This window comes from Streptomyces sp. NPDC002623, assembly GCF_053592635.1.
In genome coordinates this window covers 57,672-107,038 of sequence record NZ_JBSFWB010000030.1, presented here as the reverse complement: position 1 = coordinate 107,038, position 49,367 = coordinate 57,672, and the positions used below count along the sequence as shown (strand labels likewise).

The window sequence follows — 49,367 nt, the reverse complement described above, 5'->3', positions numbered from 1 at the left end:
AGGTGCGGGTTGGGGGTGGTGAAGCCGCGCAGGGCGGGCTGTCGGCCGCCTTGGATCGCGAGTACGGCCTGGACCAGCCCGGCCATGCCCGCGGCCCGGCCGCCGGATCCGGCCGGTGTCGGCCGGGGCCCGGCCCGGGCCCCGGCGGCGGGCCACCAGGTACTGGCCGCAGTACCTGGCCATCTCCCCGTACTACCTGCTCTTCTCGGTCTTCATGCTCTTCCCGGTGCTCTACACCGTGTACCTGGCGTTCCAGAAGTGGGACGGCATCGGGGACATGCAGTTCGTCGGGTTCCAGCAGTTCCGCTTCCTCTGGGACGACCCCGTCTTCTGGCTGTCCATCCGCAACACCCTCGTCATCTGGGTGCTGTCCACGGTGCCGATGCTCCTCCTGGCGCTGGTGCTCGCGGTGCTGGTGAACTCCACCAAGCGGCTCACCGCGTTCTACCGGGTCGCCCTGTTCATCCCCAGCATCACCTCGCTGGTGGCCATCGCGATCTTCTTCGGCGCGATCTTCAGCAACAACTTCGGCCTGATCAACGCCATCCTGAAATCGGTGCACCTGTCGGCCGTGCCCTGGATGAGCAACGAGTGGACGATCAAGCTGGTGATCGCCGCCCTGATGACCTGGCAGTGGACCGGCTACAACGCGATCATCTACCTCGCCGGCCTCCAGGCGATCCCCTCGGAGCTCTACGAGGCCGCCCGGATGGACGGCGCCGGCCCCGTCCGGATGTTCTTCTCCATCACGATCCCGCTGCTGCGGCCCATCATCCTGTTCACCGTGGTGATCTCCACCGTCACCGGCCTGCAGAGCTTCACCGAACCGCAGGTGCTGTTCGGCAGCGACGCGTCCACCAACCCCAACTCCGGCGGTCCGGGCCAGGCCGGTCTGACCACGTTGCTGTACTTCTACCACCAGGCCTTCGACAACAACGACTTCGGCTACGGGGCCGCGATCGTCTGGGCCTTCTTCCTGCTGATCCTGCTGATCGTCGCCGTCAACTGGCGCCTGGTGCAGCGTAAGGAGCGACGGCCGTGAACAGCCTCAACCGGAAGCGCGCCCGGGGTCTCGGCGTCCACATCGTCCTGATGACCGGTGTCGTCATCTCGGTGTTCCCGTTCTACTGGATCGTCGTCATGGCGACGAACACCTCGCAGGACATCTACAGCTACCCGCCGAAGCTGTGGTTCGGCGACAACCTGGTGACCAACGTCCAGCACCTGTTCGACAAGATGGACTTCTTCGGGTCGCTGTTCAACACGGTGATCGTGGCGGTCTGCACGACCGTGCTCGTGCTGTTCTTCGACTCCCTGGCGGCCTTCGCCTTCGCCAAGTACGACTTCCCCGGCAAGAAGATCCTGTTCGGCGTCCTGCTGTCGATGTACATCCTGCCGACCCAGCTGGCGATCATCCCGCAGTACGAGATCATGGTGCAGCTGGGCTGGCTGGGCACGCTCAAGGCGCTGATCGTGCCCGCCGCGGCCAACGCCTTCGGCATCTTCTGGATGCGCCAGTACACCAGCACCAGCGTCCCCGACGAGCTGCTGGACGCGGCCCGTATCGAGGGTGCCGGCTTCTTCCGCCAGTACTGGCACGTGGTGCTGCCGTGCGTCCGCCCGGCGCTGGCGTTCCTCGGCATCTACACCTTCATCGGCGCCTGGAACGACTACATCCTGCCGTTGGTGATGCTGGTCAACCCCGACCGGCTCACCCTCCAGGTGGCGCTGGCCCAGCTGTACGCCGGTCACTCCACCGACTACAGCATGGTGATGGCCGGGGTGCTCCTGTCGGTCATCCCGCTGGTGCTGGTGTTCACCTTCTTCGCCCGCGGGTTCATAGCCGACGCCACGAAGGGAGCCCTGCGCTGACCGACCGACTTGACCAAACGGGCCCCGAAGGGGCGCGGGGCGCTGACATCTGCGGCTCCGCCGCGCGGGCGCGACCAGCCACGATGGCGCCGCAGCGGAGGAACGACGGCACATCGCGGCACTTTCAGCGGAGCGCTCAGTCGACGTCGACCGGGCCGTCGTCGGACTTCTTCTCGCGGCCCGGGCGCAGTTCGAGCACGCCGTCGCCGCCTCCCTCGGGGCGGCCGCGGCCGTCGGTGGAGTCGCCGTTCAGGTTCTGGCGGACCGAGTCGAGGATCGTCAGGCCCTGGGACACCAGGCCGGCGGCGATCTCACCCAGGCCGTCCGCGCCGTTGAGGACGTTGACGTTGGCCCCGGCGAGGCCGCCGGCGGCCTCCTTCACGATCTGCGGGAGCTGGTCGATCAGCATCCGGTCGAGCGCGACCCGGTCGTAGGAGGCGGCCGCCTCCGCCTGGATCTTCATGCGCTGGGCATCGGCGGCGGCGAGCACCCTGATCCGCTCGGCCTCGGCCTCGGCGGGCTTCACGATCTCGGCGACCAGCTGCTGCTGGCGCAGCTTGGCCTGGCGCAGCGCCAGTTCGGTCTGGGCGGCGAGCACCTCCTGCTGGGCGTGCGCCTGGGCCAGCGGTCCGGCCTGCGCGGCCTGTGCCTCGGCGCGGTTCACCTCGGCCGAGTACTCCGCCTTGACGATCGCGGTCTGCCGGGCGTACTCGGCCTGCTTACGGGCCGCCGCCTGCTCCGCCTCGGCCGCCGCCTGGGTGGCCTGCGCCTGGGCGATCTGGGCCTGCCGCTGGATGGCCGCCTTGTGCGGCGCCGACATCGCGTCGATGTAGCCGGTGTCGCCGTCGTCGATCGACTGGATCTGCAGCGAGTCCACGATCAGACCGATCTTCGCCATCTCGGTCTTGGACGTGTCCAGGACCTCCGCGGCGAGCTTCTGCCGCTCGGTGACGATCTCCTCGACCGTCATCGAGCCGATGATCGACCGCAGATGGCCGGCGAAGATCCGCCCGGTCAGCACCGCCATCTGGTCCTGGTCGGAGAGGAAGCGCTGGCCCGCGTTGATGATGCTCTCGTGGTCGTTGCCGACCTTGAACGCGATGACCGCGCGGACGTGCAGCGCTATGCCCTGCCGGGTCACACAGGTCTCGGTGACCTCGGACTCGCACATCGACAGGGTCAGGAAACGGGTCTTGCGGAAGATCGGGAGCACGAACTTGCCGTGCCCCGTCACCACTCGGAACGGCGCGCCCCCCAGTCCCCGCCGGCCCCCCGAGATCAGCATCGCCTCGTCGGGAGCGGGAACGCGGTATCCGAACATGTCTGTCTCTGCTCCTCAGTCTGCGTCGGCGAGATCGCCGAGCGCGTCCAACGGATCCGCCCACACGACGACGTCGACCGCACGGCAGCCGCGCGACGCGATCACGAGCACCGTCGTCCCCGTCGGCAGCGGATCCTCCGACCAGGCGAGAAAGGTCTCGGAACCGCCCCGGACCCGCACCAGGATCTCGCCGGGGCCCGCCGGACCGCGGGTGCCGATGAGTACCGTCCCCGTGCAGCCGATCACGGCCTCGTCCTGCGGCGTCACCGGCCGTTCTCCTGCGCTCTGGCACACGGTATCGACGATAGTCCGGCCCGGGGCGGGACCCAACAGGCTTGGCGATTCCTTGGAACGGTACAGGTCAGACCGTTGCTAACCCGCTGTCGCCCGCGGTTCGCGCGGGAGCCCCAGCACCTTCTCGGCGAGGATGTTCCGCTGGACCTGGGAGGTGCCCGCGTAGAGCGTGCCGGAGAGGGCGATCAGGTAGGTCGTCGACCAGGAAGCGGAGGAGTTGGCGGCGCCGGGGTCGTCGGTGCGGTAGGTCCGCAGTGGCGGCCGGCCGACCGGCACCTGGCCGTGCAGGCCCATGATGTCCATCGCCAGGTCGGTGACCTCGGTGTGGTACTCGCTCCAGTACAGCTTGGCGATCGACGATTCGGGGCCGGGGTCGGCGCCCTTGAGCCAGCCGGTGAGGATCCGGTAGCCGAGGTAGCGCATGATCTCGACCTTGGACCAGCACCAGGCGATCCGCTGCCGGACCACCGGATCCTGGTCCCTGCCGTACCGGCGGGCCAGTTCGACGAGGCGCTCGACCTCGGCCCGGAACAGGATCGGGTTGGTCGCCGCCTCCTCCCCGCGCTCCACGCCGAGCAGGCTCTGGGCGACCGTCCAGCCGTTGTCGACGCCGCCGACGACGAGATCGGCGCGGGTGCGGGCGCCGTCGAAGAACACCTCGTTGAAGTGCAGCTGCCCGCTCATCATGCGGAACGGCCGCACCTCGACGCCGGGCTGGTCGAGCGGGACGAGGAGGAACGAGATACCGCGGTGCCTGGGCGCGTCGCGGTCCGTGCGGGCCAGGACGAAGATCCAGTCGCTGTGATGGGCGCCGGAGGTCCACACCTTCTGCCCGTCGATCACCCACTCGTCGCCGTCGAGCACCGCGCGCGTCTTCAGCGACGCCAGGTCCGAGCCCGCGTCCGGCTCCGAATAGCCCTGGCACCAGGTGTCCTCGCCGCTGAGGATGCGGGGGAGGAAACGGCGCTTCTGCTCCTCCGTGCCCCAGCGCAGCAGCGTGTTCGCCAGCATCTTCACGCCGAAGGTGTCCTGCGGCAGCCCGAACGGCACCCCGGCCAGCGCGAGCTCCTCCATCAGCACGACCTGGTGCAGCTTGGACAGGCCGCGGCCGCCGTACTCCTCGGGCCAGGCCAGCGAGAGACAGCGGCGCTCGGCGAGCCGACGGCGCCAGTCCCGGGCGAACGCCCAGGCCGCCTCCTCGTCGAGCGCGCCGATGCCCTGCCAGTTCGGCGGCAGCGCCTCGGCGAGGAACTCCTTGACCTCGGTGCGGAACGCCTCGGTCTCCGGGGGATAGCTGATGTCCACCTGCGCCCACTCCTCGTCCGGCCCCGCTCGCACAGCAGGATCGCTGTATTGATTGTTTCAGCATAATAGGTTATCTATTTTAGAGGAATGGCGAAGAGGTGAGGTGAGCTGACGATGGGACTGCTGGACGGTCGGAACGCCGTGGTCACCGGTGGCGCCCAGGGCATCGGCTACGAGATCGCCGCCGTCCTGGGCGACGCGGGAGCCCGGGTCGTCCTCGGCGACATCGACGCGGACGCGGCGGCGCAGGCCGCCGAGCGCCTCACCGCCAACGGCATCGCGGCCTCCTCGCTGCGCTGCGACGTCACCGACGAGGACGAGGTCGCCGCCCTCGTCGCGCACTGCGGGGCGGTCTTCGGACCCGTCGGCGTGATGGTCAACAACGCCGGCATCACCCGGGACGCGACCCTGCGAAAGATGCGGATCGACGACTTCCGGGCGGTCCTCGACGTCCATCTCACCGGCGCCTGGAACGGCACCCGGTACGCCGCCGAGGCGATGCGGGCGCACGGCGAGGGCGGCAGCATCGTCAACATCTCCTCCATCGCCGGCAAGGTCGGCAACTTCGGGCAGACCAACTACAGCGCCGCCAAAGCCGGTCTCGTCGGGCTCACCAAGGCCTCCGCCAAGGAACTCGCCAAGGCCGGCATCCGCGTCAACGCCGTACAGCCCGGACTGATCCGCACCGCGATGACCGAGGCGATGCCCGCGGCGGCCTGGGACGCCAAACTCGCCGAGATCCCGATGGGCCGCGCGGGCGAACCCGCCGAGGTCGCCCAGGTCGTGCTGTTCCTCGCCTCAGGGATGGCGAGCTACCTCACCGGAGCCGTGATCGAGGCGACCGGCGGCCGGTACATGTGAGTCACCCCTCGCTGTCGCCCCTCGCTGACGAAAGGCATGACGGATGCGTGACGCGGTCATCTGCGAACCGATACGTACCCCGGTCGGGGGCTACGGGGGAGTCTTCCGCGACGTCACGGCCGCCCGGCTCGCGGCCACCGTCGTCCGTGCGGTCCTGGACCGCACCGGCATCCCGCCGACCGCCGTCGACGACGTGCTCCTCGGCCAGTGCTACCCCAACGGCGAGGCCCCCGCCATCGGCCGCGTCGCCGCCCTGGACGCCGGACTGCCCGTCGAGGTGCCGGGGCTGCAGATCGACCGCCGCTGCGGCTCCGGCCTCCAGGCCGTCATCACCGCCGCGATGCAGGTGCAGACCGGCGCGAGCGACCTCGTCCTGGCCGGCGGCGTCGAGTCGATGAGCCAGGCCGAGTTCTACACCACCGACGCCCGCTGGGGCGTACGCGGCGCGGGCGCCATGCTGCACGACCGGCTGGCCCGCGGCCGGGTCACCTCCGGCGGTGCGAACCACCCGGTCCCCGGCGGCATGCTGGAGACGGCCGAGAACCTGCGGCGCGAGTACAACATCCCGCGCGAGGAACAGGACCGACTCGCCCTGCGCTCCCACGAGAAGGCCGTCGCCGCCCGACGGGAGGGCCGGTTCGCCGCCGAGATCGTCCCCGTCACCGTGTCGACCCGGAAGGGCGAGACGGTCGTCGACACCGACGAACACCCGCGCCCCGACTCCTCGTTGGAGAAACTCGCGGCCCTGCGTCCCGTACTGGGCCGGCAGGACCCCGAGGCGACCGTCACGGCCGGCAACGCCAGCGGGCAGAACGACGGCGCCTCGATCTGTGTCGTGACCCACCCCGAACGCGCCGCCGAACTCGGCCTGCGCCCGCTCGGCCGCCTGGTCTCCTGGGCGGTCGTCGGAGTGCCGCCCGAGACGATGGGCATCGGGCCCGTGCCCGCCACCGCGCGGGCACTGGAGCGGGCAGGGTTGAAGCTCGCGGACATCGACCTGATCGAACTCAACGAGGCCTTCGCCGCCCAGGTGCTGGCCTGCACCCGCGAATGGGGCCTGACCGAGGCCGACTTCGCGCGGTTCAACGTCAACGGCTCCGGCATCTCGCTGGGCCACCCGGTCGGCGCCACCGGCGGCCGCATCCTCGCCACCCTGCTGCGCGAGCTGGACCGCCGACAGGCCCGCTACGGCCTGGAGACCATGTGCCTCGGCGGCGGCCAGGGCCTGGCCGCCGTCTTCGAACGGCCGACGCACACCACTCACGCCCCTGGAGGACGCTGATGCCCGGACTGATCGCGTACGGCGCCCATGTGCCGTACCACCGCCTCGCGCGGGCGGACGTCGCCGCCGCGCTGGGGACCTCGGCAGGCAGGGGAACACGCGCGGTCGCGGGCTACGACGAGGACACCACGTCCATGGCCGTCGAGGCGGCCCGCGGGGCGCTGGCCCGCGACGGACTGCGGCCCCGCATCGGCCAGCTCTTCCTCGCCACGGCCGCCCCCGCCTACCTCGACAAGACCAACGCGACCGCCGTGCACGCCGCACTCGGCCTCGACGAGCACGTCCTCGCCGTCGACATGGCCGGCTCGGTCCGCTCCGGCCTCGGCGCGCTCGTCACCGCCGCCCGCTCCCCGCAGCCCACCCTGGCCGTCCTGTCCGACCTGCGCACCGGCCTGCCCGGCGGCGCCGACGAACGGGCGGGCGGCGACGGCGCGGCCGCGTTCGTCTTCGGCGGACACCGCAACGGCGCCCCGGTCATCGCGGAACTGCTCGCCCACGACACCGTCAGCGACGAGCTCCTCGACCGCTGGCGGCTGCCCGGCGCACCCGCCTCCCGCGTCTGGGAGGAACGCTTCGCCGAGGAGATCTACGTGTCCCTCGCCGACAAGGCGCTCGCCGCCGCCCTCGACCAGGCCGGCCTGGAGCGCGGGGCGATCGACCACCTCGTCGTCGCCGGCCTGCACGCGCGCGCGTGCGCCGCGGTGCGTCGTACCGCGGGCGTACGCCCCGAGGCGGTGACCCCTGACCTCGCCGAGGCGATCGGCAACGCCGGCGCCGCCCAGCCCGGCCTCCTCCTCGCCGACGTCCTCGACCGGGCCCGGCCCGGCGAGCTCATCGCGCTGCTCGTGCTCGGCGACGGCGCGGGCGTCCTGCTGCTGCGCGCCACCGACGCGCTCCCCGCGCACCGCAGCGCCCGCCCGGTCGCCGCGCAGATCGCCGCGGGCGGCGCGCCGATGCCGTACGCCGCCTACCTCACCTGGCGCGGCCTCCTCGACCGCGAACCGCCCCGCCGACCGGATCCGGAGCCGCCCTACGCGCCGCCCGCGCACCGCCGGGTCGGCTGGAAATACGGCTTCGTCGCCTCCCGGTGCGAGAAGTGCGGCACCCGGCATCTCCCGCCGGACCGGGTGTGCGTCTCCTGCCGGGCCGTCGACGCCATGGCGGACGAGCCGATGGACGCGGTGCGCGGCACGGTGGCGACCTTCACGGTGGACCGGCTGGCCCACACGCCCAGCCCGCCGATGCTCGTCGTGGTCGTCGACTACGACGGCGGCGGCCGGTTCCGCTGCCAGCTCACCGACGCGACCGAGGCGGACGCGGTCATCGGCGCCCGGGTCGAGATGACGTTCCGGCGCACGGTCACCGCCGCCGGCGTCCACAACTACTTCTGGAAGGCCCGGCCCGTGCGGCCGGGCGACGACGGCTGAGGGGACGGGCACATGGGCTCGCACGGAATCCGGGACCGGGTCGCGATCGTCGGCATGGGCTGCACGCCGTTCGGGGAGCACTGGACCCGCTCGGCGGACGATCTGCTCGTCGACGCCGTCGGCGCGGCCGTGACCTCGGCCGGCATCGTCCTCGACGACATCGACGCCTTCTGGTTCGGCACCCAGGCGTCCGGCGTGTCCGGACTGACCCTGAGCCGGGCGCTGCGGCTGCCCCACAAGCCGGTCACCCGCGTGGAGAACATGTGCGCGACCGGTTCCGAGGCGCTGCGCAACGCCTGCTACGCCGTCGCCTCCGGGGCGTACGACGTGGCGATGGCCGTGGGCGTGGAGAAGCTCAAGGACTCCGGCATGTCCGGGCTGTCCGGCACGGCGATCCCGGGCGCGGGCGACGACAGCCGCGGCGAGATCACCGCCCCGGCGAACTTCTCCCTGCTGGCCCCCGCCTACGCCGCCAAGTACGGCCTGGCGGAGGCGGAGATGAAGGACGTCATCACACGCATCGCCTGGAAGAACCACGTCAACGGGGCCCGCAACCCGCGCGCCCAGTTCCGCAAGGAGGTGCCGCTGGAGCGCATCCGGTCGGCCCCGATCGTCGCGGGCATGCTCGGCGTGTTCGACTGCTCGGGGGTGTCGGACGGCTCGGCCGCCGCGATCGTGGTCCGGGCCGAGGACGCCTACCGGTACACCGACCGGCCGATCTTCGTGAAGGCGCTGTCCTTCGTGGCCGGCCCGGCGGACGGCCTCCTCGACCCGGCCTACGACTTCACCACCTTCCCCGAGGTCGTCGCCTCCGCCCGGGAGGCCTACCGGCAGGCGGGCGTCACCGACCCGCGCGCCGAACTCGCGCTGGCCGAGGTCCACGACTGCTTCACGCCCACCGAACTGGTGCTCATGGAGGACCTCGGCTTCTCCGAGCGCGGACAGGCGTGGAAGGACGTGAGCAACGGGGCGTTCGACCTGGACGGCGCACTGCCGGTCAACCCGGACGGCGGCCTGAAGGCCTTCGGTCACCCCATCGGCGCCTCGGGCCTGCGCATGATGTTCGAGGCGTGGCTGCAACTGCGCGGCGAGGCGCCGCCGGAGCGGACGGTCAAGGCCGTGGCCGAAGGGCGCTCGCTCGCCCTCACCCACAACCTCGGTGGCGGACCCGGCGAATGCGTGTCCTTCGTCTCCGTCGTCGGAAGCGAACTCACCGATTAGGAAAGGCGGTTCGCCCATGGGGCGACTGGAAGACAAGATCGCGATCGTGACCGGAGCGGCGTCGGGCATCGGCGCCGCTACGGCGCGTCGGCTGGCGGCGGAGGGCGCGCACACGGTCGTCGCCGATCTGAACCTCGACGGCGCGAAGACGGTGACGGAGGAGATCCTCGCCGCCGGCGGCTCCGGCACGGCGGTCCGGGTCGACCTGGGCGACGTCGACAGTGTGCGGGCCATGGTGGCCGCGGCGGTCGACGCGTACGGCGGCCTCGACGTCCTGCACAACAACGCGGCGGCCACCCATCTGGCCGCCCGGCAGGACCTCGCCGTGGTCGAGGCCGACCCGGCGGTCTGGGACGACACCATGCGGATCAACCTGCGCGGGACGATGGTCGCGATCCAGGCCGCCGTCCCGCACCTGGTCGCGCGCGGCGGCGGCTCGATCGTCAACACCTCGTCCGGCGCCGGGCTCGCGGGCGATCTGCGCAACCCCGCGTACGGCGCGTCCAAGGCCGCGCTGATCAACCTCACACAGTACGTCGCCACCCAGTACGGCAAACAGGGCGTGCGCTGCAACGCCATCGCCCCGGGGTTCATCGTCACACCCGCGAGCTCCGGCTCGGCGCACGGGGCGATCCGGGAGGCGATGCTGCGTCATCACCTCACCCCACGGCTGGGGCGCCCGGAGGACGTCGCCTCGGCGGTCGTGTTCCTCGCCTCCGACGAGTCCGCCTTCATCACCGGGCACACCCTGCGCGTGGACGGCGGGCTGCTGTCCCATCAGCCGTACGTCGCCGACCTCCGGGACGCGTGACCCGTCCTCAGGCCATCGCCTCGGGCTCCAGCTCGCCCAGGTAGGCCGCCCGCACCGCCGGATCGCGTCGCACCTCCTCGGGGGTGCCGGCGCAGATCCGGCGTCCGAAGTCCAGGACCACGACGCGGTCGCAGACGCTCATCACCATGTCGACGTCGTGCTCCACGAGCAGCACCCCCATGCCCCAGTCCTCGGCGAGCCGCCGCACCAGGTGGGCCAGTTCCCGGGTCTCGTCGTCGGACAGCCCCGCGGCCGGTTCGTCCAGGAGCAGCACCGACGGCGAGGCCGCCACCGCCCGGGCGATGGCCAGCAGCCGTCGCTCCCCGTACGACAGGTCGCCGACCGGCCGGTCCAGGCTGTCCTGGAGCCCGAACTCCCGTACGGCGACGAGCACCTGGGCGGGCAGCGGACGGCTGCCGGGACGGATCAGGTCCGTGAAGTAGGCCCACCGGCCGGGCCGGTCGCAGGCCGCGTACAGGTTGTCCAGCACGGTCATGTCCTCGAACAGCTCCAGCGACTGGAACGACCGGCTCAGCCCGGCCGCCGCCCGTCGGTGCACCGGCGCGCGGGTGACGTCGTGCTCGCCGAGGCGGACGCTTCCGGCGGCGGCCCGGGTGAAGCCGGTGACCGCGTCGATGGCGGAGGTCTTGCCGGCGCCGTTGGGGCCGATGAGACCCACCACCCGGCCCGGCTCGACGTCCAGCGAGAGCCCGTCGACGGCGACGACACCGCCGTAGTGCACGGTCAGGTCGCGCACCCGGAGGGGGAGGGGAGCGGCACGGCGGACCGTCGGCGCGGGCTCCGTCCGCGTCGCCGCGGGCCGGACTTCGGCACGGCGCCTCGGGCGCACCTTGCGTTCCACGGCCGCCGCCGGCCGGCCGAGGTCCTTTCCGATGCCGTCCTGGTTGCCCACCAGCGTCAGCACGAGGACGACCCCGCCGATCAGCGGCATCCACTCGCTCAGCCCGGGCAGCACCAGGTCCCCGAACCGGGCGCCGACGGTGCCCGCGGCGAACGTGGCGCCGAACAGCGGGCCGACCAGGAAGCCGACGCCGCCGATGACGGCGAGCCCGAGCGCGGTGACGGAGTCGAAGCTCGCGAAGTCGGAGAGGACCACCGAGGTCGAGCGGAAGCCGGTGAGCACTCCGGCGAGCGCGGCGATGGCCGAGGACAGGCCGAAGGCGTAGAGCTTGGCGGCCCGGACGTCGATGCCGAGCGCGGCGGCGGCCCGCTCGTTCGCCCGGACGGCGATGAGCCGGCGGCCGGTGCGGCTGCGCCGCACGTTGGCGACCACGAGCGCGGCGGCCACGAACATCACCAGCACCACGGAGGCGTACCGCTGCGGATGGTCGAGCCCGGACACGCTGATCCCGAAGAGGGTCTGCTTGCCCACGGCGATGCCGTCGCTGCCCGGGGTCGTCGACAGGTCCGTGTTCTGGAAGACCATCGCCTCCAGGGTGGTGCCGAGCCCCAGCGTGATGATCGCCAGGTTCACCCCGCGGGTGCGGACGGCCGGGAGCGCGAACAGCAGACCGATCGGGATCGTGCCCAATACCCCGGCGAGGAGGGCGAGTTCGAAGGGCCAGCCCCAGTCCGCGGCGGCATGCCCGGCGATGAAGGCGCCGGTCCCGGCCAGTGCGTACGCCGCGAGGGAGACCTGCCCGGCGTACCCGGTGACCACGACGATCGACAGGATGATCAGCGACAGCACCAGGGTGTTGGTGATCGCGTCCGCCCACAGGGGCGTGGCCAGGCTCACCAGCAGCAGCGCGAGCGCGACCGCGAGGGCCAGCGGCACGGGGCGTACCCGTCCGGTGCCCAGGGCGGGCAGCCGGTCCAGGAACGTGCCGCGCAGCGGCAGCGCCTGTCCGCGCGCGACCAGGACGAGGGCGATGCACAGGAACGGCACCGACGAGGCGAGCCCGGTGACGCCCGAGCCGAAGCGGGTCAGCTCGGACTGCACGATCCCGATGACCAGGCCGCCCGCGAGAGTGACGGGGAACGACGAGAACCTGCCGACCAGGGCGGCGGCCAGGGCGCTCAGCAGCAGGGTGGTCAGGCCGGTCACCGACAGGCCGATGACCGGCACGATCAGGATGCCGGTCAGTCCCGCGAGCGCCGAGCCCAGCGCCCAGTTGCCGGTGGCGATGACGTCCGGGGACCAGCCGAGCGCGGCGGCGGCGCCCTCGTTCTCCGCGACGGCGGTGGTGCCCAGGCCGAACAGGGTGCGCTTGTAGAGGAGATGGAGGACGGCGGTCACGGCGACCGCGATCGCGAGCAGCCAGACCCGGTCCTCGGACACCGTCACCCCGCCGATCGTCAGCAGCCGGGTGGGCAGCTTGCCCGGCACCAGCTCCAGGCTGTCGCCGTAGCGTTTGACGGCGAGGGCGGTGAGGACGATGAACACCGCGAGGGTGGCGACCAGCCGGGCCGGCGAGGACGCCCGGCGCAGCGGGCGCAGCACGAGCAGATGGGTGAGCACGCCCAGCGTCGCGGAGGCGAGCACCCCGCAGGCGACGGCGGGCCAGTACGGCATGCCCTGCCCGGCGGAGAGCTCCCACTGCACATAGGCGCCGGCCATCCCGATCGCGCCGTGCGCGAGGTTCAGGACGCCGGAGCCCCGGTAGACCAGCACGATGCCGTGCGCGGTGAGCGCGTAGAGGGCGCCGAGCCCGAGGCCCAGCAGCGCGAACCGCAGGATGTCGTCCATCGGGGAAACCTCCCAGGGGTGGGGCGAGACAGCACATTCATTTAAATAATTGTGCCGAGAGTACTTCACTAACCCAAAAACGCACCCCATGCTGTTCGCCATCTCCACGTCGAGCTCCTCGGAGGAACGATGAACGACTCACGCCGACGCAGAACCGCCACAGCCAGCGCTCTCGCGGTGACCGGCGCCCTGCTCGCCGCCGGCTGCGGGGGAGAAGCGTCCGACAGCTCGGCGCAGACCTCCGCCCTGAAGGGCACGCCGGTCAAGGTGATGGTCTGGACACCGGAGAACACCCAGGGCAGCGCCCAGCCCGGAGTCCGGCTCACCGCCCTGGCGTACGAGAAGTGGATCAACGCCAACGGCGGCATCAAGGGCGGCCCGCTGAAGGTGATCACCTGCAACGACAAGAACGACCCCGACGAGGCCGAGAAGTGCGCCCAGCAGGCCGTCGCCGAGAAGGTGGTCGCCGTCGTCGGCTCCTACAGCCTGGCCGGCGACCGCTACATGCCCATCCTGGAGAAGGCCGGCATCCCCTACATCGGCGGGACCGGCGTCTCGGCCGCGGAGTTCTCCAACCCGCTGTCGTTCCCGGTCAACGGCGGCACCCCGGTGGTGTTCGCGGCGCACGGCATGCAGCTCGTGGAGGAGGGCTGCAAGAAGATCTCCGGCGTCCGCTACGACGTGGCCGCCGCCGCCATCGTCTCCCAGTTCCTCACCCTCGGCGTGACCTCCGCCGGAGGGGCGGCGCCCAAGGACCTCAAGGTGCCGATCACGGCCACCGACCTCGCCCCGCAGGTCGCCACCGCGACCAAGGACAGCGACTGCGTGAGCGTCATCCTGGGCACTCACTCCGACCTGTTCGTCAAGTCGTATGTGCAGTCCGGCGCGAAGACCAAGCTCGGCAGCGTCGTCGGCAACCTCACCCCCGAACTGGCCGAGAGCACCGGCGGCAGCGGCAGCCCGCTGGAGGGCGCCGCGATCACCGGCTACTACCCGCCGTCCTCCGACGCGGTGTGGAAGGACTTCGTCGAGGCCGCCAAGGGCCATGACATCGACACCACCAACGGCGCCAACGGCACGACCTGGGTCGCCTTCAAGGTCTTCACCGAGGCGGTGGGACAACTGCCCACGATCACCTCCAAGGCGCTGGTGGAGGAGCTGAACACCACGTCGGGCATCGACACCGGCGGACTGACCCCGCCACTGACCTGGAAGGCCTCCACCGCCCTGCCGATCAAGGGCCTCAACCGCATCCACAACACGACCGCCACCGAACTCACCATCCGCGACGGGAAGATCGAGTGGGCCAAGGAGGGCTCGACGTTCGTCGACGTCCGCAAGGCGCTGACGGCGGCCTCGGCCGGCTGACGAAGGAGAACGTCCGTGCACGACACCGCGTCCCTGATCGAAGCCCGCGCCCTGTCCGCCGGGTACGGCGGCCGGCCCGTCGTACGCGACCTCGACCTACGGGTCCGCCCCGGCGAGGTCGTCGCCCTGCTCGGACCCAACGGCGCGGGCAAGACCACGACCTTGCGGGCGCTGTCGGGCGAACTGGCCCCGCTGGACGGCGAGGTCCGCTGGCTGGGCGACACCGGCCGCGCCCCGCTGCACCGCCGGGCCCGCCAGGGCCTGGCGTACGTCGGCGAGCGCGCGGTCTTCACCCGCCTCGACACCGCGGACAACCTACGGGTCGGCCGGGTACCGGCGGAGCGGGCCCTGGAACTCTTCCCGGAACTGGAGAAACGGCTGAGGACCGGCGCGGGCATGCTGTCCGGCGGCGAGCAGCAGATGCTGTCGCTGGCGCGCGCCCTGGGCCGGGCCCCCAAGCTGCTCCTCGCGGACGAACTGTCCCTCGGCCTCGCCCCGCTCGTGGTCGACCGCCTCCTGCGCGCCGTGCGCGAGGCGGCCGACCGCGGCCTCGGCGCCCTCCTCGTCGAACAGCATGTCCGCAAGGTGCTGGACATCGCCGACCGTGTCTACGTCCTGCACCGCGGCCGCGTCACCATGACCGGCACCCCGAAGGAACTGCGCGCAGACCTGGACGCGATCGAGTCGTCGTACCTCGCCGAAAAGAAGACGTACGCAACCGATTGAGGTGGATGCTGTGCCGAGCGCACGTGAACAGATCCGATCTCTGGTCCTGTCCGACGACCCCTTCGACCAACCAGCCCAGGACATAAAGGAGTTGCAGCTCGAAGCCGCACGCGAGGCCTTCACCGCCCACCGTGCGCGCATCCCGCTGCTGCACACCCGCGCACAGGACACCGGCGTCCGCGAGATCACCGCCCTCGACGACCTCGTCCCCCTCCTCTTCTCGCACACCAGCTACAAGTCGTACCCCGTCTCCCTCATCACCGCCGGCCGCTGGGACCGGCTCCTGCGCTGGTACACGACCGTCTCGGCGGTCGAACCGGACGACGTCGACCTGGACGGCGTCCACGACATCGACGCATGGACCGACCGCATCACGGCAGGCGGCCACCGCCCCTACATCACCAGCGGCACCTCCGGAAAGGTCTCCTTCCTCAACTGCGACGCGAGCGACCTGAGTTTCCTCCACGACATCCTGGAGAACCTGACCTGCTGGCCCGACCCGCTCCCGCCCACGCCCGTCCGCCGCGGCTATCTGCTGGCCCCGGCCGGCGGCCCGATGCGCTCCATCGACGGCTACCGATGGCACGCGGAGGTCTTCGCCCGGCCGGGCGAGACCCTGCTGCTCACCGAGGAACCCCTGCGCGTCTCCGAGCTGATGAGCAGCGCCCTGCTGCGCCGCCGCATGGCCGAAGGCACCGCGACCCCACAGGAGATCAGCGCCTTCGAGAGCCGGTCGGCGACCAGAGAACGGGAGCTGGACGCCGCCGTGGCCCGGATCGTCGACGACATCGCCGAGCACCGTGACGAGCCGCTCCTCGTCGCCGGCATGAACAACCAGCAGTTCACCCTGATCCAGGCGCTGCGCGCCCGGGGCGTCGCCGACGGCAGCCTGCACCCGGACACGCTGGTGCTCAGCGGCGGCGGCAACAAGAACGGTGCGCTGCCCGACGACTACCAGCAGCAGTTCGCCTCGTTCTACGAGGGCGTACGGCGGGTGCGCAGCTACGGCATGACAGAGCTCCAGGGTTCCTGCCTCGCCTGCGAGCAGGGCAACCACCATGTGCCGCCGTGGGTGATCCCGCTGGTGCTCGACGAGCCGGGCGAGAGGCTGCTCAACACCGAACAGACCGTGGTGGAAGGCCGGTTCGCGTTCCTCGACGTCTCCCTGGAAGGCCGCTGGGGCGGACTGATCAGCGGTGACCGCGTGCTCGTCGACTTCGCCCGGTGCGCCTGCGGCAGGCCCGGCCCCGCCGTCCTGCCGGACATCACCCGCTACGGCGACCTCGGCGGCGACGACAAGATCACCTGCGCCGCGACGCTCGACTCCTATGTGCGGGGGATGATCCACGGATGACCGGCACGGCACTCGACGGCGCGACGGCCGCCGTCCACCTGATCCGCGGCGAGGTCGACGACGGCCCGCGGATCGCCCACGGCCGCCGCGGCTTCACCGCACCGGCCCTCGACCTGGACCGGCTGGTGTGGCCGCGCACCGAACCCGGCCCCGCCTTCCAGGTGCCCGTCGCGGAGATCGTCGACCTGCTGGTGGCGACCGGCGAGGCGCTCGAGGCGGACCGCGAGGGCCTGCTCGCCGAGGCGCTCGACCGGCTGACCCCGCTGAGCACCCTCCCCGCCGAGGTGCTCGAACGCGCCTACGCCGTACTGTGGCGCAGCTTCCGCCGCCCCGGACTGCACGCCCAGATCGACTGCGAACTCGGCGGAGCGGATGTGCTCGACGGCTGGCGCGAGGTGCGGCTGCCGGACGACCGGATCGCGGCGACCCGCGCCTTCCCGCCCCGCCTGGTGCACATCATCGCCGGCAACGCGCCCGGCGTCGCGGCGATGTCCGTCGTGCGCGGGGCTCTCACCAAGGGCGTCAACCTGCTCAAGCTGCCCTCGAACGACCTGTTCACCGCGACCGCGATCCTGCGCACCATGGCCGCGGTCGCCCCCGGCCACCCTGTGGTCCGCTCGTTCTCCGCCGTGTACTGGCGCGGCGGCGACGAGAGCGTGGAGAGCGTGCTGTTCCGCCCGCAGTTCTTCGACAAACTGGTCGCCTGGGGCGGCGAGTCCACCATCCGCGGGGCCCTGAAGTACGTCGGCCCGGGGTTCGAGCTGGTCTCCTTCGACCCCAAGACGTCCATCTCGCTGATCGGCCGCGAGGCCTTCGAGTCCCCCGAGGCCCTGGCCCGGGCCGCCGACGCGGGCGCGGCGGACGCCACGTTCTTCAACCAGCAGGCGTGCGTGGCCAGCCGCTTCCAGTTCGTCGAGGGTTCCGAGGACGACGCCGACCGCTATGCCGCGCTGCTGTGCGAACGCCTCGGCGTGGCCCGGGAGTTCAGCTCGGCCGACGGCCCTCGGGTCCCGGGAGAACTCCGCGAGGAGATCGACGTCCTGCGGTCCCTGGCGCCCGAGTACCGGGTGTGGGGCGGCTACGACGGCCGGGGCCTGGTCATCCGCTCCCCGGAACCGGTCGACTTCCACCCCGACGGGAAGATCGTCGACGTCGTTCCGGTCGCCTCCCTGTCCGAGGCCGTCGCCCACGCCGGGGTCGCCACCCAGACGGTCGGCGTGTACCCGGACACCCGCAAGGCGGAACTGCGCGACGCCCTCGCCTGCGCCGGCGTCCAGCGCGTGGTGTCCCTCGGCAAGGCGGGCGGCATGCCGCCCGGCCTCTCCCACGACGGCTTCTACCCACTGCAGCGGCTCATGCGCTGGGTGAACGACGAGTGAGCCCGAGCGCTATCCGCCGGCCAGCCTCCGGAGCACCGCGGAGGAGAGCGGTGTGGGCAGGACGCGCAGCGTGCGGACCAACGCCGCCGTGGGCCAGGGGAAGTACGCCTGGGCCGGTTCCCTCTCCAGGGCCCGCACCACGTACGCGGCCGCCCGCTCCTGGCTGATCTGGAAGGGCTTGGGCAGGCCGTCCCCGCTGATCCGGTCCGTGGCGACGAAGCCCGGGTGGATCGAGGTGAACCGGATGCCCCTGGGCGCCAGTTCGATGCGCGCGGAGTCGACGAGCGTGCGCGCCGCCGACTTCGCGGCCGAGTACGGCCCCTGGCGGGGGAGGCCCATCAGCCCGGCCAGGGAGTTGGTGTGGGCGATCAGCCCGCCGCCGCGCTGGCTGCCCATCCGCGCGATCAGCGGGACGAGGTAGTTCACGACGACGTCGTAGTTCAGCGCCATGATCCGGGCCACGTCCGCCACGCTCACCTGGTCCATGGACATGTCCGGCCCCTGGCCGGCGTTGAGCAGCGCCACGTCGACGGAGCCGTACTCCGTGACGGCGGCTGCCACGACGTCGGCGGCCGCCTGCGGATCCAGGGCGTCGGCGGCGATGTCCAGGCAGTCGCTGCCCGCCGCGCGTACCTCCTTCGCCACGGCGGCCAGTTCGGGGGCGCGCCGTGCGGTGAGGACCAGCCGGTTGCCTCCGGGGGCCAGCCGGCGTGCCACTTCGGCGCCGATGCCCGAGGAGGCGCCGACGATCAGAACGGTCCGGTCGGTGATGCGCGCCATGGTGTCCCTTCGCTCGAGGGGAGAGCGACGACCACGGTACGCGGGGACGGCCCCCGGCCGCCGGGAGCCGCCGGGCCCGAGACCGCTGCCGAGGTCACGACGCTGCCGCCGTGCGGAGACGGGAAGGTCCGCACGGCGGCAGTGTCCGGCCGGCCCACAGGACCGTACTGGGGCCGGCACGTCAGGGGGGGGGTGGGGTGGTCAGGGGCGACCGGTGAGGTAGCCGCCCATCGACGTGAAGTACTCCGCCGCGGTCAGCTCCTTGCCTTCCTCGGTCCGTACGCGCGTGATGGCCAGGCCCCGGTTGCGCCCGGTGCGGGCGTCGGCGCCGGCGACGATCACCACGCCCTCGCCCTCGCGGTAGAAGATCCGGCCCGGCGTGCCTCCGTAGTTGTTCTCGGAGACCACCGCGGCGAGGACGTCGAGCCGCTTGCCCTTGTGGAAGGTGAAGGCGCTCGGGTACGGCGCGGACTGGGCGCGGACCAGGCGTTCGAGGTCCTCGGCCGGCCAGTTCCAGTCGATGCGGCTGTCCTCGATGGACCGCTTGTGGAAGAAGCTCGCCCGGGACCGGTCCTGCTTGGTGAACTCGGTCTGCCCGGAGGCGATGAGGTCGAGCGCGCCGATGGTGACCGGGGCGATGAGGTCGCACGTCTTGTGGAAGAGGTCGGTGACGGTGTCCGCCGGTCCGACCTGCACGGCCTCCTGCCGGACGATGTCGCCGGCGTCGAGCTCGTCGTTCATCATGTGCGCGGTGACGCCCACTTCGGGCTCGCCGTTGATCAGCGCCCAGATCAGCGGGGAGAAGCCGGCGTACTTCGGCAGCAGCGAGTCGTGCACGTTGAGCGTGCCGCGGCGCGGGAGGTCGAAGATGCGCGGGGGGATCCAGGTCCGCCAGTTGTTGGCCACGATGATGTCCGGGTCGGCCTCCTTGAGGCGCTCGAACAGCTCGTCGTCGTCAGGGCGGTTGCGGATCAGCACCGGCACGCCGTGCTCTTCGGCGAGGTCGGCGACGGAGTCGCTCCAGATCTTCTCGTACGCGTGATCGCTCTTGGGGTGCGTCACGACCAGTGCCACGTCGTGCTCGGAGTCCAGGAGGGCTTGCAGGGTGCGGTGCCCCCAGGTCTGGTAACCGAACATGACGACCCGCATGGGGTTCCTCCTCGAGGCAGGGACTGACCGGTGGCAAGTAAAGCAAGGCTTACCTTAGTTTTCAATGGGCATACATCGCCTTGCAGTTGGCGGGGCGGTCTCCGGTCCGCCCCTATCGACAGCTTCACAAGATTAGCTTAGGCTCACCTAAGTTAACGGTGTGCCGCTCCGTCGGCATGCCCACCTGCGTACTTTCCCCACGCCTGACAGGCGTCTGCCCCGCACGATGGGAGAGACATGTCACAGGTTCAGCCTGGTGACGCATCACTGGTCCACGACCTCATTGGCATCGGCTTCGGACCGTCCAATGTGGCCATGGCGATCGCGATCAGCGAGCACAACGCACGCGCCGACGAGCACGAGGCGGTCACCGCCCACTTCTTCGAGCAGCAGCCGCGCTTCGGCTGGCACCGAGGCATGCTGATCGACGACGCGACCATGCAAGTGTCCTTTCTCAAGGACCTGGTGACGCTCCGGAACCCGGCCAGTGAGTTCAGCTTCCTCTGCTATCTGCAGAGCATGGGACGCCTGATCGACTTCATCAACCACAAGAGCCTCTTCCCGCTGCGCGTGGAGTTCCACGACTACTTCGAGTGGGCCGCCGCCAAGGTCGAGGACATGGTCTCCTACGGTCACGAGGTCGTCGGCGTCGCGCCCGTCGTGCGCGACGGAACCGTGGACCACCTGGAAGTGACGGTCCGTTCGGGGGAGGGGCTCGCGGTCCACCGCGCCCGCAACCTCGTCATCGGCACCGGGCTGCGTCCGCTCATGCCGGAGGGTGTGGAGCGCGGCGAGCGCGTCTGGCACAACTCCGAACTGCTGGCGAAGGTCGACGGGTTGGAGGGCACCGCGCCCTCGCGGTTCATCGTCGTGGGAGCCGGGCAGAGCGCCGCCGAGAACGTCGCCTACCTGCACCGGCGGTTCCCCGAGGCCGAGATCTGCGCGGTCTTCTCCCGCTACGGCTACAGCCCCGCCGACGACAGCAGCTTCGCCAACCGGATCTTCGACCCGGAGGCCGTCGACGAGTACTTCGCCGCGCCCGCGGACGTCAAACGCCGGCTGATGGACTACCACGGCAACACCAACTACTCCGTGGTGGACATCGATCTGATCGACGATCTGTACCGGCAGATGTACCGGGAGAAAGTGCTCGGCACCGAGCGGTTGAGGTTCATCAACATCTCGCGGCTCACCGGCGTCGAGGAGACCCCGGACAAGGCCCTTGCCACGGTGAAATCGCTGGTCACCGGCGAGGAGGCCACGCTTGCCGCCGACGTGGTGGTGTTCGCCACCGGCTATCGCCAGGCCGACCCCGTCGGTCTCCTCGGCGAGGTCGCGGACCGCTGCCTGCGCGACGACGAGGGCAACGTCCGGGTCGAGCGCGACTACCGCATCACGACCGACCCCGATCTGCACTGCGGCATCTATCTGCAGGGCGGCACGGAGCACACGCACGGCATCACCTCGTCCCTGCTGTCCAACACGGCGATCAGGGTCGGCGAGATTCTGGACTCGCTCCTCGACCGTGGTCTCAAGTCCGCTTTCGACGAGGCCCGTTCGGTCGCCGAAGGAAGCGCCCGCTAGGACAGGTCCAGGGACCTGTCCTGGCCCCCGGGGCGCCGAGCGGCTCCGGTTCCTCGCTGTGCCCCGGGCCGTGTCTCCCCGGTTGATCAATAGGGATAACGTACGTGGACATGGGCATGACTGCAGTGGAGCGCCTCGCTCCGAGGGGCTCGACACAGGCCCGTAGCCGACGGGTTGTCGGTCTGGGCGTGCTGGTGGCGGTCCTTGCGCTCGTGACAGTGGCGTCGTTGGCCGTCGGCGCGCGTGCGTTGACCCCCGCCGAGGTGTGGCACGGGCTGTTCGCGGCGCCCGAGTCCGACCAGCGGCTCACCGAGATCAGACTCATCGTGCAGACCGTGCGCGTGCCCCGCACGGTGCTCGCCGTCGTGGCCGGCATCGCCCTCGGCGTCGGCGGGGCGCTGATCCAGGGGTACACCCGCAACCCGATCGCCGACACGGGCCTGCTCGGGGTGAACGCCGGCGCGTCCTTCGCGGTGGTGTCGGCGATCGCCCTGTTCGGGTTCACCAACCCGTTCCAGTACGCCTGGTTCGGCTTTCTGGGGGCGGCGGTCGCCGGTGTCGTCGTGTTCGGTCTCGCGAGCATCGGACGCGGGGCCGGCAACCCCTTGACGCTCGCCCTGGCCGGTCAGGGCATCACCGTGTTCCTCGCGGCGATGACCACGGCGATCGCGCTCTCGGACCAGGCGGCGCTGAACGCGCTGCGGTTCTGGAACGCGGGCTCGGTGGCCGGCGTCGGGTTCGACGTCATCTGGCCGGTGACCGCGTTCATCGTGGTCGGGCTGGTGCTGGCCCTGAGCATGCTGCCCTCCCTCAACCTGCTCAACCTCGGTGACGACGTCGCACGCGGACTGGGCGTCAACATCGCCATGAGCCGGACCGTCGGCATCGTGGCCATCACCCTGCTGGCGGGCGCGGCGACGGCCGCCTGCGGACCCATCTCCTTCCTCGGGCTGATGGTGGCCCACGTGGCCCGCTATCTCACCGGGCCGGACTATCGCTGGCTGGTCCCCTACGCGGGTCTGCTCGGCGCCATCGTGCTGCTGCTCTGCGACATCGTGGGCCGCCTGGTGGTACGGCCGGGCGAACTGGACGCGGGTGTCGTCGTCGCCCTCCTCGGGGCCCCGTTCTTCGCGGCTCTGGTGTGGCTCGGAAAGTTCAAGAACGCATGACCGGGATGAACGGGACAGACGTGAAGCCGTCGGTGGCGCCGGGCGTACGGCTCGGCCAGGTGTCGTTCGTCTGGCGGCCCTGGATGGTGCTCGTCACGCTGCTGCTGGCGGCGGCGACCTTCCTGGTGTTCTGCGTGTCCATCGGCGTGGGGGACTTCCCCATCGGCCTGCCCCAGGTGATCGCCACGATCTTCGGGCGCGGCGAGGCGGTCGACGAGTTCGTCATCATGGACCTGCGGATGCCGCGCGCCCTGGCCGGGCTCGTCGTGGGCATCGCGCTCGGGGTGTCCGGGGCGCTCACGCAGTCCATCGCGCGCAATCCGCTGGCCAGTCCGGACATCCTGGGGATCACCGGGGGCGCCGGCGCGGTCGCGGTGTTCCTGGTGACGGTGTCGGGCGGGACCGCCACGGCGATCGTCAACTCGGTGGGTCTGTCCGTGGCGGCGCTCCTGGGCGGTCTCGGTACGGGTCTGCTGGTGTACTTCCTGGCGTGGCGGCGCGGGATCGACGGCTTCCGGCTCATCCTCATCGGCATCTCGGTGAGCGCCGTGATGGAGGCGATCACGACCTGGCTGCTGGTCACGGCGGACATCCGCGATGTGGCCCGGGCCCAGGCGTGGCTGGTCGGCTCGCTGGACGACCGGTCGTGGGACGAGGTCTGGGTGGCGCTGTGGTGCTCGCTCGCCCTGCTGATCGTCGTGTCGTGCGTCGCGTTCCAGTTCAAGCCGATGCACTTCGGGGACGAGGTCGCCGCGGGCCTGGGCGTCCGGTACTCGGCGGTGCGTGCGGTCCTGCTGCTGTGCGCGGTACTGCTGGCCAGCGTCGCGGTGAGCGCGGCAGGCCCGGTCCCGTTCGTGGCGCTGGTGGCGCCGCAGGTGGCGATGCGTCTGACGCGGTTCCCGACACCGCCGTTGGCGGCCTCCGGGCTGGTCGGGGCATTGCTGCTGAACGGCTCGGACCTCGTCGCGCGCACGGCCCTGCCGATCTCCCTGCCGGTCGGCGTGGTCACCGCCGCGATCGGCGGCCCCTTCCTCGTCTACCTGTTGGTGCGGGCGAATCTCAAGTAGCTGGTACAAAGGTTAGGCACACCTAAATCAGGGGGGCTTGTGGGCGCTCAGCACATCACCGAGTCCGAGTCCGAGGCCGACACCCGGGCCGGGACCGGGTCCGGGACCGGATCCGGGTCCGCGGTCCAGGACGGATCGCGTCTGGCGGCCCGGGGCGTCACGGTCGGATACGGCGGCCGGACCGTGATCGACGCACTCGACGTGGCGATCCCGCCCGGGGTGATCACCACGATCATCGGCCCCAACGGCTGTGGCAAGTCGACCCTGTTGCGGACCCTGACGCGGCTGCTCAAGCCGACCAGGGGCACGGTCGTGCTGGACGGCGAGGACATCGTCCGGCTCAAGACCCGGGACGTGGCGAAGAAACTCGGTCTGCTGCCGCAGGCGCCGGTCGCGCCGGAGGGGCTGACGGTGGCCGACCTGGTCGCCAGGGGCCGTCATCCGCACCAGAGCTGGCTGCGGCAGTGGTCGTCGGACGACGCCGCCGTCGTGGAGCGCGCGCTGGCCATGACCGGGGTCTCCGATCTGGCGGACCGTCCGGTCGACGCGCTCTCCGGCGGACAGCGGCAGCGCGTCTGGATCTCGATGACCCTGGCCCAGGGCACCGATCTGCTGCTGCTCGACGAGCCGACCACCTATCTGGACCTGGCGCACGCGATCGATGTGCTCGACCTGGTGGACGATCTGCACGAGTCGGGATGCACCGTGGTCATGGTGCTGCACGATCTGAATCTGGCCACCCGTTACAGCGACAACCTCATTGTGATGAGGGCGGGTTCGATCCTCGCGCAGGGGCACCCGCGTGACGTGATCACCGCCGAGCTGCTGCACGAGGCGTTCGGGCTGCGCGCCGAGGTGATCGAGGACCCGGTGGGCGGCCGGCCGCTCATCGTGCCGATCGGCCGCACCCATGTCCGGGAGAACTCCCCAGGTAAAAAGCAGTAGTTAGGCTAGGCTAACCTCATCTTTGTAGGTAAGGTTTGCCTGCCCTTAGAACAAGGTGCAGCGGACAGTGCGAGAGCAAAGGGATTGCGGATGCTCCTCCATCGAACGACGCTCATGAAGCCCTGGCGGCGATTCGCGGCGGTGTTGTCGGCCGCGACGCTCGGCGTGGGGCTCCTGGCCGGATGTGGCTCGGACTCGGCGGACAAGGACTCGTCGAGTGACACCACCTCGGCTGCCGCTGCGGCCGGCGTGTTCCCGGTCACCGTGGAGCACGCATTCGGAACCACGACGGTGAAGAAGGCGCCCGAGCGGGTCGTCACCGTCGGCTACACCGACGACCAGTCCGTCCTGGCGTTCGGCATCAAGCCGGTCGGCATGGTCGACCAGTACCCGAACCCGACGGGTCAGAGCCCCGACATCAACACGCAGTGGCCGTATGTGAAGGACGCGTGGGGTGACGCCAAGCCCGAGGTCATCATGCAGAACGGCGACTCCGGCCCCAACTACGAGAAGATCGCCGCGCTTCGGCCGGACCTGATCATCGCGGTCTACTCCGAGGTCGACCAGGCCGCCTACGACAAGCTCTCGAAGATAGCTCCGACGGTCGGCCGCACCAAGGCCGAGAAGGAGCCCTTCAGCGCGCCGTGGCAGGACAACGCGCTCCAGATCGCGACGGCGGTCGGCAAGGCCGCCGAGGGCAAGAAGATGATCGCGGACATCCAGGCCAAGCTCGACGCCGCCAAGGCCGCGCACCCCGAGTTCGCGAACCAGACCGCCGTCGCGCTGTCCTGGTACAAGGACGCGGTGAACCCCTTCACCTCCACCGACGTGCGCGGACAGCTGCTGACGGGCATCGGCTTCAAGTACCAGACCGAGATCGACAAGATCGCGGACGGCGGCTTCTCCGTGGCGCTCTCCCCCGAGCGCATGGACCTGGTCGACGTCGACCGCATCTTCGTCATCAACGACAAGGCGGACACCGAGGCCATGAAGAAGGACAAGCTGTACGCCAACCTCGGCGCGGTGAAGAACGGCAAGGTCTCGTACCTGCTGGACAGCGAGGGCCCGGCGATCGGCGCGGCCATCTCCCAGGGCACCCTGCTGTCCATGCCGTACGCGATCGACGAGCTCGTCAAGTCGGCAGAGTAGGTGTGAGCACCACCGACACACGCGTCGCCCCGGCAACCCTGCGCACGGCGACCGGACGCGAGGCCACCCGATGGGTCGTGGCGCACTGCCGCGAAGTGCCGGGGCTGACGGCGGCCACCGTGATCACCACGGTGGTCGGCGCGGCGCTCCAGGTGCTCCCGGTGCTGCTGCTCGGCCGGGTGGTCGACGGAGTGGTCGGCGGCGAACCGCGCTCGACCCTGGTCACGATCGGGGCGTTGATGGTGGCCGCCGCGCTGCTCGGCGCGGCGGCCACCGCGGTGTCCACCTATCTGATCGGGCGGCTGGGCGCGGATCTGCTGGCCCGGCTGCGCGAAGGCGCCGTCCGGGCCGTGCTGGGGATGCCGAGCTCACGCATCGAACAGGTCGGCCGGGGAGATGTGCTCTCCCGGGTCGGCGACGATGTGGCCGTCATCTCCAAGGGCATCCGCACGGCCATCCCCACGGTGTTCTCCGCCGGGGTCCTGGTCGCCATCGCCACGGCCGGCATGTTCGGCCTGGACTGGCGGCTGGGCCTGGCGGGCGCCGGCGCACTGCCCGCCTACGCGCTCGCCCTGCGCTGGTATCTCCCCAGGTCCGCCCCGCTCTACCGTAACCAGCGGGTGGCCCAGGCCGACCGTGCGCAGGCGCTGATCAGCGGTCTCAACGGGATCGACACGGTCCGGGCGTACCGTCTGGAGGACGCCTTCCGCGAGAAGGTCACCGTCGAGTCGAAGCGGGTGCGCGATCTCGGCATCGACGTGTTCCGGTTCTTCGGCCGGTTCGTCGGCCGGGAGAACCGCGCCGAGTTCATCGGGCTGGTCCTGATCCTCGTGGTCGGGTACGCCCTGCTGGAGGCCGATGCCGCGACCCTGGGCGAGGTGTCGGCGGCCCCGCTGCTGTTCCACCGGCTGTTCACCCCGCTGGGCGCCATCATGTTCACCTTCGACGAGGCGCAGAAGTCGGGTGCGAGCCTGACCCGCCTGGTCGGAGTGCTGGGGGAGGACTCGGAGGACCGGCTGGTGGGCGACGCGACCGTCGCCTCGGCGGACTCCGGCCCCCACCCGGTGACCGTGCGGGGGCTGACGTTCCGATACCCGGACGCCGACGAACCGGTGCTGCGGGACGTCGACCTGACGATCCCGGCCGGCGGCTCGCTCGCGCTGGTGGGGGCGACGGGCGCGGGCAAGACGACCCTGGCCGCGCTGATCGCGGGCATAGGGACCCCGGACGCCGGTTCGGTGCGGGTCGGGTCGACCGACCTCGCCGGTCTGGACGAGGCCGGGGCGCGGGCCCTGGTGAGCATCCTGACCCAGGAGACGCATGTCTTCTCCGGTCCGCTCGCCGACGATCTGCGGCTGGCCGCGCCGAAGGCGACCGACGCCGAGCTGACCGACGCCCTGCGCACGGTCGGCGCCGACGGGTGGGTCGAGGCGCTGCCCGACGGACTGAACACCATGGTCGGCGAGGGCGGCGAGCGCCTGGACGTCACCAAGGTCGCCCAGATCGCCCTGGCCCGGCTGGTGCTGGCCGGATCTCCCGTGGTGGTGCTCGACGAGTCGACCGCGGAGGCGGGCAGCGAGGGCGCCGCCGAGCTGGAGCGGGCGGTGCTGGCCGCGTGCGCGGGCCGGACCACGTTGTTCGTGGCGCACCGGCTGACCCAGGCGATGGCGGCGGACCGGATCGCCGTGCTGGACGCGGGGCGCGTCGTGGAGCAGGGAACGCACGAGGAGTTGGTCGCTCTGGGCGGCCGGTACGCGCGACTGTGGCGAGCGTGGCGAGAGGGCAGCTAGAGACCTGGTTAGGTAACCCTAATTTAGGTTAGGCTAACTTTCATACCATGGAAGGGATGCTGAGTCTTCGATGATGGAACCCCGCGCGCGCGTTGTGCTGCTCTCTCCCACGCGCCTGGCCGACGTACGCCGGCGTACCGGCGACTTCTCCGACAGGACCATCGCCGAAGCGTGTGCCATCGGGCTGTCCTACTGGGCCACCGGCCGCAGCCCCGACGGCATCGACCTCACCCCCGGCACGCTGTTCGCCGACGTCCTCGGCTGGGTCGACAACGGCGGTGCCGGACCCGGCGGTTGGCAGGTCGGCCCGGACGGCGTGGACGGCGTGGACGGCGTGGAAGGCGTGGACGGTGCGGACGACTCGGACGGCCGCAGCATCGCCGTCCCGGAAGGCGTCGAGCTCGCCGAGGCGCAACTCGCCCTCGACGACCTGGCCGACTTCCCCGACCGGCCCCTCGGCACCATCGGCCCGTCCGACGTGACCGCGCGGCTCGAAGCCCTGACCGGGTGGAACGACACCCACGCCGACCGGGTCCGCCCGACCATCGTGGAGATGTTCCGCGAGCAGGCGCGGACCCGGCCGGACGCCGTCGCCGTCGTCGACGAGCACCGCTCGCTGACCTACCGTCAGGCGGCCGTGCTGTCCGGCCAGTTGGCCCACCGCCTGATCGAACACGGGCTCACCGCCGAGCAGGTCGTCGGCATCTCGCTCGGCCGCTCCGCCGACATGGTGATCGGCCTGCTCGGCGTGCTCCAGGCGGGCTGCGCGTTCGTGCCCCTCGATCCACAGTGGCCGGCCGCCCGCCGCGCCGTCGTCATCGAGGACGCCCGCGTCGTCGTCCAGCTCAACGACTCGGGCGAGCACGCCCCGGAGGAACCGGAAGCCGTCGCCGTGGACCTCGGCGACTGGAAGTTCGGCTCCTACCCGGCCGAGGCGCCCGAAGTCGCCGTCCCCGGCGACGCGCTGGCATACGTGATCTTCACCTCCGGTTCGACCGGGCGGCCCAAGGGCGCGATGATCCGGCACGAGGCGATCAGCGAGCGCCTGCTGTGGCAGGTCGACGAGATCCTGCACTTCGGCCACGACGACGCCTCGCTCTTCAAGGCGCCGCTCTCCTTCGACATCTCCATCAACGAGATCTTCCTGCCGCTGGTCAGCGGTGGCCGACTGGTGGTCCTGCGGCCCGGCGGCGAACGCGACCCGCACCATCTGCTGGGCGTGATCGCCGAACAGCGCGTCACCTTCACCTACCTGGTGTCGTCCATGCTGGACGTGCTGCTGGAGATCGCCGGCGACTCCGGACGGCTGGACAGCCTGCGGCACGTGTGGTGCGGCGGCGAGGTGCTGACCCCGGAGCTGTACGAACGGTTCCGCACCCGGCTCGACATCCCCATGTACCACGGCTACGGCCCGGCCGAGACGACCATCGGCGTCTCGCACGTCATCTACCGGGGTGCGGCGGAACGCCTGTCGACGTCCATCGGCCGGGCCAACCCCAACACCCAGCTGTACGTGCTCGACGACGAGCTGCGCCCGGTCCCCGTCGGGGTCGGCGGCGAGCTGTACGTGGGCGGCTTCCTGCTGGGGCGCGGCTACGTCAACGCGCCCGGCCTGACCGCGTCCCGGTTCGTCGCGAACCCCTTCGCCGACGACGGCTCCCGGCTCTACCGGACCGGCGACCTGGCGAGGTACGCCCCCGACGGGTCGCTGGACTTCCTCGGCCGCGCCGACAACCAGATCAAGATCCGCGGCATGCGGCTGGAGATCGAGGACGTCGAGGTCGGCCTCGCCGAACACCCCGGAGTACGGCACACCTGCGTCGTCGCGAAGAAGAACTCGGCGGGCGGCACCTACCTGGTGGGCTATGTGATCCCCGCCGCCGGCAGCGCCGACCTGCGCGCCGACGACGTCAAGGCATGGGCCGCCGAGCACATGGTCGAGTACATGGTGCCCACCCACATCGTCGTGCTGACGGAGTTCCCGCTCACCGCGAACGGCAAGCTCGACCGCATCGCGCTGCCCGAGCCCGTGGTGGTCACCGGCACGATCGTCCCGCCCAGCACCGAGAACGAGCGCATCGTGTGCGCGGCGGTCGCGGCGGTGCTGCGGCTGGAAGAGGTCGGCGTCGACCAGGACATCTTCCGGCTCGGCGGCGACAGCATCCTGGCGATCTCGCTGCTCTCCGCCCTGCGCGAGGCGGGTCTCCATGTCACGGCACGGCAGATCTTCACCCACAGCGTCGTCGGGGCGCTGGCGGCGGTGGCCGGCCGTGAGGACGTCTCCACGGTCGACCACGGCGATGTGCCGACCGGCTCCGTCGTGGGATCGCCCATCGTGCAGTGGCTCGGCGAGACCACCGACGCGACAGACGGCTTCGTGCAGTCCGTGGTGCTGAACACCCCGGCCGGCCTGACCGCCGACGCCCTCGACGAGATCCTCGCCGCCGTCCTCGGCCGGCACGACATGCTGCGCGCCCGGCTCGTGCGCGGCGACCGCTGGAGCTTCGACATCCCCGAGCCGGGCCCCACCGCCGAGCTCTGGCAGGAGAGCGACCGACCGCTCGACGAGTGCGTGGCGCTCGCCACCGACGGGCTGGACCCGGCCGACGGCGCGATGCTGCGGGCCGTCTGGCGGCGCGCGGCACGACAACTCGTCGTGGTCGTCCACCACGTGGTGATCGACGGCGTGTCCTGGCGGGTCCTGATGGACGACCTGGCCACGGCCTGGCGGCAGTCCGCCGCCGGTGCGCCGATCGAACTGCCCCCGGTCGGCACGTCGTTCAGGCGCTGGACACAGGCGCTGGAACGCGCGGCGTTCGACGCGGACAGCGCCTACTTCTGGCGTCCCCTGCCGGGAACGGACGAGCCGGTCGGCAGACGGGCGCTGTCCGAAGCCGACACCGTCGCCCGCGAACGGGTGCGGACCGTCTCCGTCGGCCCCGACGTCACGGCCGCGCTGCTGGGCGAGATCCCCGCGAAGTTCCACGCGGGCGTCAACGACGTCCTGCTGACCGCGCTCGCCGTCACCCTCGCCCGCCGGCGCCGCGACCTCGGCCAGGACCAGACGTTCGCGTACATCGAGCTCGAAGGCCACGGCCGCGAAGGACAGTTCGTCGCGGACGCCGTCGGCTTCGAACCCGAACTCTCGCGCACCGTGGGCTGGTTCACCACCCTCTTCCCGGTCACCGTGGACCCCGGCGCGACCACCGACTTCACCGCCCCCGGGTACCTGGCCGCCGCGCTCAAGGCCGTCAAGGAAGACCTCGCCCGGGTGCCCGACAACGGCGTCTCCTACGGCGCCCTGCGCTACCTGACCCGGACCGAGTTCGACGCCCCGGCGCCGCAGGTGCTCTTCAACTACCTCGGCCGCTTCGACGCCGGCTCGTCCGGGGACTGGCAACTCGCCGGAACCACAGGCCAGTTGGGCGAGAAGCGCGACCCGCGGATGCGGCTGCCGCGCGCCCTGGAGTTCAACGCGATCGCCGAACCCGCCGCCACCGGCGGATACGAGCTGGTCACCACCGTCTCCTGGCCCGACGCCATGTTCACCGACGAGGACATCGAGACGGTCGGCGCGTACTTCCGGGAGGCACTGACCGGCCTGGCCGCGCTGGAGGAAGGCGGCCACTCGCCCAGCGACTTCGCCGCGGTGCCCCTCACCCAGGCCGACGTCGACGACCTGGACGGCCCGGCGCTGCGGGACATCCTGCCGCTGACCCCGCTCCAGGAGGGCCTGTACTTCCACTCGGTCTTCGACGACGACTCGGCCGGCGCCTACGTCGAGCAGCAACTGCTCACACTGAGCGGGGAGGTGGACGCCCATCGGCTCGCCGCGGCCGCCACCCGGCTGCTCACGCTGTACCCGAACCTGGCCGCCCGGTTCACGGCCCTCGCCGACGGCCGTGTGGTCTCCGTCCTGGAGAGCGCGGTGGAGGCCCCCTTCACCACGCTCGACCGCCCCGGCATCACCGACGCCGAGATACGCGAGTACGCCGAGCGCGACCGCCGTGCCGGATTCGACCTGGCCACCGGCCCGTTGATGCGCTACACCCTCATCCGCGCCGGCATCGGCCGCAACATCCTGGTGCAGACCGTGCACCACATCATCGCCGACGGCTGGTCGGTGCCGCCGATGCTCCGCGCACTGCTGGCCGAGTACCACGCGCCGGGAACGGTGTACCCGCTCGGCGGCTTCCCCGACTACGTGCGCCGGCTCGCCGGACTCGACGACGACGAGAGCGACCGGGTCTGGGGCGAACAGCTCGCCGAGCTGCCCGGCCCCTCGCTGGTCGCCGAAGGGCACACCCCCTCCGACCGCTTCACCGACATCGCGGTGGAGCCGGGCGACGACATCGACGCGGCGGTCCGCGCGGCCGGCGTGCCGCTGAGCGTGGCCGTGCACAGTGCATGGGCGGTGACGCTGGGCGGCCTTCTGCACGGCCGTGACGTGGTGTTCGGCTCCACGGTCTCCGGACGCGACGCCGACGTGCCCGGCATCGAGGACATGGTGGGTCTGTTCATCAACACGATCCCCGTGCGCGCCCGTTGGACCCCCGCCACCACCTCGTCCGGCCTCCTGGCCGCGGTGCGCGAGCACCAGAGCGCGGTCCTGCCGCACCAGCACGTCTCGCTGGCGCGGATCGGCCGCCAGGCCGGCGCCGGCTCCCTGTTCGACACCCTGGTGGTGTTCGACGTCGCGACCGACGTGGCCGGTCTGCGTCGACCCGGCGACACGCTGGCCATCGCCGACATCGTCAACGAGGGCGCTCCGCACTACCCGTTGACCCTCGTCGTGGAGCGCGCGCTCGACGGCCGTCCGCGCTTCAACCTGATCTACGACGGCGAACTGCTGCGGGAGTCGAGCGCCCGGACGATCCTGGACAGCTTCACCGAGACCCTCACCGGCCTGCTCGCCCGGCCCGAGGCCCTGGTCGACGAACTCGCGCCCGAGCGGGCACCGACCCCCGAGCAGGCCACCGCGACGACCCTGGGCGCTCTGTTCGCCGCCGCCGCGCAGCGCGACCCCGCCGCCACCGCCGTCACCCAGTGCGCCCTCGACGGCAGCACCCGGTCCCTCACCTACGGCGAACTGGCGGACGCCAAGGACGAGTTGGCCTCGACCCTGAGAGCGGCCGGGGTCCGGCCGGGCAAGCGGGTCGCCGTCGCCGTCCCGCGCTCCCTCGAACAGGTCGTCGCCCTGGTCGCGATCGTCACCGCGGGCGGCGCGTACGTGCCGCTGGACCTGGCGTACCCGGACGAACGGCTGGAGTACATCCTCGCCGACGCGGCCCCGCAGGTCGTTCTCGTGGAGCGCGAGCAGCGCGACCGGTTCACCGGGCTGCTCGCCCGGGCGGGCGTCCCGGCGCGTGTGCTCGTCCAGGGAGAAGAGCTGCCGCAGGACCTCGGGCCCGAGCCCGAGGTCAGCCCGCACGACCCCGCGTACGTCATCTACACGTCCGGGTCCACCGGCCGGCCCAAGGGCGTCGTCGTCCCGCACTCCAGCGTGGTGTCGCTGCTCGCGGGCACCCGGCCCGACATGGACTTCGGCCCGCAGGACGTCTGGGTCCAGTTCCACTCCTTCTCCTTCGACTTCGCGGTCTGGGAGCTGTGGGGCGCACTGGCACACGGCGGTGAGCTGCTGGTGCCCGAGTACGGGCTGACCCGCTCCCCGGTCGACTTCCACCGGCTGGTCCGCGAGCGCGCAGTGACCGTGCTCAACCAGACCCCGTCGGCGTTCTACCAGTTCATCGAGGCCGACCGGCACGCCGGAGAGCCGGTCCCCGCACTGCGCCGGATCATCTTCGGCGGCGAGGCGCTCGACCTCGGGCGACTGCGCGGCTGGGTCGAACGGCACGGCACGGGCCGACCCGAGCTGGTCAACATGTACGGCATCACCGAGACCACGGTCCATGTCACCCACCGGGTGCTGACCGACGAGGACTTCGCCCTCGGCGACGACGTCAGCCCGATCGGCGGTCCGATCCCCGGCCTGGTCACCTATCTGCTCGACGACCGGCTCCGGCCGGTGCCGCCGGGCCGGGTGGGCGCGATCTACGTGGCCGGCGACCAGGTGTCGCTCGGCTACCTGGGCAGGCCCGGGCTCACCGCGGGCCGGTTCGTGGCCAACCCGTTCGCGGGCGACGGCTCCCGCATGTACCACACGGGCGACCTCGCCCGCCGTACCCTCGACGGCGAGCTGGAGTTCGCCGGCCGCGCCGACGACCAGGTCCAACTCAAGGGCTTCCGGATCGAGTTGGGCGAGGTGGAGGCCGCGATCCGGGAACTCGACTCCGTGGTCGACGTCGCCGTCACGGTGGCGGACAGCGGCGACCACCTGATCGCCCACCTCGTGGGCCGGGCGCCGGCCGACCTCACCGACCTGCTGTCGGCGAAGCTGCCCGTGCACATGGTGCCGGGGCGGGTCCTTCCCGTCGACGCCCTGCCGCTGACGGTCAACGGCAAGCTGGACCGCAAGGCGCTGGCCGCGCACGCCACACAGACACAGACACAGACACAGACACAGACACCGGACGACGCCCCGGCGGCCGCGAACGACTCCGCGCTCGCCGCGTTGGTCGGCATCTTCGCCGACACACTGCCCGGCTCCGCCGCCGACGGCGACACCGACTTCTTCCGGGCCGGAGGCGACAGCATCGTCGCCATCACCGTCGTCAACCGGGCCAGGGCGCTCGGACTGCCGATCGCGCCCCGGGACGTGTTCCTGCTGCGGACGCCTCGCGCGCTCGCCGAGCAGCTGCGCACGACGAGCACCCCGCAGCCCGTGGCCGCCGTGCCCGCCCGCCGCGCGGACGGCCCGCTGACGCCGACCCCGATCATCCTGCGCCAGCGCGAACTGGGCGGCTCACTCGCCCGGTTCGCCCAGGCCAGGACCCTCACGGTCGCCGAGGGCGCCGGGTTCGCCGAAGTCGAGCGCGCCGCGAACGCCGTCGTGGCCGCGCACCCGGCCCTGCGGCTGCGGCTGCGCGTCGAGCACGGCGTGTGGGCCCTGCGCACCGAACCGGCGACCGGCGAGGTCCCCGTCGCCCGGCCGGACACCACCGACGCGACGGCCGTGGCGAACGAGGCCGCCGGCCGGCTCGATCCCGAGGCCGGGGACGTCGTCGCGTTCGCCTGGCTGGAGGCGAGCCGGACCCTGGTGATCACCGTGCACCACCTCGCCGTCGACTCGGTGTCCTGGCTGGTCCTCCTCGACGACCTGACCAACGCCCTGGCCGGCGCGGCCCTGCCGCCGCCGACCACCTCCTACGCCGAGTACGGCGAAGCGCTGACGCTCCGGTCCGCGCAGGCCGCCGACGACCTCGGGCACTGGGTCGACACGCTCCGGGCGCCCGCCCTGCTCCCCGCGGTCGAGGGGCTGCGCGAGACCACCGTCGTGCTCGCCCCCGACGTCAGCGACCGGGTGACGCGCACCGCGCCCGCCGCACTCGGCGTCGGGCTCACCGAGTTGCTGTGCGGCGCGCTGCGCAGCGCGCTGACCCGCGTCCAGCCGGCGCCCACCGATCTCGCGATCGAGCTGGAGCGGCACGGCCGGGTCCCGGTCCTCGAGAACCACGACTACACCCGCACGGTCGGCTGGTTCACCTCCATCGCCCCCGTGCGGCTCACCGCGCACACCGACCCCGTCGCGGCGGCCCGCGAGCTCGCCGAACGCCAGCCGGACGAGCGCGGGCACGTCGCCTACGGCCGGCTCAGGTACCTCAACCCGCAGACGGCCCCGCTGCTGACCGCCCGCCCGCAGGTGCTGTTCAACTACCTCGGCCGGGGCAGCGAGTCCCAGGCGCTGCACCTCACCGGCGGCGACCAGGGCAGCCCGTACGCCGTCGAGGTCAACGCGTGGATCGACGCGGCCACCGGCAGCCTGCACACCGCGTTCACGCTCGCCGAGGGCATCCCCGACGAGATCACCGAGCACTGGCGCGGCGCGCTGGAAGGCATCGCGGACGTCTCCGCCACGGCCGAACGCACCGCGCCGGTCACCCCGCTCCAGCGAGGCCTGTACTTCCAGGCCCAGATGGCGGGCTCGGCCGGACACTACGTCGCACAGAGCTGGTTCACCTTCGACCGGCGCCTGGACACCGACGCGCTGGCCGAGGCGATGACGCGCGTGATCGCCCGGCACCCGGTCGTGGGAGCCGGCTTCACCACGGACGACGACGGAAACCCGGTCCAGGTTCTCGCCGCGGGCCGGCGGGTCGACGTCCGCACGGTCGAGCTGTCGACGGACGCGGAGGTCGAGGAGCTGCGCGCCCGCGACCGCGACACGGGATTCGACCCCGGTGAACCGCCGCTGATCCGGCCGACCGTGGTCCGTCTCCCCGACGACCGCGACGGCCTGCTGCTCAGCTACCACCTGCTGCTGTGGGACGGCTGGTCCCGCGAGATCGTGCTGCGGGACCTGTTCGACGCCTACGAGGCCGTCCTCGCGGGCGAGCCCTGGGACGCGGCCCCCGCCACGCCGAGCTTCGAGGACTACGCCCGCGAGCTCGACGCCAAGGACGCCGCCGTATCGGAACGCTTCTGGGCCGGGCAGCTGGCCGCTCTCCCCGGTCCGACGCTGCTCGCCGGACCGGCGCCGGCCCTCTCGGACGAGCTGCCGAGCGCGCTCGTGCAGGCGCTGACCGCCGAGCAGTCCGAACTGCTGCGGGAAGTGGCCCGGGTGCACGGCGTCACGCTGAACTCGGTGCTGACCGGTGCGTTCGGCCTGCTGCTCGGCGCCCGCACGGGCCGCAGCGACGCCGTGTTCGGGGTGACCGTCTCCGGCCGGGACGGCGACGGCCTGGACGGCATCGTCGGCGTGCTGCTCAACACCGTCCCGCAGTGGACGCGGGCCCGGCCCGACGACACCGTCCGGGAGTATCTGCTCGCCGTGCAGGCGGCCCGGGTCGAGGCGATGGAGCACGAGCACCTCGGGCTCGGCGAGATCCAGCGGGCCAGCGGTCACGACACGCTGTTCGACAACCTGTTCGTGCTCCAGAACTTCCTGGACATGGACGCGTTCGCCGAGATGAACGCCCGGCACGGCATCACCGCGGTGAAGGCCGACGACTCGACCCACTACCCCTTCACCTGGGTCGTCACGCCCGGGGACCGGCTCACGGTCAAGCTGGAGTACCGCGACGAGGACACCGCGGGCGCCCGCCGTCTCCTCGACGACTACCTGCGGGTGCTCGAGGACCTGGCCCGCTCGACCGGCCCGGTCGGCGCGCTGCGGGGCCTGGCTGCGGAGCCCGAACGCGCCGAACGCACGGACGTCGGCACGGACACCGTCGTCGACCGCTTCGACCTGGCCGCGGACCGCGACCCGGAGCGGGTCGCGCTCGTCGCCCACGGCTCGACCATGACCTTCGGCCAACTCCGCGACCGCAGCCGGGCGGTGGCGGGCGTCCTCGCCCGGCGCGGCATCGGCCCCGAGACCAACGTGGGTCTCGCGATCCCGCGCTCCCTCGACTGGATCGTGGCGCTGTTCGCCGTGCTGCGCGTCGGCGCCGCGTATGTGCCGCTGGAGCTGGACCACCCGGACGAGCGGATCGCCGCGATCGTCGAGGACGCCCGCCCGGACGTCACCCTCACCGTGAGCGCCGTGTCCCCCCGGCTGACCGGCGACCTCATCGAGCTGGACCGCCCGCTGCCCGACGCCGAGCCGTATCGGACGTTCACGCCGGACGACCCGCACCGGCTGCGGCACCCCGCCTACACGATCTACACCTCCGGCTCGACCGGGAAGCCCAAGGGCGTGGTGACCGAGTACGCCGGGCTCACCAACATGCTGATCAACCATCAGCGCCGCATCTTCGAACCGGTGCTGGCCGACCACGGCCACCGGATCTTCCGGATCGCGCACACCGTGTCGTTCGCCTTCGACATGTCGTGGGAGGAACTGCTCTGGCTCGCCGACGGGCATGAAGTGCACATCTGCGACGAGGAGTTGCGCCGCGACGCCCCCCGGCTGGTCGAGTACTGCCTCGAACACGGCATCGACGTCATCAACGTGACCCCGACCTACGCCCAACAGCTGGTGGCGGAAGGCCTGTTGGACAACCCGGAGCGACGGCCGGCGCTGGTCCTGCTGGGCGGCGAGGCCGTCACCCCGACCCTGTGGCAGCGGCTCGCCGAGACCGAGGGGACGGTCGGCTACAACCTGTACGGGCCCACCGAGTACACCATCAACACCCTCGGCGTCGGCACCTTCGAGTGCCAGGACCCGGTGGTGGGCGTCGCGATCGACAACACCGACGTGTACGTCCTGGACCCGTGGCTGCGGCCGCTGCCGGACGGTGTGCCCGGCGAGCTGTACGTGTCCGGCATCGGCATCGCGCGCGGCTACCTCGGCCAGCCGGCCCAGACCGCGCACCGCTTCGTCGCCTGCCCGTTCGGCGAGCCCGGCGCGCGCATGTACCGCACCGGCGACCTGGTGGCGCGGCGGCCCGACGGAAACCTGCTCTACCTGGGCCGCACCGACCAGCAGGTCAAGATCCGCGGCCACCGGGTCGAACCGGGCGAGGTGGAGGCCGCGTTCGCGGCGCACCCGGCGGTGCGCTTCGTCGCCGCCGTGGCCCAGCCCGACCCACAGGTCGACGGCTCCTACCGACTGGCCGCCTATCTCGTCCTGGACGGCGCCGAGTTGGCTGCCGTCGCCGCCGAAGTGGGCGCCGCGCTGCCGGACTTCCTGCGCCCGACGCACTTCGCCCAGGTCGACAGCATCCCGCTGACGGTGAACGGGAAGGCTGACACCAAGGCGTTGCCGGAGGCCAAGCCGCTCGGCGCGCTGACGACGGCGGGGGAGCGCGGCCCTCGGACCGAGACCGAGACGACGGTCTGCGAGTTCTTCGCCGAGGCACTCGACCTGGACGACGACGAGGTGAGCGCGGTGAGCGACTTCGTGTCCCTCGGTGGGCACTCCATGCTGGCGGTGCGGCTGAACGGGCTGCTCCGCCGGGAGTACGGTCCTGTCATCACCATCCGTGACCTGTTCACCCTGCGAACCCCGGAAGCGATTGCCCGCCATCTCGATGACAACTCCTGACACGCAGCGGCCCCGCCCGGGGTCCGACATCCTCAAGTCCGCGCTGCGCCGCAACGTCGGCGCCATGGTCTGGGGCACCGTCCTCATGGGCCTCTACCAGGCCGGTGAGACCGCCTTTCCCATCGCGCTCGGTCTGATCGTCGAGCACACCATGCAGGGCGACCGGAACCTCGGCGCGCTCGCGGTGTCGATCGGCGCGCTCGCCGCGATCATCACGACGGTGTCGCTGTCGTGGCGGTTCGGCATGCGCATCCTGCAGAAGGCCAACACCACCGAGGCGCACCGCTGGCGGGTCGAGGTCGCCGCCTGCGGCCTCCAGCCGGTGGCCCGGGACATGGACCTCAAGTCCGGCGAGGTGCTGACCATCGCCACCGAGGACGCCGACCAGACCGCCGACATCATCGAGGTGGTGCCGCTGCTGATCAGCTCGCTGGTCGCGGTGGTGGTCGCGGCGGTCGCACTGGGCCTGGCCGACCTCCGGCTCGGCGCGCTGGTGATCGTGGGAACCGTCGCGATCCTGTCGATCCTCAGCGTGATGTCCAAGCGGATCGGCGCGAGCACCCAGGAACAGCAGGCCCGGGTGGCGCGGGCGGGCGCGAAGGTCGCCGACCTGATCATCGGCCTGCGCCCGCTGCACGGCTTCGGCGGCAACCACGCGGCGTTCCGCTCCTACCGGAAGGTCAGCACGGAGGCCAAGCACCAGGCGATCACCGTCGCCAAGGTGAACGGCGTGTACGCGGGCACCGCGCTGGCCCTCAACGCCGTCCTGGCCGCCGCCGTGACCCTCACGGCGGGCTGGCTGGCGTTCGGCGGAGAGATCACCATCGGCGAGCTGGTCATGGCCGTCGGCCTGGCGCAGTTCATCATGGAGCCGCTCAAACTGTTCTCGGAGATGCCGAAGTACGTGATGATCGCGCGCGCGTCGGCCGAGCGGATGGCGCTGGTGCTGACCGCCCCGCCGGTGACGACCCCGGGACCGGAGCGCCCGGCCGCGGGCGGGGACCTGGAGATCGACTGCGTCCGGCACGGGTCCCTGCGCAAGCTGAAGCTCAAGGTGTCCGCCGGCGAGTTCGTGGCGATCGCCGCCTACCAGCCGCGCGCGGCGGCCGACCTCGCGTCGGTCCTGGCCGTGAACGTCCCGCCCGACGCGTACGAGGGCGTGGTGCGGGTCGGCGGGCAGGAGCTGGCGGACCTGTCGGTCGAGGCGGTCCGCGCGCATCTGCTGGTGAACCCGTACGACGGGGAGATCTTCGCGGGCACCCTGCGCAGCAACATCGACCCCTCGGGCACCAGCCGGAGCGTGCCCGAGGCCGTCGAGGCGTCCATGCTGACGGACGTCGTCGCCCTGCACCGCGACGGGCTCGACTACGCCGTCCGCGACCGCGGCGCGAACCTCTCCGGGGGACAGCGGCAACGGCTGTCGCTGGCCCGCGCGTTGGCCGCCGACACCGACGTCCTCGTCCTGCACGATCCGACGACCGCCGTGGACGCGGTCACGGAGCAGCTCATCGCCCGCAACGTCGCGAAGCTGCGCCGGGGCCGCACCACCGTCGTCCTCACCAGCAGCCCGGCCCTGCTGGACGCCGCCGACCGGGTCCTGGTCCTGGACGACGGCGCCATCACGGCAGAGGACACCCACCGCAACCTGTTGGCGAGGGACGAGGACTACTGCGCGGCGGTGGCGCGCTGATCTACTGAACGCCCCGAGCAGGGACGCGCCCATAGGGGCGCGGGGCTGTCACATATGCGGCTCCGCCGCGTGGGCGCGACCAGCCCCCACCGGACCCGCAGGCAACTACGGCGTTGCGAGAACCCACGCAACGTCCCTCAACAGGGCATGCCGCCATCCGACCCGGTCATGGCCGGAGGCCGACCGGGAAACCTGCACGGTCGCACCGGCCTCCTCAATCAGCGACTCGACCAACGCACAGTGGGGCAGCATGCCCGGCTCATGCTCCCCGACGTCGAACGCGACCCGCAGGCCCGACAGGTCGGGCTTGTTGGCCCGCAGCCGCGCAGCGAGTTCGCCCCCGACGGGCCCGTCACGCAACGGATCCGGCAGATCCATCGCGTCGGGCGTCCACCAGAACGACCCCGACTGACAGGCGACGCGCGACACCAACTCCGGGTAGGCCAGCGCAGCGTAGAGCGCGCTGAGCCCGCCCAGGCTCTGCCCGACCACCACCAGCCGGTCCAGGTCGGCGGGCACGCCGGACTCCGCCACCAGCGGCAGCAGTTCGTCCCGGACCGCCTCCCACAGCTCGGGCCGGCACGCGAACTCGACGTGCCGGTCCTTGCTCGGGAGGAAGACGAGGGTGACGGGAGGCAGGTCGCCGGCGGCGACGGCCGAGTCGAACGCGGTCGTCGCCGGGTGCAGATACAGCCAGTCGTCCCCGTCGAGCAGCAGGACCACCGGTCCGCCGCCGCCCGCCGGATGGACGCGCACGGTACGCCGTCCGCCGAGCCGTTCGCTGTTCCAGCGGATCCGGGTGCGCGGGACGGGCAGCACGTCGTCCGCGCCGACGACGGGCCAGTGCGGCTGGGCCGGCGCGTCCGGGGTCGCGGCGATGGACCGGTCGCCGCCCGCGCCGACCGGGTTCAGCGGGTCGGCGCAGGCCGTGTCGTCGACGAGGAACTGGTAGGTCGTCCACCGGCGTTCGGGCATGGGCACCTGCGCGTACCAGCAGTCCGTGTCGTGCCACCGGCGCAGCGGGACCGACTGCGACCCGTCCTCGAAGCCGATGCTCGCCTGAGATCCGCGCCACAGGAACAGGGTCAGCCAACCGCCGTCCGGGGCAGGCGCCGAGGCGGGTGCCCCCGCCGCGGCCCAGAACTCGTCGCTGCCGGGCTCGCCGGGCAGCCCGAACGCGGCGAAGGAGGTGTCGGTCTCGGCATCCATGTCGGCCGGGGGGCGCATGAACGTCTCCTTGTGAGAGGGAAGCGGGAAACGCTAGGCTCATCTTAATTAGGCGAGCCTAACCTAAGAATGGCGTTCCAAGGAGGCACCGCACATGAGCACCAACCCCTTCGACGACAGCGAAGGCCGTTTCCTGGTCCTGGTCAACCACGAGGGCCAGCACTCGCTCTGGCCGTCCTTCGCCGAGGTGCCCGGGGGGTGGACCGTCGTCTTCGACGAGAACACCCGGGACGCGTGCCTGGAGCACATCGAGGCCAACTGGACCGACCTGCGCCCCCGTTCCCTCGCGGCGTCCAAGGACGCCTGACCCGCCGCATCGAGGCCCGTGCCCGGAGAAGAACCATGCTCACCCCCCACCCCGTCCCGCTCCCGGCCGCGTCGTCCGTCCTGCGCGTGCGCTCCGCACGCCAGGACGACGCCGCGGCGCTCGCGGCCCTGTCCCGGCCGTTCGTCCGCTCGGGAGCGCTGCGCGAGCGCCCCGCCTCGCTGTACGTCCGCCAGGCGGCCGAGTTCCTCGTGGCGGAGGCCGCCGACGGCACGCTCGACGGCTGCGTCGCCCTGCGGGTGCACGCGGCCTCCCCGGCGACCGGTCAAGGTCCTGTCGGCGTGCTGTACAACTTCTGCGTGGCGGGCCACCGGCAGGGGAACGGGGTGGGCGCACGACTCATGACCGCCGTCCTCGCCCGGGCCGGCGCGCAGTCGCTGACGGCCCTGTACACGGCCACCGTGGGCAGCGGCGGGCTCTTCCTGCGCCACGGATTCACCCCGGCGTCCCCGCGCACGGCGCCGGCCGCCTGGACCAGGTCCCTGGACCCGCGCCGCGGCGCCCGGGTGCTGGCCCGGTTCCTGTGAGCGAACAGGAACCGGGGACGGGCACGTCCTGCCGGTCAGGTCCGGCGCGTCACTTCCGGTGCGTCATTTCCGGTGCGTCACGCCCGGTCCGTCTCGTCGTCCGGGACCACCGTCGTGCCGGGGCCGGTCCGGTCGAGGAGTCCCCGCAGCAGGGCGTGCGGCTCCCGGCCGTCGAGGACGTGCGCCCTGCGCACCCCGGACCGGACGGCCCGCAGACAGCCCTCCATCTTCGGCAGCATCCCGCTCGCCAGTCCCGGCAGCATCTCGTCCAACTCGGTGACGGTCAGCCGCTCGACCACCTCGGTGCTGTGCGGCCAGTCCGCGTACAGCCCCGCCACATCGGTGAGCACCACGAGCCGCTCGGCGTCGAGCGCCGTGGCCAGCGCGGACGCCGCGAGATCGGCGTTGACGTTGTAGACCTCGCCGGCCGTGCCACGGGCCACCGGTGAGAGCACCGGGATGCGCCCCTGGTCCAGCAGGGCGCGCACGGTGTCCGGGTTCACGTCCACGATGTCGCCGACGAGGCCGATGTCCACCGGGCGGCCGTCCACCCAGGCCGGCCGCCGCCGCGCGGTCATCGTGTGCGCGTCCTCGCCCGTCATGCCCACGGCGAAGGGGCCATGGGCGTTGATGCAGCCGACCAGCTCCCGCTGCACCCGCCCGGTCAGCACCATGCGCACCACTTCCATGGTCTCCGGGGTGGTCACGCGCAGCCCCGCCTCGAAGCGGACCTCCAGACCGAGGCGGTCCAGCATGGCGCTGATCTGGGGCCCGCCGCCGTGTACGACGACCGGACGCAGCCCGGCGCGCCACAGCTCCACGACGTCCTCGGCGAACGCGCGCTGCAGGCTCGCGTCCACCATGGCGTTGCCGCCGTACTTGACGACCACCACGCTGCCGCGCAGCTCCGGCGGCCAGGGAGACGACCCGAGGGATTCCCGGGCGGCGGTCACAGTCACGGAGCCACTCCATTCATGGACGGGCACAGCCCTTCGGGCAGGCCCGGGTCGACGGTCATGCGGTCACGCCTGGCGCCGTCCGCGGTGCAGGAGCAGATCGCGCAGCAGGGCGTCCGTCGTGCGGACCACGCTGCCGCGTGCGCTCCAGCGAAGCGCCATGGTGTGCTCCTCGGCGGAGAAGTCGGCCACGGCGTCGGCGACGACGAAGGGCTGGAAGCCGTTCATGAAGGCGTCCGCCGCCGTCAGCAGGACGCCGAGGTGGGCGTACACCCCGCAGACGATCAGCTGGTCGCGGCCCTCCGAGCGCAGCAGCCGGTCGAGGCGGCTGCGCAGGAAGGCGTTGTGGCGCACATTGCCCAGCAGATGCTCGCCGGGGCGCGGCGCGAGGGAGTCGATGATCCCGACGGCGTCGGGCTCGGCGTCGGACTCCGGGATCTCGTCGTCCGGCGCCTGGACGCAACTGCTCGGCTGTTCCCCGGCGGGCTCGGCGCTGAACACGACCGGCATGCCGAGTGCTCCGGCGAGCTCCCGGAGCGCGGTGATGTTCTCCACGAGTTCCACCACGGGGGAGCGCCCCGCGGGGAAGGTTCCGACCAGTTGGTTCTGCATGCCGTGGATCAGCAGCGCGCCGCGGGCAGGATCGATCCTCCAGGAGGCGTACGACCGAGGGAGGGCGGAGCTGTCCGGCATGGGATAGGCGGAGATGGCCGGCAAGCCCATGGGTGTCTTCCTCCCTGCACGACGCGCCTGCGGATCAGTGCCCTCCGAGTTTCTTAGGTTAGCCTAAACTAAGAAGTGCTTGAGGGGATCCTCTCAACAGCCTTTCGGCAAAGGCGTGTTGAGGGCGCGTCGTTGCGCTACACCCTCCCTTGCAACTGCGCCGTCGCGGGCTGCCGGCCGAGCTCGGGCGCGATCAGGTGCCGGACGTCGTACAGGATCTGCTCGTAGTCCTCCCGGCGGAACTCGTACGGCAGCTCCAGGCGCAGTTCGGACACGGCCGCGATCACCGGGTCCGCGGTCAGCTGCTCCAGGATCTGCTCGGCGGTGCCGACCACGTCCGGGGCGAACAGCGTCCGCTTCGGCCCCCTCGGCGCCAGGGTGCGCTCGTGCCGGTCGGCCGCGTAACTGCGGTACCGGGCCCGGGTGTTCGCGTCGGCGCTGTCGAACGGCACGATCACCCGACCGAGCGCCACCCGCGAGGGCCGGTCCTGGGGGAGCGAACGCCGGTACTCGGCCAGCAGGTTGAGCTGGGCCGTGGTGAAGTCGTCGGTGCCCTCGCCGGTGACGATGTTGCCGCTGAGCAGGTTCAGTCCCTGCCCGGCGGCCCACCGGGCCGAGCGCAGGCTGCCTGCGCCGTACCAGATCCGGTCCACCAGACCGGGGTCGTGCGGTTGCAGCCGCGGTCGCTGGGTGTTGCCCGGCGACTGGATCACCGTGTCGGGTCCGCCGAGATGGTCGCCGCGCAGGTTGTCGACGACACGGGCGATCCTGCCGTACGACAGGTCGAAGGCACGCCAGTCCCCGTCGTACACCAGGTCGCCGAGGAGCTCGGCGTGCGGCATGCCGGTGCTGAAGCCGACCTGGAGCCGGCCGCGGGACAGCACGTCGGCGAGGGCCAGGTCCTCGGCCAGCCGGAACGGGCTCTCGTATCCGATGGGGATGACCGCGGTCCCCAGTTCGACCCGTTCGGTGCGCTGACCGGCCGCGGCGAGGAACACCGCGGCCGAGCCGACGCCGTGCTCCAGATGCCGCTGGCGGATCCAGGCGCCGTCGTAGCCGATCCGTTCGCCGTACTCGAACAGCTGAAGCGTCTCCTCCAGCCCGGTGTACGGGTCGTCGTCGGCGAAGTTGCCGGGCGTGAGGAAGGCCAGCGAGTCGATCCGGGGAGCGGTGGGGCGGGAGGCGCCGACGCGGGGCGCGGCGCTCATGAACCGCCCCGCTCACGGGGCAGCTTCTCGCCGGCCTCGATCGCCGCCGGCAGCCGGTTCTCGGCCGGCGGCAGCGGGCAGGTGGCCAGGTCGGTGTAGGCGCAGGGCAGGTTCGTGGCCCGGTTGAAGTCCAGGACGACCGTGCCGTCGGCGGCGGGCGGGTCGAGCGCGAGGGCCCGGTTCGCCGCGTAGGTGGTGACACCGGAGGTGGCGTCGGTGAACAGCACCAGCAGACTGCCCGGAGCGTGCCCGGGGAACGCGGTCAGCGCCAGCTCCCGTCCGTCCAGCTCGAACTCGATCCGGCCCGGTGCGTCGTAGACGTGTTCGAGGCCCTCGACCGCGGCGCCCACGGTCGTCGGCCGGGGCTCGTCGAAGGCCGTGTAACGGCCGGTCACGGACCAGCGGGGGTGCGGCGCGTAGGCCGGCGTGCCGGTGAAGGCGGTGCGCAGCGGGGCGTCGGGGCGCCGCGGGCGGAGGATGTCGTGCCCGCCGCGCTTGGCGACCTCGATCACCGAGTCGCCCCAGACCGCGTTCACCCCGCCGCGCTCGGGCAGCACGCCGAAGCGGTGCTCGCCCCGGACCGGGTTTCCGTCGACGACCAGCTCCGGGCCGTCGTCGAGGAGGTCGTCGAGGACCACGACGACCCCGTCGGCCCCGGTCGACCAGGCGCCCGGGGCGTCCGGGAAGCGCTCGGGCCGCTCGCCGAGCCAGTGCAGACCGGTGACGGCGAGGAAGCCGTGCGGGGCGGCGAGCCGTGCTTCCTGCCCGCGGTGCCACTCCTCCCAGTCGCGGGTGAAGGCGTGCAGGTCTGCGGGGGTGTCCTGGAGGGTCATGCGTGCTCCTTCGATGGCCGGTGCTCGCGGTCGGCCGCGGCGTGCTGCCGGCCGGGGATCGCCGCGAGCAGTTCGCGGGTGTATGGGTGGGCGGGGCGGGCGAACAGCTCGTCGGCGGTGCCCGTCTCGACGATGCGCCCGGCCTTCATGACGGCGACCTCGTGCGCGATCTGCCGTACGACGGCCAGGTCGTGCGAGATGAACAGATACGCCACCCCGGTGTCGGCCTGGAGCTCGGCGAGCAGATCGAGCACCTGGGCCTGGACGGAGACGTCGAGCGCGGACACCGGCTCGTCGCAGACGACCAGGTCCGGCGAGAGTGCCAGGGCCCGGGCGACGGCTACGCGCTGGCGCTGTCCGCCGGAGAGCTCCGCCGGGCGGCGGTCCAGCACCGAGGCCGGCAGCGCCACGCGGTCGAGCAGTTCCCGGGCCCGGCCGAGCCGGGAGGCGCGGTCGCCGACCTTGAACGCGCGCAGCGGCTCGGTGATCACCTCGCCGATGGAGAACCTCGGGTCGAGCGAGGCGTACGGGTTCTGGTAGACGAGCTGGGCCCGTCGGCGCAGCTGTCGGGCCTCCGCGCCACGGGCGGCGGTGACATCGACGCCGTCGAACAGGATCCGACCCGAGGTCGGGTCGGTCAGCCGCAGCACCATGCGGGCGGTGGTGGACTTCCCCGAGCCCGACTCTCCGACCAGGGCCAGCGTCCGGCCGCGGTGGAGAGTGAAGCCGACGTCGTCGACGGCGCGCAGCGAGCGGGCCGAGCCGCGGGCGGCGGGCAGCCGGAACTCCTTGACCAGGCCGCGGACCTCGACCAGCGGCGCCGGCCCGGAGGCGGGGGCGGGCCCGGGGGCCGTGGCCGCCCGGGGACGAGCCGTGGTCAGGCTGGGGGCGGCGGCCAGCAGTCGCCGGGTGTACTCGTGCCGGGGGTCGTCCAGGACGTCGCGGGTCGGACCGGTCTCGACGACCCGGCCCTCGGACATGACCACGATCCGCCGCGCCCGGTCGGCGGCGACACCGAGGTCGTGCGTCACCAGCAGCACCGCGGTCCCGGACTCCTCGGTGAGCTCCTGGAGCCGGTCGAGGATGACCCGCTGCACGGTCACGTCCAGGGCGCTGGTCGGCTCGTCGGCGATGATCAGCTTCGGCCCGGCCGCGATGGCGACGGCGATCAGGGCCCGTTGCCGCATCCCGCCGGACAGTTCGTGCGGGTACTGCCGGGCCCGGGTCGCCGCGTCGGGCAGCCCGGCCCGGTCCAGGATCTCGACGGCGGCCGCCGGCGCGGAGCGGCGGGTCGCGAGCCCGTGGATGCGCAGCACCTCGGCGACCTGTTCGCCGATGCGTTTCACCGGGTTGAGCGAGACCGTCGGATCCTGGGGAACCAGGCCGATCTGCGCCCCGCGCACCGTGCGCAACTCCCGTTCGGACAGCGCGGTGAGGTCGTGCCGGCCGAAGCGGACCGTGCCCGCGTCGATGCCGCCGTTCGCCGCCAGCAGCCGGATGATCGCGTGGGCGGTCGTGCTCTTGCCGGATCCGGACTCGCCGACCACCGCGGTCACCTCGCCCGGCCGGACGTCGAGATCCACCCCTCGCACCGCCTGCACGATGCCGCCGCGGGTGCGGTACGACACCGACAGGCCCCGCACCTCCAGCAGCGGCGCGTCCTCGGCAACGGCCTCTTTCGTCACGGCTGCGCCCGTCTCTCGCTCGTTCTCGTTCCCGTGGGTCACCGGGCCGGTCATCGCTGCCCGGACCATTCGCCGTCGAGGGCTCGCGCGAGGCGGTTGGTGGCCAGCCCCGTCGCGGCGATCGCCAGTCCGGGCAGCGCCGTGAGCCACCAGGCGTTGGCCAGGTAGTTACGGCCCTCGGAGATCAACGTGCCCCACTCCGGGGCCGGCGGCGGAGCCCCGTAGCCGAGGAAGCTCAGCGCCGACACGGCGAGGATGGCGGCGCCGAAGTCGAGGGTGGCCAGCACGATCACCGGGCCCGCCGCGTTGGGCAGCACATGCCGGCCCAGCACCGAGTACCAGCGCGCCCCGCACGAGCGCGAGGCCTCGACGAAGACCGCCTGCCGCACCCGCAGCACCTCCGCCCGGGTCACCCGCGCGAACTGGGCGACGCTGGCGATGCCCACCGCGACCGCCACCTTCACCGTCCCGTAGCCCAGGGCGGTGACCAGGGCCAGGGACAGGAACAGCGCCGGGATCGAGAGGAGCACGTCGACGAACCGCATCAGCACGTCCTCGACCCAGCGGCCCACGAACCCGGCGACCAGGCCGATCAGCCCGCCGACCACGAACGCGACCGCCACCGCGATGAGGGTCGCCTTCAGCGACAACTGTGCCCCGTGCACCACCCTGGAGAACACATCCCGCCCCAGCTCGTCGGTGCCGAACCAGTGCGCGCCGCTCGGGCCGCGGAAGTTCTCCGACGGCACCCCCTGCAGCGGGTCCCGCGAGGTGAACAGCCCCGGCCAGAACGCGGCCAGCACCACCAGGACCAGCAGGAGAACCGAGACCACCAGGCCGGGGCGGCGCACGAGGAACCGCAGGAACCGCCGCGGTCCGGCGCCGCGCCCGAGCACCCGGGCGTCGCCGCCCGGTCCGACCGGCCGCGCCGTGCCGAGCGTGGCGTCGGCGGAGCGGTCATCGGCAAAGACGCCGTCGGCGAGGGTCTGGCTCATGCCGGACTCACCTTCCTGTTCCTGCTCGAGGCCACCACGATCCGCGGGTCCAGCAGCGGATAGACGAGGTCGACGATCAGATTGGCGGCGACGAAGATCACCGCGCCGAACACCACGACCCCCTGGACCAGCGGGATGTCCTGGACCGTGACGGCGGCCGCCGTCACCCGGCCGAGGCCGTCGCGGGAGAACACCGTCTCCACGACGACCGACCCCGCGATCAGCTGACCGGCCAGCAGTCCGACGACCGTCAGCGCGGGCAGCGAGGCGTTGCGCAGCGCATGCCGCAGATGGATCCGCAGCCGCCCGGCGCCCTTGGCCCGCGCGGTCTCCACATAGGCCTGGTCCAGCGCCGTGAACAGACTCTTGGACAGCACCTGAGCGACCAGCGCGCCGGTCGGGATCGCGAGGGTCACCGCGGGCAGCACCAGACCGCGCAACCCGTCGTTGCCGAACGCCGGGAACAGCCGCAACCGGAACGAGAACAGCTCCACCAGCAGCAGTCCGACCCAGAACGTGGGCACCGACACCCCCAGCGGGGGCAACGACAGCAGCAGCTGCCGCAGCCACCGCCGGCTGGTGTAGGTCGC

General features: G+C 71.8%; 34 protein-coding genes and 1 pseudogene (1 of these 35 only partly in view). 21 read left to right on the top strand and 14 right to left on the bottom strand.

The annotated features are described in order from the left end of the window. Positions 1 to 115 precede the first annotated feature (115 nt). On the top strand, positions 116 to 1,042 hold the full coding sequence (locus tag ACWD4O_RS37730; protein ID WP_451287133.1) for a carbohydrate ABC transporter permease: 927 nt from the start codon (positions 116 to 118) through the stop codon (positions 1,040 to 1,042). 50 nt (positions 1,043 to 1,092) lie between these two features. Further along, on the top strand, positions 1,093 to 1,872 hold the full coding sequence (locus ACWD4O_RS37725; RefSeq protein WP_450947497.1) for a carbohydrate ABC transporter permease: 780 nt from the start codon (positions 1,093 to 1,095) through the stop codon (positions 1,870 to 1,872). Between the two features lie 136 nt (positions 1,873 to 2,008). Here ACWD4O_RS37725 and ACWD4O_RS37720 read toward each other — a convergent pair whose 3' ends face one another. The 3 genes from ACWD4O_RS37720 to ACWD4O_RS37710 all read right to left on the bottom strand — a co-directional run bounded on the left by ACWD4O_RS37720 (position 2,009) and on the right by ACWD4O_RS37710 (position 4,825). Further along, a complete protein-coding gene (locus tag ACWD4O_RS37720) occupies positions 2,009 to 3,193 on the bottom strand; it encodes a flotillin family protein (RefSeq protein ID WP_451287131.1) in 1,185 nt (394 codons plus the stop codon). Between the two features lie 15 nt (positions 3,194 to 3,208). Then, positions 3,209 to 3,460, bottom strand: a complete 252-nt coding sequence (locus ACWD4O_RS37715; protein WP_451287129.1) for a hypothetical protein — start codon at positions 3,458 to 3,460, stop codon at positions 3,209 to 3,211. Between the two features lie 105 nt (positions 3,461 to 3,565). Then, complete coding sequence (locus tag ACWD4O_RS37710) at positions 3,566 to 4,825, bottom strand: acyl-CoA dehydrogenase family protein (protein WP_451287127.1); 1,260 nt, start codon at positions 4,823 to 4,825, stop codon at positions 3,566 to 3,568. Positions 4,826 to 4,906: 81 nt separating this feature from the next. Here ACWD4O_RS37710 and fabG point away from each other — a divergent pair, with 81 nt between their 5' ends. Genes fabG through ACWD4O_RS37685 form a run of 5 tightly spaced genes read left to right on the top strand, consistent with a single transcriptional unit; the run spans position 4,907 to position 10,394 of the window. Next, on the top strand, positions 4,907 to 5,653 hold the full coding sequence (gene fabG, locus ACWD4O_RS37705; protein WP_451287125.1) for a 3-oxoacyl-ACP reductase FabG: 747 nt from the start codon (positions 4,907 to 4,909) through the stop codon (positions 5,651 to 5,653). Between the two features lie 43 nt (positions 5,654 to 5,696). Beyond that, entirely contained in the window at positions 5,697 to 6,935 is a 1,239-nt protein-coding gene (locus tag ACWD4O_RS37700; RefSeq protein ID WP_451287123.1) for an acetyl-CoA C-acetyltransferase, read from the top strand. Continuing rightward, on the top strand, positions 6,935 to 8,362 hold the full coding sequence (locus ACWD4O_RS37695) for an OB-fold domain-containing protein (RefSeq protein WP_451287121.1): 1,428 nt from the start codon (positions 6,935 to 6,937) through the stop codon (positions 8,360 to 8,362). Before ACWD4O_RS37700 ends, ACWD4O_RS37695 begins: the two co-directional genes overlap by 1 nt. A 12-nt stretch (positions 8,363 to 8,374) precedes the next feature. Further along, positions 8,375 to 9,583 (top strand): acetyl-CoA acetyltransferase, encoded by a 1,209-nt coding sequence (locus tag ACWD4O_RS37690; RefSeq protein WP_451287119.1) that lies wholly within the window; start codon positions 8,375 to 8,377, stop codon positions 9,581 to 9,583. Between the two features lie 16 nt (positions 9,584 to 9,599). After that, positions 9,600 to 10,394, top strand: coding sequence for an SDR family NAD(P)-dependent oxidoreductase (locus ACWD4O_RS37685; RefSeq protein ID WP_451287117.1), 795 nt, complete (start codon positions 9,600 to 9,602; stop codon positions 10,392 to 10,394). A gap of 7 nt (positions 10,395 to 10,401) precedes the next feature. On the opposite strand, the gene ACWD4O_RS37680 is transcribed toward ACWD4O_RS37685, so the two are convergent. Then, on the bottom strand, positions 10,402 to 13,104 hold the full coding sequence (locus tag ACWD4O_RS37680; protein WP_451287115.1) for an ABC transporter permease subunit: 2,703 nt from the start codon (positions 13,102 to 13,104) through the stop codon (positions 10,402 to 10,404). A gap of 129 nt (positions 13,105 to 13,233) precedes the next feature. Here ACWD4O_RS37680 and ACWD4O_RS37675 point away from each other — a divergent pair, with 129 nt between their 5' ends. From ACWD4O_RS37675 to ACWD4O_RS37660, 4 genes and pseudogenes are all read left to right on the top strand, one after another. Further along, positions 13,234 to 14,472, top strand: coding sequence for an ABC transporter substrate-binding protein (locus ACWD4O_RS37675; protein ID WP_451287113.1), 1,239 nt, complete (start codon positions 13,234 to 13,236; stop codon positions 14,470 to 14,472). 96 nt (positions 14,473 to 14,568) lie between these two features. Then, a pseudogene (locus ACWD4O_RS37670) lies at positions 14,569 to 15,198 on the top strand (ABC transporter ATP-binding protein); the annotation flags it as partial. A gap of 10 nt (positions 15,199 to 15,208) precedes the next feature. Further along, positions 15,209 to 16,552: a hypothetical protein gene (locus tag ACWD4O_RS37665; protein WP_451287111.1), complete on the top strand. Its 1,344-nt coding sequence runs from the start codon at positions 15,209 to 15,211 to the stop codon at positions 16,550 to 16,552. Continuing rightward, positions 16,549 to 17,931 (top strand): acyl-CoA reductase, encoded by a 1,383-nt coding sequence (locus ACWD4O_RS37660; protein WP_451287109.1) that lies wholly within the window; start codon positions 16,549 to 16,551, stop codon positions 17,929 to 17,931. Before ACWD4O_RS37665 ends, ACWD4O_RS37660 begins: the two co-directional genes overlap by 4 nt. Before the next feature lie 9 nt (positions 17,932 to 17,940). Here the strand turns inward: ACWD4O_RS37660 and ACWD4O_RS37655 are convergent, their stop codons facing one another. Beyond that, on the bottom strand, positions 17,941 to 18,711 hold the full coding sequence (locus ACWD4O_RS37655; RefSeq protein ID WP_451287107.1) for an SDR family NAD(P)-dependent oxidoreductase: 771 nt from the start codon (positions 18,709 to 18,711) through the stop codon (positions 17,941 to 17,943). Between the two features lie 201 nt (positions 18,712 to 18,912). Continuing rightward, positions 18,913 to 19,860, bottom strand: a complete 948-nt coding sequence (locus tag ACWD4O_RS37650; RefSeq protein ID WP_451287105.1) for a methionyl-tRNA formyltransferase — start codon at positions 19,858 to 19,860, stop codon at positions 18,913 to 18,915. 237 nt (positions 19,861 to 20,097) lie between these two features. On the opposite strand from ACWD4O_RS37650, the gene ACWD4O_RS37645 reads away from it, so the two are divergent. The 8 genes from ACWD4O_RS37645 to ACWD4O_RS37610 all read left to right on the top strand — a co-directional run bounded on the left by ACWD4O_RS37645 (position 20,098) and on the right by ACWD4O_RS37610 (position 40,298). After that, positions 20,098 to 21,444: a lysine N(6)-hydroxylase/L-ornithine N(5)-oxygenase family protein gene (locus ACWD4O_RS37645; protein WP_451287103.1), complete on the top strand. Its 1,347-nt coding sequence runs from the start codon at positions 20,098 to 20,100 to the stop codon at positions 21,442 to 21,444. 110 nt (positions 21,445 to 21,554) lie between these two features. Further along, positions 21,555 to 22,613 (top strand): FecCD family ABC transporter permease, encoded by a 1,059-nt coding sequence (locus ACWD4O_RS37640; protein ID WP_451287101.1) that lies wholly within the window; start codon positions 21,555 to 21,557, stop codon positions 22,611 to 22,613. Positions 22,614 to 22,618: 5 nt separating this feature from the next. Further along, positions 22,619 to 23,680, top strand: coding sequence for a FecCD family ABC transporter permease (locus tag ACWD4O_RS37635; protein WP_451287137.1), 1,062 nt, complete (start codon positions 22,619 to 22,621; stop codon positions 23,678 to 23,680). A 39-nt stretch (positions 23,681 to 23,719) separates the two neighbouring features. After that, positions 23,720 to 24,625 (top strand): ABC transporter ATP-binding protein, encoded by a 906-nt coding sequence (locus ACWD4O_RS37630; RefSeq protein WP_451287099.1) that lies wholly within the window; start codon positions 23,720 to 23,722, stop codon positions 24,623 to 24,625. A 90-nt stretch (positions 24,626 to 24,715) separates the two neighbouring features. Continuing rightward, on the top strand, positions 24,716 to 25,774 hold the full coding sequence (locus ACWD4O_RS37625) for an iron-siderophore ABC transporter substrate-binding protein (RefSeq protein WP_451287097.1): 1,059 nt from the start codon (positions 24,716 to 24,718) through the stop codon (positions 25,772 to 25,774). A 2-nt stretch (positions 25,775 to 25,776) separates the two neighbouring features. Then, positions 25,777 to 27,564, top strand: a complete 1,788-nt coding sequence (locus tag ACWD4O_RS37620) for an ABC transporter ATP-binding protein (protein WP_451287095.1) — start codon at positions 25,777 to 25,779, stop codon at positions 27,562 to 27,564. A gap of 70 nt (positions 27,565 to 27,634) precedes the next feature. Continuing rightward, on the top strand, positions 27,635 to 38,608 hold the full coding sequence (locus ACWD4O_RS37615; protein WP_451287094.1) for an amino acid adenylation domain-containing protein: 10,974 nt from the start codon (positions 27,635 to 27,637) through the stop codon (positions 38,606 to 38,608). Further along, positions 38,595 to 40,298 carry an ABC transporter ATP-binding protein gene (locus ACWD4O_RS37610; protein ID WP_451287092.1) on the top strand — a complete coding sequence of 568 codons (1,704 nt, stop codon included), beginning with the start codon at positions 38,595 to 38,597 and terminating at the stop codon, positions 40,296 to 40,298. Before ACWD4O_RS37615 ends, ACWD4O_RS37610 begins: the two co-directional genes overlap by 14 nt. A 105-nt stretch (positions 40,299 to 40,403) precedes the next feature. On the opposite strand, the gene ACWD4O_RS37605 is transcribed toward ACWD4O_RS37610, so the two are convergent. Beyond that, positions 40,404 to 41,525, bottom strand: coding sequence for an alpha/beta fold hydrolase (locus ACWD4O_RS37605; RefSeq protein WP_451287090.1), 1,122 nt, complete (start codon positions 41,523 to 41,525; stop codon positions 40,404 to 40,406). Positions 41,526 to 41,619: 94 nt separating this feature from the next. Between ACWD4O_RS37605 and ACWD4O_RS37600 the strand changes: the two genes are divergently transcribed. Continuing rightward, positions 41,620 to 41,832 (top strand): MbtH family protein, encoded by a 213-nt coding sequence (locus ACWD4O_RS37600; RefSeq protein ID WP_450947421.1) that lies wholly within the window; start codon positions 41,620 to 41,622, stop codon positions 41,830 to 41,832. 35 nt (positions 41,833 to 41,867) lie between these two features. After that, complete coding sequence (locus ACWD4O_RS37595) at positions 41,868 to 42,377, top strand: GNAT family N-acetyltransferase (protein WP_451287088.1); 510 nt, start codon at positions 41,868 to 41,870, stop codon at positions 42,375 to 42,377. A 77-nt stretch (positions 42,378 to 42,454) separates the two neighbouring features. On the opposite strand, the gene argB is transcribed toward ACWD4O_RS37595, so the two are convergent. The 7 genes from argB to ACWD4O_RS37560 form a co-directional block, all read right to left on the bottom strand. Beyond that, positions 42,455 to 43,330 (bottom strand): acetylglutamate kinase, encoded by an 876-nt coding sequence (gene argB / locus ACWD4O_RS37590; RefSeq protein ID WP_451287135.1) that lies wholly within the window; start codon positions 43,328 to 43,330, stop codon positions 42,455 to 42,457. A gap of 69 nt (positions 43,331 to 43,399) precedes the next feature. Beyond that, positions 43,400 to 44,056: an isochorismatase family protein gene (locus ACWD4O_RS37585; RefSeq protein ID WP_451287086.1), complete on the bottom strand. Its 657-nt coding sequence runs from the start codon at positions 44,054 to 44,056 to the stop codon at positions 43,400 to 43,402. 137 nt (positions 44,057 to 44,193) lie between these two features. Continuing rightward, on the bottom strand, positions 44,194 to 45,264 hold the full coding sequence (locus tag ACWD4O_RS37580; RefSeq protein WP_451287084.1) for an LLM class flavin-dependent oxidoreductase: 1,071 nt from the start codon (positions 45,262 to 45,264) through the stop codon (positions 44,194 to 44,196). Next, positions 45,261 to 46,097 carry a DUF1684 domain-containing protein gene (locus ACWD4O_RS37575; protein ID WP_451287082.1) on the bottom strand — a complete coding sequence of 279 codons (837 nt, stop codon included), beginning with the start codon at positions 46,095 to 46,097 and terminating at the stop codon, positions 45,261 to 45,263. Before ACWD4O_RS37575 ends, ACWD4O_RS37580 begins: the two co-directional genes overlap by 4 nt. Continuing rightward, positions 46,094 to 47,836 carry a dipeptide ABC transporter ATP-binding protein gene (locus ACWD4O_RS37570; protein ID WP_451287080.1) on the bottom strand — a complete coding sequence of 581 codons (1,743 nt, stop codon included), beginning with the start codon at positions 47,834 to 47,836 and terminating at the stop codon, positions 46,094 to 46,096. Before ACWD4O_RS37570 ends, ACWD4O_RS37575 begins: the two co-directional genes overlap by 4 nt. After that, complete coding sequence (locus ACWD4O_RS37565) at positions 47,833 to 48,777, bottom strand: ABC transporter permease (RefSeq protein ID WP_451287078.1); 945 nt, start codon at positions 48,775 to 48,777, stop codon at positions 47,833 to 47,835. The genes ACWD4O_RS37570 and ACWD4O_RS37565 overlap by 4 nt, the downstream gene beginning before the upstream one ends. Beyond that, positions 48,774 to 49,367, bottom strand: the 3' portion of a protein-coding gene (locus ACWD4O_RS37560) for an ABC transporter permease (RefSeq protein ID WP_451287076.1). The gene runs 372 nt beyond the window's last position; the window shows 594 of its 966 coding nt (coding positions 373-966); its start codon lies off the right edge, out of view; it ends in the stop codon at positions 48,774 to 48,776. Before ACWD4O_RS37560 ends, ACWD4O_RS37565 begins: the two co-directional genes overlap by 4 nt.

Coding starts and splice junctions, on each gene's coding strand:
- ACWD4O_RS37725 (WP_450947497.1), top strand. CDS start 1,093: ATGACCGGTGTCGTCATCTCGGTGTTCCCGTTCTACTGGATCGTCGTC.
- ACWD4O_RS37720 (WP_451287131.1), bottom strand. CDS start 3,193: ATGTTCGGATACCGCGTTCCCGCTCCCGACGAGGCGATGCTGATCTCG.
- fabG (WP_451287125.1), top strand. CDS start 4,907: ATGGGACTGCTGGACGGTCGGAACGCCGTGGTCACCGGTGGCGCCCAG.
- ACWD4O_RS37700 (WP_451287123.1), top strand. CDS start 5,697: ATGCGTGACGCGGTCATCTGCGAACCGATACGTACCCCGGTCGGGGGC.
- ACWD4O_RS37695 (WP_451287121.1), top strand. CDS start 6,935: ATGCCCGGACTGATCGCGTACGGCGCCCATGTGCCGTACCACCGCCTC.
- ACWD4O_RS37690 (WP_451287119.1), top strand. CDS start 8,375: ATGGGCTCGCACGGAATCCGGGACCGGGTCGCGATCGTCGGCATGGGC.
- ACWD4O_RS37685 (WP_451287117.1), top strand. CDS start 9,600: ATGGGGCGACTGGAAGACAAGATCGCGATCGTGACCGGAGCGGCGTCG.
- ACWD4O_RS37680 (WP_451287115.1), bottom strand. CDS start 13,104: ATGGACGACATCCTGCGGTTCGCGCTGCTGGGCCTCGGGCTCGGCGCC.
- ACWD4O_RS37675 (WP_451287113.1), top strand. CDS start 13,234: ATGAACGACTCACGCCGACGCAGAACCGCCACAGCCAGCGCTCTCGCG.
- ACWD4O_RS37660 (WP_451287109.1), top strand. CDS start 16,549: ATGACCGGCACGGCACTCGACGGCGCGACGGCCGCCGTCCACCTGATC.
- ACWD4O_RS37655 (WP_451287107.1), bottom strand. CDS start 18,711: ATGGCGCGCATCACCGACCGGACCGTTCTGATCGTCGGCGCCTCCTCG.
- ACWD4O_RS37650 (WP_451287105.1), bottom strand. CDS start 19,860: ATGCGGGTCGTCATGTTCGGTTACCAGACCTGGGGGCACCGCACCCTG.
- ACWD4O_RS37645 (WP_451287103.1), top strand. CDS start 20,098: ATGTCACAGGTTCAGCCTGGTGACGCATCACTGGTCCACGACCTCATT.
- ACWD4O_RS37640 (WP_451287101.1), top strand. CDS start 21,555: ATGGGCATGACTGCAGTGGAGCGCCTCGCTCCGAGGGGCTCGACACAG.
- ACWD4O_RS37635 (WP_451287137.1), top strand. CDS start 22,619: ATGAACGGGACAGACGTGAAGCCGTCGGTGGCGCCGGGCGTACGGCTC.
- ACWD4O_RS37625 (WP_451287097.1), top strand. CDS start 24,716: ATGCTCCTCCATCGAACGACGCTCATGAAGCCCTGGCGGCGATTCGCG.
- ACWD4O_RS37615 (WP_451287094.1), top strand. CDS start 27,635: ATGATGGAACCCCGCGCGCGCGTTGTGCTGCTCTCTCCCACGCGCCTG.
- ACWD4O_RS37610 (WP_451287092.1), top strand. CDS start 38,595: ATGACAACTCCTGACACGCAGCGGCCCCGCCCGGGGTCCGACATCCTC.
- ACWD4O_RS37605 (WP_451287090.1), bottom strand. CDS start 41,525: ATGCGCCCCCCGGCCGACATGGATGCCGAGACCGACACCTCCTTCGCC.
- ACWD4O_RS37600 (WP_450947421.1), top strand. CDS start 41,620: ATGAGCACCAACCCCTTCGACGACAGCGAAGGCCGTTTCCTGGTCCTG.
- ACWD4O_RS37595 (WP_451287088.1), top strand. CDS start 41,868: ATGCTCACCCCCCACCCCGTCCCGCTCCCGGCCGCGTCGTCCGTCCTG.
- ACWD4O_RS37585 (WP_451287086.1), bottom strand. CDS start 44,056: ATGGGCTTGCCGGCCATCTCCGCCTATCCCATGCCGGACAGCTCCGCC.
- ACWD4O_RS37580 (WP_451287084.1), bottom strand. CDS start 45,264: ATGAGCGCCGCGCCCCGCGTCGGCGCCTCCCGCCCCACCGCTCCCCGG.
- ACWD4O_RS37575 (WP_451287082.1), bottom strand. CDS start 46,097: ATGACCCTCCAGGACACCCCCGCAGACCTGCACGCCTTCACCCGCGAC.
- ACWD4O_RS37570 (WP_451287080.1), bottom strand. CDS start 47,836: ATGACCGGCCCGGTGACCCACGGGAACGAGAACGAGCGAGAGACGGGC.
- ACWD4O_RS37565 (WP_451287078.1), bottom strand. CDS start 48,777: ATGAGCCAGACCCTCGCCGACGGCGTCTTTGCCGATGACCGCTCCGCC.